The sequence below is a fragment of the Bradyrhizobium sp. UFLA01-814 genome (assembly GCF_046718885.1).
GTDB classification, from domain to species: Bacteria; Pseudomonadota; Alphaproteobacteria; order Rhizobiales; family Xanthobacteraceae; genus Bradyrhizobium; species Bradyrhizobium elkanii.
In genome coordinates, this window is record NZ_JAQOSR010000050.1 from 1 (window position 1) to 49494 (window position 49494).

The window sequence follows — 49494 nt, forward strand, 5'->3', positions numbered from 1 at the left end:
CCAGATATTCGAGCAGCTGGAATTCCTTCGGCAGCAGCGGAATCTTGCGACCGTGGCGGCTCGCCGTGCGCGAAATCAGATCGATCGCGAGATCGCCGACCCGCAGGATGGTCTCCTTGGCAACGGTCTCGCTGCGGCGGCCGAGCGCCTCCAGCCGCGCCAGCAGTTCGACAAAGGAGAACGGCTTGACCAGATAGTCGTCGCCGCCGGCGCGCAAGCCCCGCACCCGGTCGTCGATTTCGCCGAGCGCACTGATGATCAGGAACGGCACCGCAATGCCGCCGTCGCGCATCTGACGCATCACCGTGATGCCGTCGATGTCGGGCAGCATGCGATCGATGGTGATCACGGCATAGTCGCGCGCCGCACCCTGGCTCAGCGCCTCGCGGCCGTTCGCCGCCAGATCCACATCATAACCGCTGGTGGTGAGCTCCTCGACGAGCTGATCCGCGGTTTCGGGATCGTCCTCGACGACGAGAATGCGGCGGTGAGCACCGGTCATATTCCTGAACTCTCCGAGCTGTGTTGAACTCTCCGAGTTCGCAAACTCTCCGAGCGGCCGCCCCGCGACGATCGCCGCCAGACTATCCCATTCCGGGGCAGGATGGAACGTCTGGCGACGACCGCGACAACGGTGCGGTTGGTTGGGCGATCACCAATAGTCCCCGCACACATTGACCCATTGCAGACCGTAAGCCGTCCATACCCTGCGGTAGCAGCCGTAGTCATAGCCGGCATAGAGATAGGGCGCGCCGATGAACGCGAAGCGATGGAAGCGGTGGTGGCGGAAGAAGCCGCCATGATGGAAGAAGCGCGAACCGCGGAATCCGGCGCCGGCAAACCGCGGGCCGATTGCCGGTGCACCGACGAAGCGTGGACCACCAAAGCGCCCGCCAGCGAAATGGCCGCCGCCGCCCATGGCGGCGAACGCCGCGCCGCCACCACGCATCCCACCGCCGAAACCACCGCCATGCATGCCGCCGCCAAAGCCGCCACCATGCATGCCGCCACCCATGGCACCCATGGCACCACCGTGGCCGCCACCGAAGCCACCGCCGCCATGTCCGCCACCACCACCGCCGCCTCTGGCGAGGGCAGCGGGTGCAAGGGCAACGCTGACAGCGAGCGTCGCTGCCGTGAGACACGTGAGAAGCCTATTCTTCATGAAACCCTCCCTGATTGGGACCGCGGCGAACTCGTATCGCCGCACGCGAGCATGATCAGAAGACGCAAGCCGATGCCCGACTTCAACTGACAAATGCGCCAGATTCTGACACCGGATTTAGAATTCGCGTGCCGGCATGCCGAGCGGCAGTTGCCTGGACCGGCGGCCACGATTGCGTTGGCCGGGATCGACGGACATTTGGCTGGAATCGGCGGATAGCGCTCGTTGAATCGATCGGCCGCGGTTCTTAATCCTGCAGCTATCGGAGAACAACGACGGCGTCGAGGGATCGCAGACCCGCTTCACAATTTGTCGATCACCGGGCTCTCCCCTCCTCGCCGGCCGTCATCCAATCCGCGACGCAATCGCCTTTCACCTGGCCTCCCCCGCGGGCGTCGGGACGGCGAAGTGCCGACCTTCAGCAAGGAGCTTTCGATGAGCGACGAGACCAAAAGACCTTTTCTGACCCACGCCTCCGGCGCCCCCGTTGCCGACAATGTGAACATCCTGACGGCGGGGCCGCGCGGACCCGCGCTGCTGCAGGACGTCTGGCTGATCGAGAAGCTGGCGCATTTTCACCGCGAAGTGATCCCGGAGCGGCGGATGCACGCCAAGGGCGCCGGCGCGCACGGCACCTTCACCGTGACCCACGACATCACGCGCTACACCAAGGCCAGCATCTTCTCTGAGATCGGCAAGCAGACGCCGATGTTCGCGCGGTTCTCGACGGTCGCCGGCGAGCGCGGCGCGGCGGACGCCGAGCGCGACATCCGCGGCTTCGCGCTGAAATTCTATACCGATGGAGGCAATTGGGACGTGGTCGGCAACAACACCCCGGTGTTCTTCTTCCGCGACCCCTTGCGCTTCATCGACCTCAACCACGCCATCAAGCGGCATCCGCGCACGGGGGTGCGCGACCCCGACATGAACTGGGATTTCTGGACGCTGCTGCCGGAAGCGCTGCACCAGGTCACCATCGTCATGAGCGAGCGCGGCATCCCGAAAAGCTTCCGGCACCAGCACGGCTTCGGCAGCCACACCTACAGCATGATCAATGCCGACAATGAGCGCGTCTGGGTGAAATTCCATTTCCGCACCCGGCAGGGCGTCCAGAACCTGACCGATGCCGAGGCCGAGACGCTGGTCGGCAAGGACCGCGAGAGCCACCAGCGCGACCTGTTCCAGAGCATCGAGCGCGGCGACTTCCCGCGCTGGACGCTGTTCATCCAGGTGATGACAGATGCACAGGCCAAGGCATTCCCGTTCAATCCGTTCGATTTGACCAAGGTGTGGCCGAAGGCGGATTATCCGCTGATCGAGGTCGGGTATTTCGAGCTGAATCGCAATCCGGAGAACTTCTTCGCCGAGGTCGAGCAGGCGGCGTTCACGCCGGCGAATGTCGTGCCCGGCATCGGCTATTCGCCGGACAAGATGCTGCAAGCCCGCCTGTTCTCCTATGGCGACGCCCAGCGCTACCGGCTCGGCGTCAACCACCACCAGATTCCGGTCAACGCGCCGAAATGCCCGTTCCACAGCTATCATCGCGACGGCGCGATGCGTACCGACGGCAATCTGGGCGCCACGCTGACATACTGGCCGAACAGCCATGGCGAGTGGACCGACCAGCCGCAGCTGAACGAGCCGCCGCTCGAATTGTCAGGCGCGGCCGCGCATTGGGATCATCGCCTGGACGACGACCACTGGCAGCAGCCGGGCGACCTGTTCCGCAAGATGAATGCCACGCAAAGGCAGGCCCTGTTCGACAACACCGCCCGCCAGGTCGGCAATGCGTCGAAGCACATCCAGGAACGGCACGTCGCGAATTGCAGCAAGGCCGACCCGGCCTACGGCAAGGGCGTCGCGGATGCGCTGGCGAGGTTCGCCGCCGGAATGCTGTAGCCAGGACGGCTCCCTTCGGCCCCGTCATCCTGAGGTGCCCGCGGAGCGGGCCTCGAAGGATGAATCGGCCAGAGATGGGGCCGTGCATCCTTCGAGGCTCGCAAGAGCGCGCACCTCAGGATGACGGGGACAGCTTAGGCAACTCAGCCAGAAGCGTCAGGTGGCCGATTTCGAACAAGGCGGCGAACTCGGCTTGCCGTCCTCCTCCGCGGCTCAGGTCGGCTTGCCGCGTCCGCTCTTCTCGGCCGCGCGGCGCAGTGCGTCGGCGAGCGCGCTGCCGCCGGACTGCTCCTGCGGACGGCGCGGAGCCGACGAGGTCATCTTGCCGCGCGAGAAATCGCGCGACGGCGCCGCATTGTCCTTCTTCGGCCCGATCTCGTCGTCAAGCCGCAGCGTCAGCGCGATGCGCTTGCGCGCGACCTCGACGTCCAGCACCTTGACCTTGACGATATCGCCCGGCTTCACCACCTCGCGCGGGTCCTTGATGAAATTCCGCGACATTGCCGAGATGTGCACCAGCCCATCCTGATGCACGCCGATATCGACAAAGGCACCGAAGGCGGCGACGTTGGTCACGGTGCCCTCGAGGATCATGCCCTTCTTGAGGTCCTTGACCTCCTCGACGCCTTCCTTGAACACCGCCGCCTTGAACGCCGGACGCGGGTCGCGGCCGGGCTTTTCCAGCTCGCGTAGAATGTCGGTGACGGTCGGTAATCCGAACGTATCGTCGACGAAGGACTGCGGCTTGAGACCCCGCACCACGTCGGCATTGCCGATCAGCGCCTTGATGTCGCTCTTGGTCGCTTCGAGGATACGGCGTACCACCGGATAGGCTTCCGGATGCACGCCGGATGAATCGAGCGGGTCCTCGCCATTGCTGATGCGCAGGAAGCCGGCGCACTGCTCGAACGCCTTCGGCCCGAGCCGCGGCACCTCCTTCAGCGCCTTGCGCGACTTGAACGGGCCGTTGGCGTCGCGGTGCTGCACGATGCTCTGCGCCAGTCCCTGGCCGATGCCCGACACTCGCGCGAGCAGCGGCACCGAGGCGGTATTGGCATCGACGCCGACCGCGTTCACGCAGTCTTCCACCACGGCATCGAGCGAGCGGGCGAGCTTGGACTCGCCGAGATCGTGCTGGTACTGGCCGACGCCGATCGCCTTCGGATCGATCTTGACCAACTCAGCCAAGGGATCCTGCAGGCGCCGGGCGATCGAAACCGCGCCGCGAATGGTGACGTCGAGGTTGGGCAGTTCGTTCGAGGCGAAGGCCGAGGCCGAGTAGACCGATGCGCCGGCTTCGGAGACCACGATCTTGGTCATCTTGCGCTCGGGCAACCGCTTCACGAGCTCGGCGGCGAGCTTGTCGGTCTCGCGCGAGGCGGTGCCGTTGCCGATCGCGATCAGCTCGACGCCATGCTCGATCGCGAGCTTGCCGAGAATGGCGAGCGCCTCATCCCACCGCCGCTGCGGCTCGTGCGGGAAGATCGCCGTGTGCGCCACCACCTTGCCGGTCGCATCGATCACCGCGACCTTGACGCCGGTGCGATAGCCGGGATCGAGCCCCATGGTGGCGCGTGCGCCGGCCGGCGCCGCGAGCAAGAGGTCGCGCAAATTCGAGGCGAACACGCGCACCGCCTCGGTCTCCGCCGCGGTCCACAGCCGCAGTCGCAAATCGATATTGAGATGGATCTGGATCTTGGTGCGCCAGGCCCAGCGCACCGTCTCCGTCAGCCACTTGTCGCCCTTGCGGCCCTGGTTGGAGATCGCAAATCGGTTCATGATCTTGAGCTCGTAGAGGCCGGGCTGGCCTACGACCGGCTCCTGCGCCTCCGGCTTGATGGCGAGGTCGAGGATCTCTTCCTTCTCGCCGCGGAACAGCGCCAGGATGCGGTGCGACGGCAGCTTCGGCAGCGGCTCGGAGAAATCGAAATAGTCCTTGAACTTCTCGCCTTCGGTCTTCTTGCCGGTGCGGACGGTCGAGGCCATGATGCCGTTCGACCACATCTCCTCGCGCAGCGCGCCGATCAGGTCGGCATCCTCGGCGAAGCGCTCGACCAGGATCGCGCGCGCGCCGTCGAGCGCCGCGGCGACGTCGGCGACCTGCTTCTCGGCATTGACGAAGGGCGTCGCGGCCTCGTTCGGATCGCTCTCGGGCTGTGTGAGAAGCTGATCGGCGAGCGGCTCGAGGCCGGCTTCCTTGGCGATCTCGGCCTTGGTGCGACGCTTCGGCTTGTACGGCAGATAGATGTCCTCGAGCCGGCCCTTGCTGTCGGCGGCCATGATCTGGGCCTCGAGCGCGGCGTCGAGCTTGCCCTGCTCGCGGATCGAATTGAGCACCGCGATGCGGCGCTCCTCAAATTCACGCAAATACGTCAGCCGTTCTTCCAGCGTGCGCAGCTGGGCGTCATCAAGCGCGCCGGTGAGCTCCTTGCGGTATCGCGCGATGAACGGCACCGTGGCGCCGCCGTCGAGCAGCGTCACCGCCGCCTCGACCTGTTCGTCGCGAACCCCAAGCTCCTGCGCAATCTGATGATGAATCTTTGCCACGCTCATCTCTCTAAAAGTCCGTTGCGCCAGGGATCACCGACGGCGCGGACGCCGCTTATGGACCATCCCGGAATGATTCATCAAGGCGCGCTGTGGATCAAATTGGGCGCACGCCGCAATCTATTTCCGGGATGTTGACCGTCCGCGGCTTGACAAATAAGCCCGCGCCGCATTGCCGCCGAAAATCGCAGCTCTTGCTTCACTTGACAAATCAGCAAGCAGGCTCTCCGCGGCTGCCAACCAGTGCGCATAGCCGCCGGCGAGGTTGACGACGGGCCAGTCGCTGCCCCACAGCATCCGCTGCGGCCCGAAACATGCCAGTGCATGATCCACGGCCTCGCTGAGATCGGCAACCTGCCAGTTCGGCGCCGCCTCGGTCGCTAGGCCCGAGAGTTTGCAGACGACGTTGGATCGTGTGGCGAGGCTTGCGATGTCGTCCTTCCAGGCCGCGATGTCGCCGGTCGCAAGGTGCGGCTTGCCGAAATGGTCGAGCACGAATTGCAGGTCCGGATGGCGATCGACCACCTGGATGAGCCGCGGCAGATGGCGCGGCAGCACCAGCGCGTCGAAGACGAGGTCATGCCGCGCCATGGCCTCGAGCGGCGCTGCCAGTTCGGGGCGCAGCAGCCAGTCCTCATCGGCGATGTCCTGCACCATCGGCCGCAGGCCGACCAGGAGCTCGCGCCCGGCAATCGCATCGATCCGCGCTGCGGCGTCGGCGGCGTCGAAGTCGATCCAGCCGACCACGCCGCGCACCTGCTCGGCCCCTTTGGCGATATCGAGCAGGAATGCGGTCTCCGCTTCGGTCGGTGCGGCCTGCACCAGGATGGTGCCTCCGATCCCGGCCGCGGCGAGATGCGGCGCCAGATCGGCCAGGCTGAAGTCGCGGTAGATCGGCCCGCGTTCGGGCGTCAGCCAGCCGTAATCGGCGCGCGCCAGGGTCCAGACATGGTGATGGGCGTCGATCCGCATCATGCCGGCACCGGCGCATGCTGGTCGAGCAGCCCCTCATTCTTCAGGTCGCGCCACAGCGCGGCAGGCACGGGCGACGACAACGCGGCGACGTTGCGCTCGACCTCCTGCGGCGTCTGCGCGCCGAGCACGAGGCTTGCCACCGCCGGATGGCCGAGCGCGAAATGCAGCGCGGCGGTCGGCAGCGCCACATCGTGGGCGCGGCAGACGCGATCGATCGCCGCCACCTTCTGCATCACGTCCGGCGGCGCGTCCTTGTAATTGTACTTGGCGCCGGCAACCGCGCCGGTCGCCAGGATGCCGGAGTTGAAGACGCCACCAAGCATCATACCGATGCCCTGGGCTTGCGCCAGCGGCAGGAATTCAGCGAGCGCGGGTTGCTCGAGCAGCGAGTAGCGGCCGGCAAGCAGCATGGTGTCGAACGTTCCGGCCTTGGCGAAGCGCACGCACATCTCGGCCTCGTTGACGCCGATCCCGATACCCTTGACCACGCGTTCGGAACGCAACTTGTCGAGCGCAACATAGGCGCCCTCCATCGCCTCGCGAAACCGCGCCTCGATCGCGTCAGCTCCGTGGGTCCAGACGTCGACGTCGTGGATCAAAAGCAGGTCGATGCGATCGGTGCCGAGCCGCAGCAGCGACTGCTCCGCCGAGCGCATGGTGCCGTCATAGGAATAGTCGAACACCGCGCGATGCGGCGCGCCGCCGACGAAATTGGAGCCGTCGCCACGGCCGTGGAACGGGTCCATCCAGCGCCCGACCTTGGTACAGACGACGACGTCGTCGCGCGCCACGCGGCGCAGCGCGGTGCCGCTGCGGTGTTCGGCGAGGCCATGGCCGTAGAGCGGCGAGGAATCCAGCAGGTTGATGCCCAGCGCAAACGCCCGCTCCACTGCTGCGATCGCAGCAGTGTCGTCGAGCCGTGCGAACAGGTCGCCGAGCGGCGCCGTGCCGAAGCCGAGAATGGAGACATCGAGCCCGGTGCGGCCGAGCCTGCGGCGTGGCAGTGCCGGGGAGCCTGGATCGGAGGGTTGTTGTTGGGTCATTATCGCCTCCCGCCTGCGTTTCTTGTTAACCCCTCACCAGACTAGCGTCGTTGACCGGGATCGTGAAGAGACCTCAGCGATCGATGCCGCGGTGAGGCCTCTCATCGCGCACGCACCACATCGCTAAAATGCAATGCATAGCTTCACGTTGCCTGGCGGCGGGAAATAGGCTATGGGGGCGCTCCGTAATTTCAACGCAGGAGGCGACGATGTTCAGGTCTGTGCGCTTCCCGGGTTCGCCGCGCGATATTTGACGCGTGTCCCGGGATCGGATCCCGGGTGAAATCGCAACACCCACACGCAATCGAATCTGCTGCGGGGCCTTCGGCTCCGCGCTTGCGGAACTTTTGTCATGACCTCGACGCTTCTGGTGGCCTCCCGTCGGGAGGCCACACGCTCCGTGCTGCTCGAACGTCAGCTACGAAGGTATCATCCGCACGTTCAGGAAAAGGTCCGCGCGCTGGCCATGCGGCACACGCGTCTTGCGGACCTTGCCGCGAGCTTTCCTGCGCTGCTGTTCGCGCTGGCAGTCCCGCGAGCCGGGATCGCTTCGGCGCGCGCACGCGCATGCGTCATCGACGGCCGCTCGCTCGCGGACGCCGCCTCCGCGGCGGGCATTCCGCTGTGGCTGCGAAGATTGCCGCCGGAAGCATTCACCGCTCCGATCACGGGACTGCCCGATGACGAGATGTTTCGCCGGCAGATCGCGAACCACCTGCCGCCATCGCCGAAGCTCGCGCCGATCTGGTTGAAATCCGTCGCGGCGGTTGCCGAGCTCGCACATGGGCCGGCGGCGGTCTGGATCGCGCGCGAGCTTGTCCGGGCGCCGCCGCGCACCGATCCTGCGCGATTGCGGCTCGTCGGCCTGTGGGCGTGGTTCTCCACGCAGCCGGCGACGCTGGGACACACGCTGATCGACCGGAGGTGGACGCCGAGCATGCAGATCGGCTCGGCGCTCGCGGCCGCCGATGCGTGGAGCACGATGATCGCGCTGCATGTCAGCCTCGGCTCGGAGAAGATCGCAGATATGTGGCTGCAGCCGGGCCGCGTTGACGGTTACGACTTCATCCCGCTGAACTCGACCGCGGATATCTCGGAGGAGGCGGAAGCGATGCAGAATTGCCTGCGCACCTACGGTCCCAACCTCGCCCACAATCGCTCGCGGCTGTGGAGCGTCAGGCGGAGCGGGCAACGCGTCGCCACCCTGAGGGTTGCGGCGCGTTTTGAGGGCCCGTTGCCAGGCATCGCCGAGCTTACCGGTATCCGGAACGCCGGGATGCCGCGCGAGGTTTGGTGGGCAGCGCGCCAATGGCTGCATAGCCACGACCTGTTGCGGATGGAGATTGAGCAGCGCAGATGGGGCACCGCGCCTCTCGACCGCCCGACCTGGCGCGCGATCTGGCGTCCGTACTGGCTCGCCAGGCGGCAGATTCCGGAATGGCTACCGCTCGCTCCATCGCGCACGGCGCTCAATGCGCTGTGATGCGCATCGGCCACCGCTGCATCGTTGCTAATCGTCGGCGACAATCTGCTGGGCAAGGTTGTCGACCACCACAGGACTCTCGAAATAGGTCACGATCGGATCGGCGCCGTATTTCTCCCGGGCGCGGGCGCGCCACGCGTCGGTGTACAGCGCTTCCGCCTCCACCCTCGAGTTCCAGAAATAGATGCCGCCGGCCGTCAGCCCGTCCTCGGACAGCACATAGGTCTTTCGAAACAGCCCCTGAATGCCGCGATAGATCGGCGCGGTGCTCAGGAAGATGCTGCGGGCCTCCTCGCGGGTGATCGGCTTCGGCAGCTTGAACGTCGTGACGGCGGTAATCATCCGGATCTCCTCGGGTTCATTCTTGACATCATTGTCAATATTGACGATTGTGTCAAGAATGACCCGATGGAGTAGATCGAATGGTGGGCGTGCGTCAGTTCGACGAGGACGAGATGATCGCGACCGCGCTCGACGTGTTCTGGCGCAAGGGCCTGCACGATGCGACCATGCAGGACCTCGCGGCCGCGACCGGCGTCCAGCGCGGCAGCCTCTACAACGCCTATGGCGACAAGGAAGCGATCTTCCTGCGCGCCTTCGATCAGTATGCCGCGCAATTCCTGGACGGGGCCGGCAGCGCGCTGGCGCAGGGCGATACCTCAGCGAGGCTGAGGAGCTTCTTTGACATGATCATCGTCAACATGACGGACGGCACGCCGCAGCGGGGCTGCCTGACGACGCGCACCGCGCTCGACGCGTCCATTTCGAGCGCGGACGTGCGCCAGCGCGTGCTGGACGTGCTTACCCGGCTCGAGCAGCTGGTCGGCAAGGCCATCAGCGCGGCGCCGAACAGGCGCAGCCCGGCCGATGCGAACCGGCTGGCGCGCGTCATCGTGACGTTCACGCGCGGACTCGCCGTGATGGAGCGCGCCGGATACAGCCGCAAGCAGTTGAGGGAATCCGCCATCACATTCATCGATGCCGTGATTGGCGACGCCTGAGGCGGCGTCCTTGTCCGGCGACGGCGTCATCGTAAGGGAGAAACCAGCATGCAGGAACGGAACGGCGGCTGCCTGTGCGGCGCGGTGCGTTACACGCTCAAGAGCGAACCGCGGAGCATCGCGATATGTCATTGCACACATTGCCAGCGGCAAAGCGGCAGCCTGTTTTCGTTCAACCTCGTGATCCGCGAAGCCGACTACCAGCAGTCGGGCGAGACGGTGGTGTTCGTCGACAAGGGCGACAGCGGCCATCCGGTCGATCGTCATTTCTGCGGGCGCTGCGGGTCCCCTCTGCTTGCGAAGACCGCATTGATGCCCGGCAAGGTCGTGGTGAAAGCCGGCACGCTCGACAGCATGGAAGGATTGCAGCCGCAAGCCGAGATCTATACCGATCGCGCCGTCGAATGGCTCACGCCGATCCCCGGCGCTGCGCGCTTTGCCCGGAACGTGTGACCGGATGCGCCGGTCACGGGCGCAGCGGGAAACGATTCAGCCTGGCCAGGGTTGCGTCCGTTCCGATTGCATCGGAACGGAGGCTCTCGATTTCGCTTTGACGCGTTTTCTTCACGCGAACCGGTATCCGGTTCGCTCGAAAACGCTCGGGCGATCATTGACCGGCCGGCAGTTCGGCGTAGTTGCCGTCCTTGTCGCGGCGGTACACGACGTAGTCGATCAGGGTGATGTCACCCTTCGGCGTGTAGCTGATCTTGCCGAGCACAGTATCCCAGCTTCCGGCCTTGATGGCCGCCGCGACCTTCTTGGCGTCCGTGGTCTGGGCACGGGCTGCGGCCTGGCTCCAGATCTGGAACGCGGCGTAGCTGTAGAGCGTGTAGCCGTCGGGATCGATGCCCTTGTCCTTGAACTTCTTCAAGGTCGCGGCCGCGGTCGCCTTCTTGCGCGGGTCGGGCGAGAAGGTGAACAGCGAGCCTTCGGCGAGCGGACCTGCGATCGCGGCGAACTGCTTGTCGACCAGGGCGTCGCCGCCCATCAGCACCGCATTGACGCCCTGCTCGCGCATCTGGCGCAGGATCAACGCTGCCTCGGCATAATAGCCGCCGACATAGACGAAATCGATCGACTCCTTCTTGAAGCGGGATACCAGGGCAGCAAAATCCTTATCGCCCTTGGTATAGGCCTCATAGAGCTTTTCCTTCACGCCCGCGGCGTTGATGGCGTTCTTCGTTTCGTCGGCAAGGCCTTTGCCGTAGGTCGTCTTGTCGTGGATGATCGCGACGTTCTTGGTCTTGTAGTTCTTGATAATGTAGGCGGCCGCGACCGTGCCCTGCTGGTCATCCCGGCCGCAGACACGGAACGTGTTCCACAACCCGCGCTCGGTGAATTGCGGATTGGTCGAGCCCGGCGTGATCTGCAGCACATTGCCCTCGGCATAGGCGTCCGACGCAGGAATCGAGGTCGATGAGCAGAAATGCCCAACGACGAACGGAATCCTCGCGCCTGCCATCTTCTCGGCAACCGACACCGCCTGCTTCGGATCGCAGGCATCGTCGCCGACCTCCAGCTTCAGCTTCTTGCCAAGCACGCCACCCGCCGCATTGATGTCGGCGATCGCAAGATCAGCACCATTCTTGAACTGCTGGCCGAAGCTCGCCTCGGAGCCGGTCATCGGCCCGACCACGCCAACACTGATATCCTGTGCCATGGCGGCGCCGGACAAGGCCAGGCTCGCGCCGAGCGCAAGAAAATATCCTCGAAGTGCAAACTTCATCACATTCTCCTCGATGGTCTCAAGTCGCCTCAATGCATCGCAATCGACGAATCCGCCGATTGCAACGATCACCGGGAGGCTGCCTTTTAAGCGCGGGACGATTGGCAGGCTCGGACTGGGGCGACGGGGGATTGGACATATGCGACATCGGGCAACAATGTGAAACACGTTGTCGTGCATTGACGTCTGAAATCGCCCGCGGCGGACGATTGGCGGCGATCCTGTGTGCGCGACAGCACACAGAGCGCTGTCTGCAGCGCGCCGCCGACGGGTGATCGAACAGATCTGGCGCGCGCCGGGTTGCAGCGAACCGCAGGCAACGACCCGACGCCCTCTCAGGGAGATTGCGATATTCGGTCAGGAGCGCCGCGGCACGGCGCGGATATCCGACGGCGTCACGCCGTAATGCCGGCGGAAGGTGCGGTTGAAGTAGGACAGATCGCCGAACCCGACTTCGAATGCGATCGTACCGATGGTGCTGCCGCTGTGGCGCGGATCGGTCAGCAAATGATGCGCACGCGCCAGGCGCTGGCCGAGCACGAATTCCGAGAACGTCGAACCGACGCTTTCGAACAGCCGCTGGATATGGCGCGGCGTAAGCCTCAGCCGGGCGGCCACCGCAGGCAAGGTGAGATCGCCATAGCTGAGATTATCGTTGATGTCGGCCTTGACCGCGGCGAGCCGCGCGACCGCCAGCCAGCCCGCCGTCTTCCGCGGCAGCCGCCGCATCTCGGTTCGCGCCGATGATCAACGCCCCGAGATCGACCAGATGCCGGACGACGGCGCCGCACAGTTCGGGCGTCGCGAGCAGGTAGCTGTCGTCAAGCTCCCTGATGTAGAGCGCCAGCAGGCGCATCGCCTCGGTGTTCGCGGGCAACGGCCGGACCAGCATGTCCTCGGGATCGCGGACCAGCGCTGCCAGCGCCTTGCGCGGCAGCCTGAGACCGACGAAACGGCTCGGCGAGACCGGGACCGCCATGTTGCCGGCCTCCGCGCTCGACTGCAGCACGGCCTGCCCCGGGCCGAGCTCGATGTCGCGGTCGCGCTGCGATGCGCGGGTGTTGCCGCTCGTGATGATCGTCAGCACGAGGTCGTCATTGCCGTCGAGCAGCTCGCGCGGCCGTGCGATCTTGAGGTTGCTGCACGCCCACGATCCGATGCCGAGCCCAGGCAGCTCGCGCACATTGGCTTCGGCATGGAACGCGCCGGCGCTCAGCGGCTCCGGATCGAGCTTCACGATCATCCGCCCGATCTGCTCGCGAAAGATCGGCAAGCGGTCGCGCTCGCCGAAATCCGCGGTCGAGAACCGAAACCCGGTGATATCCGGCGACTGCATCGTCATCGGCTGATCCTTATGGCGGCGGGAGGTCGCCGCCGATATGCGGCCGATTTGTGGCAGCATGACACCGCTCGAGTGCACGGGACCGTGCTTACGTATCGGCACTTTTGCTGCAGACAGGCGATGCGCGCCGGATCATCCTGACGTTCTTGTCGGGTCTGAAATCGCAACCGAAATCGTGCTCGCTCGATGTTGCCCGACGTCGTCATCCATGCCGTTACGCGGATTATAATTGACTGACCGGACGGTCAATAGTAATCCAAGCCCACGTCACGCAACCTTTCGGCCGTCAGAAGCCGCAACGGGAGGTCATCATGGTCAGCGATTTGGTGTTGACCGATATCCGCGCCGGATATCGCGTCCTGACGCTCAACAGGCCCGATCGCCTGAATTCCTTCAGCGCCGATCTGCACGCCGCACTGATGGCCGCGCTGATCGCGGCGGAACAGGACAAGTCCTGCCGCGCGCTGATCCTGACCGGAGCCGGACGCGGATTCTGCGCCGGGCAGGATCTTTCCGATGGCGTGTTCACGCCCGGCGAAACGCCGGACCTCTCCGCACCGATCGAAAAATTCTACAATCCGCTGGTGCGCAAGCTGCGCGGCATTCCGATGCCGGTCGTGTGCGCCGTCAACGGGGTCGCCGCGGGCGCCGGCGCAAACCTGGCCCTTGCTTGCGACATCGTGATCGCCGCGCGGTCGGCCAAGTTCATCCAGGCCTTCGCCAAGCTTGGCCTCGTCCCTGACACCGGCGGCACCTGGTTGCTTCCGCGGCTCGTCGGCGGCGCGCGAGCGCGCGCACTGGCCATGTTCGCCGAGCCGATCTCCGCCGAGCGGGCGGAGACATGGGGCATGATCTGGAAGGTGGTCGAGGATTCCGACCTGATGGCCGAGGCCCACGCCCTCGCCGCCTCGCTCGCGACACAGCCGACCGATGGTCTTGCGCTGATCAAGCGGGCGCTCGATGCCTCCGAGACCAACACGCTCGATGCGCAGCTCGATCTCGAGCGCGAGCTGCAGGGCCGTGCCGGCCGGTCGGCGGACTATGCCGAAGGCGTCACCGCCTTTCTCGAAAAGCGCGCCCCGCGCTTTGTCGGACGAGCCAAGGATTGAAACGTTTCCGATTGAACATTCCGCCGCCAAGGCGAGACGCATCATTGATCACAAGTCAGAAGGTCCAATTGCGATGACACAGCCTCAATCCAGCGGTGCACGGACGGCGGACAACGTCATGAAGCTCGACAGTTTCGTGCGCGGAAAATGGTCCGGCCCGGGCGAACCGGCAGCCGAGGTTCACAGTGCCGTCACCGGCGATGTGGTGGCGGTCACGACCGGAAGCGATCTCGACATGCGCGAGATCCTCGCCTATGGCCGCGCGGTCGGCGGCAAGCATCTTGGAAAACTGACGTTCCACCAGCGCGCGGGCTTGCTGAAGGCGCTCGCCGACTATCTGACCCAGCACAAGGACCGGCTCTACAAGCTGTCGTTCCATGCGGGCGCAACCCGCACCGACGCTGTCATCGACGTCGACGGCGGCATCGGCACGTTGTTCGCCTATGCCGGCAAGGGACGCCGCGAGCTTCCGAACAGCAAATTCCTGCTCGACGGCAATATCGAAGAGCTCTCCAAGGGTGGCGCATTCGCCGGTCAGCATATCGTGACGCCGCTGCACGGCGTCGCCGTGCACATCAACGCGTTCAACTTCCCGTGCTGGGGCATGCTGGAGAAGCTGGCGCCCGCGCTGCTGGCCGGCGTGCCCGTCGTGACCAAGCCCGCGACGGTCACCTCCTATGTCGCTTACGAGCTGGTCCGGATCATCACCGAATCCGGCGTGCTGCCCGAAGGCGCTCTGCAATTCATCGTCGGATCGACCGGCGACCTGTTCGACCATCTGACCTGCCAGGACGTGGTGTCCTTCACAGGCTCGGCCGACACGTCGCAAAAACTACAGCGGCATCCGGTCATCGCGCGCGAGGCGGTCAGGTTCATCGCCGAACGGGATTCGCTGAACGCCGCAATCCTAGCTCCAGACGCCGTACCGGGCAGCCCGGAGTTCGACCTCTTCGTCAAGGAAGTGGCCAAGGAGATGACGGTCAAGGCGGGGCAGAAATGCACCGCGATCCGCCGCGCGCTGGTGCCGTCAGCGCAGCTCGACGCCGTGATCACGGCGCTGCGCGACCGTCTGGCCAAGGTCACGATCGGCAATCCCGAAAACGACAAGGTCAGGATGGGGCCGCTGGTCGGGCTCGGCCAGCGTAGCGATGTGTTTGCCCATGTCGCGAAGCTTCGCGCCGAAGCCGAACTGGTGGCCGGCGATCCCGGCAACTTCCCGCTGCTCGATGCCGACGCGAAGCGCGGCGCCTTCGTTCCGCCGCTGCTGCTGCATTGCGCGAAGCCGCTCGCCGCAACCGCAGTCCACGAGATCGAGGCGTTCGGACCTGTCAGCACCGTAATGGGATACGACGATCTGGATCAGGCCATCGCGCTGACCAATCGCGGCGGTGGTAGCCTCGTCGCATCCATCTACACGCACGACATCCCGGCTGCGACCGAGCTTGCCTTCGGCATCGGCAGTTTTCACGGCCGCGTCGCGATCATCGATCGCGACTGCGCGAGCGAGCACACCGGACACGGTTCGCCGATGCCGCAGATGGTTCACGGCGGCCCCGGCCGGGCCGGCGGCGGCGAGGAACTGGGCGGCGTCCGCAGCCTCCAGCACTACATGCAACGCACCGCGTTGCAGGGCTCGCCGGCGATGCTGAGCGGCGTCACCGGGCGCTGGTTCAAGGGCAGCCCGATGCTCGAAGGCGACCTTCACCCGTTCCGCTATCACTATGACGATCTCGAGATCGGCCGCACGCTGGTCTCGAAGTCGCGGCAGATCACGCTCGACGACATTGAGCACTTCGCGCATTTCACGGGCGACACCTTCTACGCCCATATGGACGAGGAAGCGACCAAAGGGCATCCGTTCTTCCCGGGCCGCGTCGCGCATGGCTACCTGCTGCTGTCGTTTGCCGCCGGCCTGTTCGTCGATCCCGACTACGGGCCGGTGCTAGCGAACTACGGCCTCGACTCGCTGCGCTTCGTCAAACCCGTCCAGCCCGGCGAACAGATCCAGGTGCGGCTGACCGCGAAGGAGAAGATGCCGCGCAACAAGCAATATGGCGAGGTACGCTGGGACGTCGAGATCACGACCGGCACCGGCGAAACCGCGGCGACCTACGAGCTTTTGACCATGAACGCGATGCGGGATTAAGAGGCACGTCAGAGCAACTCGGCCTGCCGGCTGCGGCCGGCCGATTTCGCCTTGCCGCGCGGCCGGGTGGCAGCGGCCGCGGCATCGTCGGCGCCGGCCAGCACGAGCTGCGCAACGAAACCGGCATATTCGGCGCGGGTCATCGGCCCGCCCTCGCGAAACCACATGTAATGCCAGTTCAGCATGCCGAAGACGCTCATCGTCAGCGGCTTGAGCAGGCGCTTCTGCTTCGCTGCCGGCACTGCGGCGGCGAGTGCATCCGACATGATCCCGACCAGGATCCGCTCGCTGGCGAGCAGCGGCTGCTGCTTTTCCTTCGGCAACAGCTTGAGGCTTGAGATCTGGACCTGATGCTCGGCGTCGGCATGCCGGTAGAGCTCGAGCAGGGTCGCAACGATCGTCCTGAAGCGTGCGACCGGATCGCCGGCCTGTGCGCTCGCCTTGCGGAGTGCCGCCACCAGCTTCGCGAGATGCGACGACAGGATATCGAACAGGATCGCTTCCTTGTCGGGATAATAGTGATAGAGCAGCGCCTTCGAGACACCGCAGGCGTCGGCGATGGTGTTCATCGACGTGCCGACATATCCCGATGCGGCAAACAGCTCGGCCGAGCGATGCAGCATCGAGAGGCGCTTGTCGTCATAGTCCTTGGCGCGCGATCGGGCCATGTCTTGTCCGTTCCACCAGGCGGCCGTTCGGCCATCGTCCAGGGATGTCAGCCAATAGTCGCAAGGTTCCGGGACCGCAGCCCCGCGTCCGAACCGCCATTTATTGACCATCCGGTCGGACAATTCCATAAGCCCGGCGATCGGGCAACATTGCCCGGAATGAATTTTCCTGGCGCCGCGTCGCGAGAGAATCTCTCTGCTGCAAAACGCCTCGCCATGCGCGTCTGATTGCAAACTTCGTGGCGCCACCCAGTTTCGCGCGCGCACCGGACAGGCGCGTGTTATCGTTCGTCGAACGGCTCGGAATGCGAAGGAGACTCTGGGTGCGGACATCTTCTTGGCTCCACGTCCTTCGTCGCGCAGCCCGCCGGCTGAAGAGATGGCAGCGGCGGTTGGCGCGCGCCGCCAATCCCGACGGCAAAGACATGCACGAACTCTTTCTGTTTGGTCCTCACGGCTGATTGCCGGTTCCCTCGACGCATGCCCAATCGAGACCGCGGCAGATGTGATCCATCGCCACGCTGACGTCAGTCTGCCCACGCCGCGCATGTCGTGCGGCCGGATCACGCACAGAGCGATAACATGACAGCTCCTCGAGCGCGTCACGTCATCATCGTCGGCGGGGGCGCGAGCGGCGTCCTGCTGGCGCACCAGCTACTGCGTCAACCGACGGACGATGTCCGCGTCAGCCTGATCGAGCAGCGTCCCGACATCGGGCGCGGCATCGCCTATCATACCGGCAATCCGGATCATCTGCTCAATGTACGGGTCGCGAATATGAGCGCGCTGCCCGACCAGCCGGATCATTTCTGGCACTGGCTGATCTCGCGCGGGGCGGACGCACCGCTCTGCCCTGATCCCTATTGCTTCGTGCCGCGGCGCATCTTTGGCGACTACATTGCCAGTCTGCTCGAGCAACAGGCGTCCGATCAGGCCGACATCCAACGCCTGTCGATCGTGCACGGCAGGTGCATCGCCATCCGCGAACGGCGAGGCGACGTCACCGCCAGCCTCGACGACGGCCGGCAGCTGATCGGCGACACCGTCGTTCTCGCAACCGGGCACGATCCACGCGCGAACAGTCCGGGTCATGCCGATCCCTGGGCAGCACCGTCTGCCGCTGCGATCGCCGACGACGCGACCGTCCTGATCCTCGGCACGGGCTTGACGATGGTCGATTACGTGCTGTCGTTGCTGCGCGACGGACATCGCGGGCCGATCGTTGCGATGTCGCGCCGGGGCCTTCTCGCCAAACCGCACCGCCGGGTCGACGCCATGCGCATCGAAGAGGCGGAGGTCCCCTTCGGCTCCGGAATCGGCAGCCTGCTTCGCTGGCTTCGCGGTCGCATCGACCGGCACACCGCAGCGGGCGGCGACTGGCGCAGCGTCATCGACGGGCTTCGTCCCCACACCCAGCGGCTGTGGCGTGAACTCCCGCTTTCGTCCAAGCGCCGGTTCCTCGAACACGCACGCGCCTGGTGGGACGTGCATCGGCATCGGATGCCGCCGGAAGTGGAGGTCCGGATCACCGAAGCGATCTATGGAGGCCGGCTCACCCCGATGGCCGCGAAGCTGATCTCGGCCGAGCCCGACCGGACAGGTGCGACCGTGAGTTACCGGCGACGCGGCGAGACCAGGCTCCATCGCATGCATGTCGGCGCCATCGTCGACTGCACCGGCATCGTCCAGGATCCGCGCGCAACCGCCAACCCCGCGGTGCGCAGTCTGCTCGAGCTTGGCCTGGCGCGCGTCGATCCGCTCCGCATCGGCATAGAAACCGATCGCAATTGCGCAATCATCGGTCACGACGGCGTCCCGTCACGCCGTCTGTATGCCGTCGGCCCGCTCACGCGCGCCGCGTTCTGGGAAATCAGCGCAATTCCCGACATCCGCAACCAATGCGCCGAGCTTGCCGCTCTGCTGGTTCGCGCCGACGAGGAGCGGCGACTCGCATCCCCCCGCGCACGTCTAGGCCTTCGGCTCTGATTGAATCAAAACCGAAACTCCAGCCTTTTGTTCTGACGCGCCTCTTCACGCGAACCGGTGTCCACTTCGCTCGACAACGCTCTAGCTGCCGAAGCCGGCCGGAATGAACGCCGGCAGCTTCTCCTCGATGAAGTGCTTGACCTCCGGCGAGTTGAAGACCTGGATGAAGGCCTTCAGGCGCGGATCGTCCTTCTTGTCCGGCCGCGCGGTAAAGCGCAGCACGAGACCATCATCGACCGTGCGGTCGATCACCAGCGCCGATTTCGGATCACCGCCGGCCGGTATCAGATAGGTGATATTGACGAGCGCAAGCGTGACGTCGTCGAGCGACCGGTAGGTCTGCGCCGGATCGAGCTCGACGATCTTCAGGTTCTTGGGATTTTCGATGATATCAAACCGGCTCACCGAAAAACCCTTGCCCGGCGCCAGCTTGATCAGTCCGGCGCGTTCGAGCAGGATCAAGCCACGCGCGCCGTTGAGCGGCTCGTTCGGGATCGCAACGCTGTCGCCGGACTTGATCTCGTCGAGCGACTTGATCTTCTTCGAGAACAGCCCGACGGGCGCGATCACGCCGACCTTGTCGACCTGGATCAGGTTGAAACCGCGCTGCTTGTTCTGGATCGCGAGATAGGTGGCGTGCTGGAACAGATTGGCGTCGACGTCGCCGCTGTTCACCACCTCGTTCAACGCGACCCAGTCCGACAGCTCGACGATCTTGACGTCCTGCCCCTTGTCCTTGGCGAGCTTGGCGGCAAAGGCAGCCAGCTGACCGACCGGGCCGGCGCTGGTCGCAATCTTGAGAGGTTCGTCCGCAACGGCGGCCGCAGTCATGGCAAGCAGCACGCCAGCTGCCTGCGCCAGGCGCAACAATGTCTTCATGGTCTCGGTTTCAACTCCGTCTTCAGGGATCGATCAGGCCGCCTTGCGGCCGCTGCTTCCCGCCTCGGCCTCGGCCAATGCCTGGGTGAGGTCGGCGAGGATATCGTCGGGATGCTCGATGCCGACCGAAAGCCTGATGTATCCGGGCGTCACGCCTGCCGCGAGCTGCTCCGCGGCGCTCAGCTGCTGATGGGTGGTCGACGCCGGGTGGATCGCCAGCGAGCGCGCATCGCCGATATTGGCCACGTGATAGAACAGTTTCAGCGCATCGATGAAACGACGGCCGGCCTCGACGCCCCCTTTCAGCTCGAAGCCGACCAGCCCGCCATAGCCGCCCTTCAGATAGAGATCGGCGCGGCGCCGGTCCTCGCCGCTCTGCAGTCCGGGAAAGATCACATGCGAAACGGCGGGATGCCGTGCCAGGAAGTTCGCGACCTTGATCGCGTTCTCGTTGTGCTGACGCAACCGCAGCGGCAAGGTCTCCAGTCCCTGGATGAACTGAAATGCGTTCTGGGGAGCGACCGCGGCGCCGAGATCGCGCAGCAGCTTCACGCGTGCGCGCAGGATGTAGGCGATCGGACCGAGCGGCTTGGCTGCCTCGGTCCAGATCGCGCCGTGATAGGCATCGTCCGGCTGCGTCAGCAGCGGGAACCGCTCGGCGTGCGCCGCCCAGTCGAAATTGCCGCCATCGATGATCGCTCCGCCAATCGACGTGCCGTGGCCGCCGATATACTTTGTCGCGGAATGGACGACAATCGCCGCGCCGTGCTCGAACGGGCGCGCAATGAGCGGGACGGCGGTGTTGTCGAGAATCAGCGGCACGCCGAGCGAACGGCCGATATCCGCGACTTCCCTGATCGGTAAGACGTTGAGCTTCGGGTTCGGTAGCGTCTCGGCGAAGTAGGCCCGGGTCTTCGCATCGGTCGCCCGACGGAAGTTTTCCGGATCGGCCGGATCGACGAAGCGAACTTCGATGCCGAACTGCTTCAGCGTCTGCGAAAGCAGCGTCCAGGTGCCGCCGTACAGATCGGTCGATGAGACGATATTGTCGCCGGCTTGCGCGATGTTGAAGATCGCGTAGGCTGTCGCGGACTGGCCCGACGCCACGGCCAGTGCGCCAACGCCGCCTTCCAGCGCGGCCAAGCGCTCCTCGAACGCGTCAGCCGTCGGGTTCTTGATCCTGGTGTAGATCTGTCCGATCGCCTCCAAGGCGAACAGCCGCGATGCGTGATCGGTATTCTCGAATTGAAAGGACGTCGTTTGGTAGATCGGAACGGCGACGGCGCCGGTCGCCGGGTCGGACCGGTACGATCCGCCATGCAAGGCGAGCGTCTCGACATTCTTGGTTTCGATCGGCATCTCGAAAATCTCCTGAAATCCGTGGACCCAGCGTCAAAAGGCAAAGAATGATGCGCAGCAGCGTCCGCGACTGTCGAGACATCGGAGAAAATAGCGATGAGCGTGCTGGCGGCGCGTCTGATGGCGTCGCTAATTTTTCAGCCGCCGCGCCCATCGCATAACATTTGTTTCACTGCGCCGCCGCGTTGAACGGATCAGCGGAGCTGATGAGCCATCTGCTGATCGCGCCTGAAAATCGGTACGCATGCCGCGCATACCGTGATTTCAAACAGCACGACGAAGTCGAACAAACAAATCTCTGCTGCGCCGGATCGGCGACGGAGCACGATTTTGATCCTGTCTCTCCGAATAGAAAATAAAGCCGCGCAGCTGACGTGATAAATCACCTCTCAGTCCTCAATTGGCGGAATCGCGCGATGACCAGACCAAAGGAACTTCGCTTCAACGCGTTCAACATGATGGCGCCGAGCCACAACTGGGCCGGCCTCTGGTCGCATCCGCGCGACACCTCACTCAACTACAACTCGCTCGACTATTGGGTGGATTACGCCAGAACGGCCGAACGCGGCCTTCTCGACGGCATCTTCCTGGCCGACGTCTTTGGCATCTATGACGTCTACAACGGCAGTCCTGAGACCGCGCTGCGTCACGCCGTTCAGTTGCCGAACGCCGAGCCGACCCTGCTCGTCTCCGCCATGGCTTACGCAACGAAGCATCTCGGCTTCGGCATCACGTCCAACCTCACCTACGAACATCCCTACCAGTTCGCCCGCCGCTTCTCGACGCTCGATCATCTCACTCGCGGACGGATTGGCTGGAACATCGTCACCGGCTATCTCGATAGCGGCGCCCGCGGAATGGGTCTTGAGGCCAACCGCGCGCATGATGAACGCTACGAGGCGGCCGAAGAATTCCTCACGGCGGCCTACAAGCTGTGGGAAGGCAGCTGGGAGGACGGCGCGGTCCGCCGTGACCGGACAGCGCGCGTGTTCACTGATCCGGCAAGGATCCACAATGTGCAGCACCAGGGACTTCATTACCGGGTCGACGGCATCCACCTCGCCGAACCCTCGCCACAGCGCACACCGTTGCTGTACCAGGCGGGAATCTCGAAGCGCGGCCGCGCCTTCGCGGCGAGGCACGCGGAAGCGATCTTCCTCAACGGCCAGACCAAGCCCATTCTGGCCCGCGCCGTACGCGAAATCAGGGAGGCGGCCAAGGCGTTCGGACGCGATCCCTATGATATCCGCCTGTTCGCCGGCGCAACCGTGATCGTTGCCCCGACGCGCGCGGAGGCCAACGATCTGCTCGAGGAGTACGCAGGGTATGTCGATCAAGCCGGCCAGCTGGCCCTGCTCTCGGGCTGGACCGGCATCGATTTCTCGAACTATCGTCCCGATCAAGCGGTAGAATATGTCGAGAGCAACGCGATCCAGTCGATGGTCGAGAATTTCACGTTGCGGAGCGACCGGCCGGTCAAGGTCGGTGATCTCGCGACGCTGAGCCGGGTCGGCGCACGCTCGCCATTCGTGGTCGGTTCACCCCAGGACGTGGCGGACGAGCTGATCGCCTGGGTCGACGAAACCGACGTCGACGGCTTCAACCTGTTCCGCCTCGTCGCGCCGGAATCGCTGACGTCATTCGTCGACCTCGTCGTGCCGGAATTGCAGTCACGCGGAGTCTACAAGACAGCCTATCGCGAAGGCACGCTCCGCGAGAAGCTGTTCTCCGGACGTGGTCCCTATCTTGACGCTACGCATCCCGGCGCCGGCTTCCGCCGCGCCTCGATGGCAGCGCGCACCGAGGCCGCTGAATAGATCAGCCTGGAAACCTCCTGGAGATGGGCGATCAACGCCCCTCACCAGGTTGCGATGTAGGTGCCCTTGAAGCGCTTCTCGAGGAATGCCTTGACCTCCTCGGAATGGTAGGCATCGATCAGCTGCTTGACCCAGGGCTTGTCCTTGTCCGCCTCGCGCACGGCAACGATGTTGACCCATGGGCCATCGGCCGCCTCGCGGGCAATTGCATCGGTGGCGGGATTGAGCCCGGCCTGAACCGCATAATTGTTGTTGATCGAGACCAGATCGACATCTTGCAGGGAACGCGGCAGCTGCGCGGCATCAAGCTCGACGAAGCGCAGATGCTTCGGATTGTCAGTGATGTCGGCAATGGTCGACGCGACGTTGTTGGGATCCTTGAGCTTGATCACGCCGTGCAGCGCGAGGATCATCAGGCCGCGCGCGCCGTTGGAAGGATCGTTAGCGATCGCCACCCGCCCGCCATCCGGAAGATCGGCCAGCTTCTTGTATTTCAACGAGTAGACACCTTGCGGCGACGCAATCGTGTTGGCGACCTTGACGATCTTCCAGCCGGTCTTCGATATCTGGTTCTTCAAATAAGGCTCGTGCTGGAACGAATTGGCCTCGAGATCCCCGAGCGCGAGCGCCTGGTTCGGGATCACGTAGTCGGTGAATTCGACCACCTTGATGTCGAACCCATGGCCCGCGGCCACCTTCTTGACGACTTCGAGAATCTCGGCATGTGGTCCGGCCGTGACGCCGACCCGGACCGTCTCGGCCCTCGCGGTGCCGACCAGGAGCGTTACCGCGGCAACCGCCGTCATCAGAATACGCATCATCATCCCTCAGCAATTGGAGCGGCAACTACCAGCCGGGCAGCACCGCGCCCTTGAACTTGGTCTGGACGAATTCCTTGATCTCCGGCGTGTGGTAGCTATCGACCAGGATCTTGACCCACGGCTTGTCCTTGTCGGCGGAGCGAACCGCGATCAGATTGACGTATGGCCCTTTCGGATCCTCGCGCAGGATCGGATCCTTGACCGGATCGAGACCGGCCTGCGTCGCATAGTTGGTGTTGATGACCGCCGCATCGACATCGTCGAGCGCCCGGGGCGCCTGGGCTGCGTCGACTTCGACGAATTTCAGCTTCCTGGGATTGTCGGTGATGTCGATAACAGTCGGCTTGAAGCCGACATCGCTCTTCAGCTTGATCGCGCCCTTGTCGCGTAGCAGGAGCAGCGCCCGGCCGCCATTGGTCGGATCATTGGGAATTGAGACCTTGGCTCCGTCAGGAACGTCGGCCCAGCTCTTGTGCTTGCGCGAATAGACACCGATCGGAAAATTGACCGTCAATCCCACCTGCTCGATCTTGTAGCCGCGATCGGCTTTCTGGTTGTCCAGGTAGGGCTGGTTCTGAAACGAGTTGGCCTGGATGTCGCCGGCATCGAGCGCGGCGTTCGGAACGACATAGTCGGAGAACTCGATGAGCTGAAGCTCGAGCCCGCTCTTCGCCGCGATCGGTTTCACGGCCTCGAGGATTTGTGCATGCGGACCGGGCGTCACGCCGATCTTGATCGTTTCTGCCGCGGCGGCGGTCCACCAGATCGCAACAACGCCTGCAAGTGCGAAAATGGATCGAAGCAACATCCTGGTCTCCTTGGAACTGAAATCGCTATCAAGCTCATCGCCCGCTCCGGGGACGAAATCAATGAAATGAGAATCCAAATTTTTCCGCGTGACGAGTCGCCGCTGCTGTGGCCGCGATGAAAAGAGAATGGAGCCGGCCGGGCATTTTGGCGCAGCGAGCGGCTTACCTGCCGATCCCGGCCGCAACGCGCGCGCCAAAAATACTTTTCTCGCTGACTTCGCTTGCATAGAAAATTGCACTCGTTCGGACGATTTCTCCGCGATTGCCTCCAGCGCTCCGATTGCACACAAATAACAACAGATCGAACCGGCTCAGGACGTCTCGCCATGCCCATCTTTGCCCGCCCCATCCCGCCAGCGCAGGCCGCATCATCTGCGGCTGCGATGTCGCGCCTTCTTGCTGTCGCCGCCATCGGGCTGCTCGCGATGACCTCGCTGGTTCGGCCTGCGGCCGCCGAGGAAATCCGGATCGGCTACCAGAAATCGTCGACGCTAACCGCGATCCTGAAGACCAACGGCGCGTTGGAGAAGGCGTTGGCGCCGCTCGGCATCACCGTGTCTTGGCACGAGTTCACCAGCGGCCTACCGCTGCTCGAAGCCATCAATGTCGGCAGCATCGATTTCGGAGCCGACGTCGCCGACACCGTGCCGATCTTCGCCCAGGCCGCCGGCGCCAAGCTCGCTTACGTCGCCGAGGAAGCCGCTTCTCCATCGGCGCAGGCGATCCTGGTGTCGAAGGAATCCGCGATCAAGTCGCCGGCCGATCTCAAGGGCAAGAAGGTCGCGGTCACCAAGGGCGCGGGCAGCCACTTCCTGCTGCTTGCGGTACTTGCCAAGGCCGGGCTGACCTTCAAGGACATCACGCCGGCCTATCTGACGCCGGCCGATGGCCGCGCGGCGTTCGTCAGCGGCAATGTCGATGCCTGGGTCGCCTGGGATCCGTTCCTCAGCAGCGCGCAACGCCAGTCCGGCGCGCGCATCCTGACCGACGGCAGCGGCGGGCTCGCAAGCTACAAGCGCTACTATCTCGCGTCGGCCGCGTTCGCCGAAAAGCGGGCCGATGCACTGAATGTCATCTTTGCCAGGCTGGTCGAAACCGGCACCTGGGTCAAAGCCAGTCCGAACGAGGCCGCGGCGCTGCTCGCCGGCCTGTGGGGCATCGACGCCGCCACGGTGGAGGAGGCCAACAGCCATCGCTCCTACAAGGTCGGCGTGGTCACCGCGGCCGGCCTTTCCGAGCAGCAGCGGATCGCCGATACCTTCACGGCCGAAGGTCTGCTGCCACGCAAGGTCGATACCGGCGACGTCAAGATCTGGGCGCCGAAGGGATCGTGACGCCGCCGCACCTTTAGCGGTGGCGCAGGCGGCGATTGACGCGGCGCGCCAGATAATCGCCGGCGGTCTGTACGGTCTGAACCAGTGCGATCAAAACGACGACGACCGCAAGCATCATTTCGGGCATGAAGCGCTGATAGCCGTAGCGAATGCCGAGGTCGCCGAGGCCGCCGCCGCCGACGGCCCCCACCATTGCGGAGTAGCCGAGCAGGCTGACCACCGCGAGCGTCAGGGCCAGCACCAGGCCCGGCAAGGCCTCCGGGATCAGGACCTTGAATACGATCTGCAACGGGCTTGCACCGAACGAGGACGCCGTCTCGATCAGACCGGCATCGACCTCGCGGATCGCCGCCTCGACCAGACGGGCGATGAACGGCGTTGCCGCGATGGTGAGCGGCACAATTGCCGCGCCCGATCCGATCGAGGTGCCGGCAATCAGCCGCGTGAAAGGAATGATCGCAACCACCAGGATGATGAACGGCGTCGAGCGGGCCGCATTGACGATGACGCCGAGCACGCCATTGGCTGACGGCGCGGCGAACAGCTCCCCTTTCCGGCTGGTCGCCAGGAAGACGCCAAGCGGAAGGCCCAGTGCGGTCGCAACCAGCGCGGCCACCGAGACCATGAAAAGGCTCTCGCCCGTGGCCTGAACGATCAGGTTGATGAGTTCACGCGACATAGCCGAGACGCTCCACCAGAATGTCATGCTGAGAAAGATAGGCCAGGGCCTGCCTGGCCGCGGCTTCACTGCCGGGAATGCCGAGGATCAGCGAACCCACGTGCTGGCCGCCGATCTCGTCGATGCGGGCCGATAGCAGCGCCACGTCATGGGACAGTTCGCGCGAAAGCCGCGCCACCACGGTGTCGCCGGCTTTGGTGCCGCGCACCTGCACGCGAAGGACCGCCTGCCCGCCTGCAACCGGTTGCGGCGAAAGGCGGCTCGCCAGCGAGACCGGAACACTGTCCCCGATCACCTCGGAAAGGAACGCCTGCGTGACCGGATGCCGGGGATGCGTGAAGATTTCCGCGACATGACCGCGCTCGACGACATGGCCGCCGTCGATCACCGCAACCTCCTTGGCGAGCTGGCGGACAACCGACATCTCGTGGGTGATCAGCACGATCGTGACCCCGAGCTCGCGATTGATGTTGGCCAGCAGGTCCAGAATCGCACGCGTGGTCTGCGGATCGAGCGCCGACGTTGCCTCGTCGGACAGCAGCACATTCGGCCGTGTCGCCAGCGCGCGGGCGATGCCGATGCGCTGCTTCTGGCCGCCGGACAATTCGGAGGGATAGCGATCGTACTTGTCGGCAATGCCGACGAGCTCGAGCAGCTCGGCCACACGGACGGCGATGTCAGCCCTAGACCAGCCGGCGATCTCGAGCGGCAAGGCAATGTTGTCGGCCGCCGTCCGCGACGACAACAGGTTGAAGTGCTGGAAGATCATGCCGATCGAGCGCTGCGCCAGGCGCAGTTCGCGGCCGGCAAGCGCCGAAATCTCGCTGTTATCGACGACGACGCGGCCGCTCGACGGCTTCTCAAGCCCGTTGATGAGGCGGACGAGGCTCGATTTGCCGGCGCCGGAGCGGCCGATCACGCCGGTGATCGAGCCGCGCGGAATCGCGAAGTCGATCGCCTGCAAGGCGTGCACGCTCGGCTTGTCGCGATAGGCCGGATAGACCTTCGAGACCGCTTCGAAGCGGATCATGGCTTCGCTCGCGTTCGGAGCGAGCGGAATGGGCGGCAGCGGCGCAACAGGCTGCGCCGTCGTCAGGGATTGATGTACATTCATTCGGTCGGTCCAATTGGGAAATGGCTTCGGTCGCCGGGCGCAGCCCGGCTCAATGACCAAAGAGCAGATAGCTGCGGTCGATGCCGCGGAGATCGCGCGTCTCGTCGGTCCAGCCGACCGCGCGGCGGTAACTGCCCAACGCAGCAGTCTGCCGCAGCGCGACCACGTCGGTTGGGCGAGGCTCCTCCGCATAAGGCGACACGTAAAGCGCGTCCTCGGGACAATACAGTTCGCAGAGGAAACACGTCTGGCAATCGCCCTGACGGGCGATCACCGGAATCCCCTCCGTCTTGTCGAAGACATTGGTGGGGCAGACATTCACGCAGATGTCGCAGGACGTGCAGCGCTCGGCGTCGATCACCTCGATCATTCCGCGGCCTCTGCATAGCTGGCCTCGGCATGCGGCCGCACCGTGGTCCAGACCTCGTCGAGGCCGCCGCTCGTCACGTAATGGCGTTGGCGGTCGTCCTGATCGGGATAGTCGTCGCGGCGATGCATGCCGCGGCTTTCGTGACGCGCCAGCGCGCTGCGGTACATCCAGCGCGACGTCGCCAGCATGGCCGTGCTCTCGCGGGCACGCAGCAGATCGTCCTTGCTCGCCGCATCGGCCGCCGAGGCGTCAGACCATTCCGCATCGAGCCGCGCCAGCGCGCCTTCGAGACGCGAGGCGTGCCGGAAATAGTTCAGCTCATACGGATAGACCTCGTCCTGGACCGCCTTTGCCAGCGCGGCCGGCTCAAACGCGCGACCCGCTCTGCTTCGAAACGCAACGGTTCCGGCGGACGCCAGCCGTCGCTGACGTGCCGGGCCCAGCTGCCTTGCATAGCCGGCAGCGCCCCATCCGGCCCAGGTCCCCGATGACATCGCCCAGGCGGCGTTGTGGCTGCCGCCGCCGGTGAAGCCGCCGCAGATCAACTCGCGCGTCGCTGCATCACCGGCCGCATAGAGTCCTGGCACGCTGGTGGCGCAGCTGTCGTCGACAATGCGAAGGCCGCCGGTGCCGCGCACGGTGCCTTCGAGCCGCAAAGTGACGGGGAAACGCTCCCTGAAGGGATCGATGCCGGTGCGATCGAACGGCAGGAAGAAATTCGGCTGCGACGCGCGCATGTGCCGCTGCACGTCGTCGTCGGCCTTGTCGAGGCGGGCATAGACCGGTCCCTGAAGCAGCGCGCGCGCAATCGCCGATCGCCCGCCCTTGGATGCCGCACCGGGAACGACGCTGCCGTCCTCATAGCTGAAGGTCGCCCAGCCGTAGAACAGCGTCTTGGTCACGGAGCCGAACGCCGGCGAGATCGCATAAGGGTTGGAGAATTCCATGCTGCTGAACTCGGCTCCGACCTCCGCGGCCATCAGATAACCGTCCCCGGTCAGCACATTCGATCCCAGCGTCTTGCTCAGGAACGCGCAGCCGCCGGTCGCCATGACGACAGCCTTGGCGCGCACGATCCAGCGATCGTGCTTCTGGCGGCGCACGCCGCTGGCTCCCGCAACCGAGCCGTCGTCATCCACCAGCAGCTCAAGCGCCGGGCTGTGATCGAGAATGGTGACACCGGCCTGCTTGGTGCGCTTGCGCATCAGGCGCATGTATTCCGGCCCTTGCAGCGAGTTGCGCTGTGACTTGCCACCGTCGTCGACCGGGTAAGGGTAACCCCAGGCAGCCAGACGATCGCTGTCCTCGTAGGTCTGGTCGAGCACGCGCGCCATCCAGCGGCGATCCTGCAAGTACCCGCCCATCTTTTCGCGATTGGCCATCGCGGCCTCACGCAGCGCCGGATTGGGATCGACATACCAGACGCCGGTGCCGGCAGCCGCGGTGGCACCCGACGTGCCGCAAAATCCCTTGTCGGCGAGCACGACGCGCGCGCCGCGCTCGGCTGCGCTCACCGCAGCCCACGTCCCCGCCGGCCCGCCGCCGATCACCAGCACGTCAGCGTCGAATTCGACCGAGCCGCCTGGCGCGGTTCGCTGTTCGGCACGTCGCTCGTGGATTGTCATCGTTCAATTCTCCGGCCGGCACCGATTGCTTGCAATACGCCGCAACAGCATCGTTACGCGCGGAGGCTGCTCTGGCAATTTCAGATATTTGCACAGACTTGGACGAAGCTTCCCCTGCCGCTGCGCGCCAAAGAATATTCATGCGGCGACGGGCGGGACGTTCCGTTCATCGCAGAAGATCGACACCGGATTTGTCCGCAGATCGCGCAGCGGGGACGGATATTTCTTTTTGCATGGACACGCCGGCCGTTCGTTTTCATGCGGCCAGACAGGCGATACTTCGTGAATCGTCTCACCCCATTGCGTGGCAGCCATGTCCGATCGTCAGCTTCACCTCAATGTCAACCTGCTGCACTCCGGCGTATACGCGTCGGCGTGGCGGATGCCCGAAAGCGATCCTCGCGCCTGCTTCGACGTCGGCCATTATGTGCGCGTGGCTGAGATCGCCGAGCGCGGCAAGCTCGATGCGATCTTCCTTGCCGACACGCCGGCCATCACCGACCGCATCGACTACCGCTCCTTCATGTCGATGGAACCGACGATCGTGCTGGCGTCGGTGGCCGCGGCGACCAGCCATATCGGGCTGATCGCGACCGCCTCGACCACCTACAACGAGCCCTACAACATCGCACGCCGCTTCGCGACCCTGGACCTGGCGAGCGGCGGCCGCGCCGGCTGGAATGCGGTAACCACGGCCGACGCGTCGGCCAGCCGAAATTTCGGCCTCAGCAACGTGCTGGAGCACAAGGCCCGCTACGAGCGCGCCAAGGAGTTCGCCGAGGTCGTCCATGCACTGTGGGACAGTTGGGAGGACGACGCCTTCGTCGGCGACAAGTCCTCGGCGCGATTTGTCGATACGTCGAAGGTTCATCCGATCGCGCATCGCGGCGCCCATTACTCCGTGGCCGGTCCGCTCAACGTGCCGCGTTCGCCGCAGGGCCGCCCGGTGACCGTGCAGGCCGGCGGCTCGAGCGACGGCCGTGATCTCGCTGCCGCGCAGGCCGAAGCCGTGTTCACGCTGGCCCAGACGATCGAGGAAGGCGTCGCCTATGCGCGCGACCTGCGCGCCCGCGCCGCGGCCTACGGTCGCGCCGGTGACTCCATCGTCATCCTGCCGGGCCTTGCCACCGTGATCGGCAGCACCGAGGCCGAGGCGAAACGGCGGCAGGATGAGCTGTGGGAGCTGGTTCCGATCGAGTACAGCCTCGCGCGTCTCGCCGGCACGTTGCAGGTCGATTCTGCGATCCTAGAGCTCGACAAGCCGCTACCCGATCCACTCCCACTGCCGGCCAACGCCAACCACACCATGTTCCAGGGCACGGTGAACCTTGCGCGCCGCGGCAACCTCACCGTCCGGCAATTGTTGCGGGCACTCGGCGGTGGGGTCGGACACCGGATCATCGTCGGCACGCCCGAGCAGATCGCCAACGACATCGAGGCCTGGTTCAGGGCTGGCGCGGCCGACGGATTCAATCTGATGCCCGACGTGTTGCCGACGGGGCTCGAAATCTTCGTCGACAGCGTGGTGCCGATCCTGCAGCGCCGCGGTCTGTTCCGAACCAATTACGCCGGCACCACCTTGCGTGAGCATTTTGGCTTGCCTCGGCCGATCAGCCGCTTTGCGCGTCAGACGGAAGCCGCCGCAACCGCGTGACGCAGCTACCGCGAACCCGCCAGCAGTGCTCGCGTATCATTTGCAACAGATGACGCTGCGCGGACGCGCGGGATGATCTCCTTCGCAAAGCGCTCCATCTCGGCCTCGAAAGGCTGGAACTGCAGCATGAACAACTCGATGCCCGCGGCATGGAACGCCCCGATCCGGGCGGCCACGTCATCATAGCTCCCAACCAGCCCGGCAGCGGTGCCGCCGTTGCTGCCGACCCGCTCCGACTTCTGCATGGTCTGCATCATCACGACCTTCGGATCGGTGTTCTGCCGCTGGATCGCCTTAATCGAGGCGTCCTGCCGCGACAGCTCCAGCAGCCGCTCATAGGCGGCCTGGGCCTCGGCCTGCGTCTGGCGCGCGATGACGAAGGCGGACAGCCCGAAGCGAAGCGGCGCCGAGGTCCGTGGCCGCGCCGCCACGTCGGCAATGAGGCCCGCGACATCCTCGAGCGGCTGACCGTTGATGAACCAGACGTCGCCGTGGTCGGCGACCAAAGCGCGCGCCGGCTCGGACTCGCCGCCGACATAGATCAATGGTCGCGGTCGGTAGAGGCTCGTCGGCCGCAACAGATAATCGCGGACGTCGAAATGTTCGCCCTTGTAGGTCAACCGCTCGCCCTGCATCAGGCGCGAGACGATCGTGACCCACTCGCGGCCATAGGCGTAACGGGCATCGTGCTCGGCAAAGCCGATGCCGGCCTTGTCGAGCTCGGGCCGGTTCCAGGCATTGACCAGGTTGATCGCGAAGCGTCCGCGGCTGATGTTCTCGATCCCGAGCGCAAGCTTGGCCAGAACCACCGGGTGGTAGAGATAGGGTTTGATGGCCGCGATGATCTCGATCCGGCTGGTCAATGCCGCAACGGCCGCCGCCGCGCTCCAGGCCTCGAGCTGATCGAAATCCTCCTGATGCGGATTGATGGTGTGCTGCGCGATCAGCGTGGAATCGTAGCCCAGCGCTTCGGCGGCAAGCACGAGGTCGCGATTGCGCTCCCACGATGCGTCATACGGCTCCTCCGGATCCTGATAGGCCGCGCGCGAACCATGGACCAGCGCCCAGATGCCAAAGCGAAGCGGTCGTGTCGACATTCCGTCTCTCCGATTTCCCTGACGTTGCGTCGGCGTGTTTTCAAAGAAGCACGGCGGCAGATCAAGCAGCGGCGCATCAAAAGATTATCCTTGCCGCGCGGCGCGCGCCGATGAACCAGAAAACTCCGGACGCAGCGACAATTGGAATACGGCTCTATTTCTGTTCGAGAAAATTCGTGGGACAGTTTGCGTCGCATGAGCCGCGCGCCCTTTCGAACGACGACGAACCGTCAATCGAGAGAACGGCAGACCATGCCGCGCGCGATCAATGACGTCCGCGCGCCGTGTTGGATGAGGACCGAACAGACTTGAGCAACCTCGAACAGGCTGCGCCATCAACCGCGTTTGATTCAACGCCGCGCAGCGATCAAACCGCATCGCCGTCCCGGAAGCCACGAGTAGAGATCGGCCGGCGCGGCATGCTGCTGCTGTCGTGGCTCGCCCCGGTCGTGCTTCTGATCGTCTGGGAATTGCTGGCGCAGGCCGGCTGGCTCTCGCCGCAGGTGCTGCCGGCACCGAGCAAGGTCGTCCGGACGGCATTCAAGCTGGCGACGTCCGGAAGCCTGCTGAACGATCTCGGCGTCAGCCTGCTGCGCGCAACGGCCGGTTTTGCGATCGGCGGCAGCGTCGGATTCGCGCTCGGCATCCTCGTGGGCTTCTCGCGGATCGCGGAGGCCGCGATCGACCGCAGCATCCAGATGATCCGCGCGATCCCGTTTCTCGCCGCGCTGCCGCTGGTGATCGTCTGGCTCGGCGTCGGCGAAGCCCAGAAGGTCTTCCTGGTCGCGCTCGGCGTCGCCTTCCCGATCTACATCAACACCACGCTGGGTATCCGGCAGGTCGACCCGAAGCTGCTCGAGCTCGGCCGCGTCCAGGGCCTCGGAACGCTCGAGCTGATCCGGCGCGTCATCCTGCCCGGCGCCCTGCCCTCGATCCTGACCGGTGTGCGCTATGCGCTGGCGACCGCGTGGCTGGCACTGGTGGTCGCAGAGACCATCGGCGCCCAGTCCGGCATCGGCTTTCTCGCCATGGATGCACGCGAGTTCCTGCGCACCGACGTGATCGTGCTGACGATCGTGATCTATGCGCTGATCGGTGTCGCCGCCGACGGCATCGCGCGCGCCCTGGAGCGACGGCTATTGGCCTGGCATCCGAACTATGGAGGCGCACGATGACGTTGCACGCCGTGCCCTCACCGGCCGCGATTGCGCCGGCCGTCGTGGTGACGGGACTGCATCGCGCCTATGGCAGCCGCGTGGTGATCGAGAACCTCAACCTGCGCATCGAGCGCGGCGAGTTCGTCGTCCTGCTCGGCGAAAGCGGGTGCGGCAAGACCACGCTGCTGCGGGCGCTGGCCGGCCTCGATGCGATCGACGGCGGGCGCATCATCGCACCACGGCGGCCGGCCGTCGTTTTCCAGGAGCATCGGCTGCTGCCGTGGGACAGTCTGTGGCGCAACGTCTCGCTCGGCCTCAATGCGAGCGACGCCCGTCAGCGCGCCGCCACCGCGCTCACCGAGGTCGGACTCGGCGGCCGTCTCGATGACTGGCCGCGCAACCTCTCGGGCGGACAGGCGCAGCGCGTGGCGCTGGCGCGCGCGCTGGTGCAGGAGCCCGAGCTGCTCTTGCTCGATGAGCCCTTTGCCGCGCTCGACGCGCTGACCCGCATTCGCATGCACGATCTGGTGCGCGAGCTGGTCGCCGTCCATCGGCCCGGCGTTCTCCTGGTCACCCACGACGTCGACGAGGCGATCGCGCTCGCCGACCGCATCCTGGTGATGCGCGAGGGCCGGATCGCGTTCGAGCATCGCATGAAACGTAACGGCGCAGCGCCGATCGCCCGCACCGACCTGCTGGCGGAGCTCGGCGTCGGCGCCTCTCACCCCATTCCTGCCTGAGGACCACTCGATGTCTATCCTACGGTTCACCAACCCCACCCGTCGCAGCTTCCTTGGCGGCGCCGCCTTCGGCATCGGCGCGCTTGCCGGTTTTGACCTGTCCGAGCCGGCGCATGCGGCGACCCGCCGCGTCACCGACACTGTACGTCTGACCTGGGGTTTGAGCGGCCTCAATCTGATCGCCAAGGAGCGCGGCGAGTTCGAGAAGCTGCTGGCCAGGGACGGCATCAAGGTCGAGTGGCTCGGGCCGTTCCCCAATCATGCACCGACGCTGCAGGCTGTGACCGGCGGCAGCGCCGATTTCAGCTTCGGCGGCAGCACGACGCCGGCACTCGCCGCGATCATCGCCGGCTCGCCGCTGGTGTTCACGCAATTCGTGGTCTACGAGCCGCGCACCACTGCGATCATCGCGCGGGATGACTCCGGCATAAACAAGGTCGAGGATCTCGTCGGCAAGTCGGTGGCGGTGAACCGTTCGGGTCTCGGCGAATTCCTGCTGGTTGCGGCGCTCGAGAAGCACAAGGTCGACCGCTCCAAGGTGACGTTCGTCTATCTCAACCCGCCGGACGCTGCGCCGGCGCTGGCCTCCGGGAAGGTCGACGCCTGGTCGATGTGGAGCCCGGGCGTCGACATCGCGCGGCTCGAATACAAGGCGCACGACATCTTCCTGGAAGGTCGCGATCTCGAGTTCCAGATCGACTACACGTCCTACCTGACCACCCGAAAATTCGCGACCGACAATCCTGCGCTGGTCCGGGCCGTCAACGATGCCTTCCGCGCCGAGGGCAAGTGGATCTCCGCGAACAGCAAGGATGCCGAATACATCGCGCAGAAGGCCGGCAAATACAGCGACCAGGTCCGCGACCAGTTCATCGCGTTGAACCGGCAGTATCGCTACTTCGCCGCCAACGACGAAAACTTCCTCGCCGAGCTGCAACGGGCCGCCGACTGGCTGGTCGCGCGCAAGGTGCTTCCGGAGCCGATCAAGGTCACCGACCATTTGGCCCAGGTCTGATCAACAACCGTCCGACTAACGCGCTTCGAGTGACACCAATGAACAAGCCTTTATCCGCTACCTCGCTGGAGCCTTCCGACCGCCTCCGCAGCCACGCGCCCGATATCGACGCGCTGCTTGGCCGCATCGCGGAAGGCGCCGCCGACCGCGAACGCGAGCGCGTCCTGCCATTCGCGCAAGTCGATCTCATTCGCAAGGCCCGCCTCGGCGCGTTGCGGCTTCCGACCGAATCCGGCGGCGCCGGTCTGTCGATTCGCGCATTGTTCGAGATCGTCATCGGTCTCGGCGAGGCCGACGCGAATGTCGCGCATATCCTGCGCAACCATTTCAGCGTCGTCGAACGCCTGGTGCGCCGGCCGAAGGACGATCAGCACAGGCAGTGGCAGAAGGCAGTCGCCGACGGCGCGATCATCGGGCTTGCGGCGACCGAGCTCGACACGCCGAAGGTCGGCAACATCACGCCGAACACGACACTCACTGCCGACGGCGACGACTATTTGCTCAACGGCACGAAGTACTACAGCACCGGCACGCTGTATTCGGACTACGTCCTCGTTCGCACCGCCGACGCATCCGCCACCAATGCCGCCGTGCTGATTCCGGTCATCCGCGACGGCATTGAGCTCATCGACGACTGGGACGGCCTCGGGCAGCGGCTGACGGCGACCGGCACCACTCACTTCCGCAACGTGCGCGTCAAACGCCAGGAGGTCGTGTTCGATGCACCGGACACCGGCTATGGCATTCCCTACTCCAACACATTTGCCCAGCTGTTCCTGACCGCGATCAATGCCGGCATCGCGCGCGCCGTGCTGCGCGACGCCAGCGCCCTGGTGCGGACCCGCAAGCGGACATTCTATTACGCGCCGAGCGAAGTTCCGGCGGATGACCCGCTGCTGCAACAGACCGTCGGCCAGATCGCCAGCGGCGCATTCGCCGCCGAGACCGTGGTGCTTGCCGCCGCGGAGGCGCTCGATGCCGCCACCGACGCTTTCGATGCAGGCGACGAAAACGCCGTCGATGCCGCGCACAAGGCCGCGCTGCTGTCGGCCAAGGCCAAGATCGTTGCGGACGAATTCGCGATCCGGAGCGGCAGCCTGCTGTTCGACGTCGGCGGCGCATCGGCCACCAAGAAGGCCGCCAATTTCGACCGCCACTGGCGCAACGCGCGCACGCTCGCGTCGCACAATCCAAACACCTTCAAGGCGCGCTCGATCGGACAATACGAGATCAGCGGCACGCCGCTACCCGCCAAAGGCTTCTTCTAGAGCCCCGTTTCCGATCGAAGCGGAACGGAGCTCTGGCTTGTTGTTTTGATGCGTTTTCTTCACGCGAACCGGTATCACTTCGCTCGAAAACGCTCTGGCGAGGTCCAATCCGGCGAGGCAATGCAAGGGAGAATCCCGATGAGCAGGCCGGATATTCATCTTGTCGACGCCGACCACGAGGTCGAGCGTCAATTTCGCCTTGTCAAGCGCCGCCTCCCGGGCGGCGTTTGCATCATCACCGCAGGACAGGGTGAGGACATCACCGGCATGACGGTGACCTCGCTGACGTCGCTCAGCGCCAGCCCACCCCGGTTGCTGGTCAGCATCAACCGGCAGGCATCGTCCTTCGTACCGATCGCCCACCATCGGCTGTTCGGTGTCAACATCCTCGGCTCCGACCAGCAGGCCCTGGCCGAGCGCTTCAGCAATGGCCGGCTGAAAGGCAGGGAACGCTTCGAGGGGACCGACTGGACCCATGGAGCCTCGGGCGTGCCGTTGCTGCAGCGGTCGCTTGCGATGATCGAATGCCAGGTCGAGGAGATCATCGAGCGGCATTCCCATGGCATCATCGTGGGCCGCCTCGCCAGCATGGAATTGTCGCATCGGCTGTCCGGCCTCACTTACTGGAATGGACAGTATGTCCAGATCGATCACGAAGCCGATCTCGACCTATTGGCCGAAGTCAGCATTCCTCTGGCGCATGTCCGTTAGAACAGAGAAAGGGTGCAGCATGAAACGCGAATTGCCGCCAGCATCGCCTCCGTCAACGGCCGGTGCGGTCAGCAGACCACCAGGCCGCTGGCAGCTCGACCGGATCGTCGCCGAGTTGCGCACGTCGCGGGAGGAGACCCACAGCATCCGACAAGACGGCGAGGCTCGCCGTGCCCCCTCGCGCGACGCGCTGGAGGCGATCCTGGATGGCCTCACCGAGGCGCTGTTTCCGCGCCACTACGGCCAATCGGACCTCGACGGCGAGAACATCGACTATTTCGTCGGCAATACGCTGAGCACAGCATTGGATTCGCTCGGCGCGCAGATCCATCGCGGCGCGCTGTTCGTTGGTGACGAGCTGGAGCCGGGCTTTGCGCACGAAGAGGCGATCGAGCTGACACGCGCATTCGCCACCCAACTGCCGTCGGTCTGCGGACTGCTGATCAACGATCTGCGCGCTGCATTCGTTGGAGACCCGGCGGCGCGGAATTTTCCCGAGATCCTGATCGGCTATCCCGGGATGACCGCGATCATCCACCATCGCCTTGCCCATCTGCTTTACCAGATCGGCGCGCGGCTGGTGGCGCGCCTGATGTCGGAGATCGCCCACACAAGGACCGGCATCGATATCCATCCCGGCGCCCGGATCGGCTCCGGATTCTTCATCGATCACGGAACCGGCGTCGTGATCGGCGAAACTGCCATCATCGGCAACAATGTCCGGGTCTATCAGGCCGTCACGCTCGGCGCGCGGCATTTCCCGACCGACGACGAGGGCCATGTGATCAAGGGCGACGCCCGCCATCCGATCGTCGAGGATGACGTCGTGATCTACGCCGGCGCAACCATACTCGGCCGGATCACGATCGGCCGCGGGTCGACCATCGGCGGCAACGTCTGGCTGACCAAGGACGTGCCGCCGAACAGCATTGTGACGCAGGCCACCGCACGAAACAGTTCGAGTGGCGCCTGAACCACGGCCTCACGCCGCGACCTGTGCCTTCCACCGCATCAAGCGCCGTTCCAACGCCTCCAGGACGGCATTGAATGCCAGCCCGATCACGGTGATCCCGATTATGCCGAAATACATCTGCGGGATCAGGAAGCTGTACTGGCTGTTGATGATGAGATAGCCGAGGCCGGCCTTGGCGCCGACCATCTCGGATGCGACCAGCACCAGCATGGCTGACGCACTGGCGAGGCGAATGCCGACAAAGATCGTCGGCAGCGCCGCCGGAAGGATCACCTTGCGGAACAGCTGCTGCGGGGTCGCGCCCATGGTCCGCGCCGACTTGATCAAGAGCGGATCGACCTGCTTCACCGCGGCAATGGTGTTGAGCAGGAGCGGCCAGGCACAGCTATAGACCACCATCGTGACTTTCGAGAGCTCGCCGATGCCGAGCAGCAGGATGAATACCGGCAACAGCGCGAGCGGCGCGGTATTGCGGCAAATCTCGATGAACTGGTTCAGGAGATCGCCGAGCCTTGTGTACCAGCCGACGGCCAGCCCGAGCGGGACGAACAGCACGACCGACACCAGAAACCCGCTCAGGGCGCGGAGCAGGCTCGCGGAGGCGTCGTCATAGAGCTCACCGGTTTGTGCGAGCTGCCAGCCTGCGGCGATGACATCAGAGAATGGCGGCAGGAACACCGCGTCGATCAAGCCGAGCCTGGGCGTGGCCTCCCAGATCGCCAGAAGGGCGATCAGCAGCAGGGAGCGGCGCCCGAAAGCTGCCAGACCGCGTGTCGCGGCGCGGACCGCGCTCACCAGCGGTGACCGCGCCGCCGGCGTGTGCTCGTCTCGCCGCCCATGCGCGAGCTCCAGCAATGTCAGCATCTCCAGGCTAGACATGAGCGACTTCCTTTACTTCATGCTCGACACGGCCTGCGCTGACCCTGCCCGCCGATTGCCCCTGCTGCGCCTTCTGCACTTCCTCGCGGAGCAGGCTCCAGATCTCATGGCGCACGCGACCGAATTCCGACAACGAGCGCACATCCTCGGCTTCGCTGCGCAAGGCCGCGGGGGTGTCGACAATCTGTTTGATCCGGCCCGGACGCGACGTCATGACCGCCACGCGCTGACCGAGCACAACGGCCTCGTCGATGCCATGAGTGATGAAGATGATGGTCTTGCCGGTGGCACGCCAGATCCGCAGCAGCTCGCCTTGCAGCGTTTCGCGCGTCTGGGCATCGAGCGCGGCGAACGGCTCGTCCATCAGCAGCACTTCCGGATCGTAGGCAAGGCTGCGCGCGATCGCGACGCGCTGCTTCATGCCGCCGGAGAGCTCGTGCGGGTAACGGTCGGCAAAACCGGACAGCCCGACCAAGTCGAGAAAGTGCCGCGCGATCTCACCGCGTTGTTTCGGCTTGAGGCCGGCGATATCGAGCCCGAACTCCACATTCTGCGCGGCAGTGCGCCATGGAAACAGCGCATACTGCTGGAAGACGACGCCGCGGTCGCGTCCAGGCCCGACGATCGGCCGACCATCGAGCAGGATGCGGCCGCTGGTCGGCGTTGCGAGCCCGCCGAGCAGATTGAGCAATGTCGACTTGCCGCAACCGCTTGGACCGACCAGGGCCAGGAATTCGCCGGTGCGGACGTCGAACGTGATGTCCTCGAGCGCGGTGAAATGGCCCGCCGGCCGGCTCCCCTCGCCTCGGGTGACGAACTCCTTGCGGACATTCTCAAAGCTGATCTTGACCGACGTCATCGCGCCTCCGCCGTCTTTCCGGGACGGAAATAGTTGAACTCGTTGGTGTAGGTGTCCGAGGCCTTGATCTGGCCCGGCTTGAGCAGGCCGTCCTTGACCAGCCAGTCAATCCAGACCTGCAGCTCGTCATCCGAGATCACGCCGCCCTTGGACGCGACGCCGGTGCTCTTCCAGTACTTGATCGACGAGGCATCCTCATTGCGCTTGCGCTCCGCGATGATCCGGTCGAAGCGTGCCCGCACCTCATCGGGCGGCGTCGTCTGCGCCCACTGGATCGCGCGTGAGATCCCCTCAACCAGCTTGCGGGCGGTGTTCGGATTGTCCTTGATGAACTTCTCCCGCAGCACATAGGCACCGCCGGTGAATCGTCCGAACAGATCGGTATCGTTGAAGAGCGAACGGATTCCGCCACGCTCCAGCGCCTTGTCGCGCAACACGCCGCTGAGCGCGCTCACCTCGACCTGCCCTTGCCGGAGCGCCTGCTCGCCGGTGACGGGTGGAACCGCCACCAATGTCACCTGCTTGGCCTCACCGGCACTAAGGCCGTTCCGCGCCAGATACTCACGCAGCACGAACTCCAGATGGGCGCCAAGCGTATTGACCGCGACCTTCTTGCCGATCAGGTCGCGGGCCGTCTTGATCGGACTGTCGTCTTTCACATAGTAGCCGTAATAGGTGTTCGCGTCGGAACCGTAGTAGCCGACCACCACCTTGATCGGCGCCTTGGCCGCGATCAGCTTGATAATCGCGCCATAGAAAGCGCCGCCGACGTCGATGTCGCCGGTGACGACGGTCTGGATGTCCTGCGGTCCGCTGATGGTGTTGCCGACCCACTTGAGCTTGAGGGGCGCGAGGTAGCCGAGGTCCTCGGCGAGCTCGGTGAACGTCACCTGCCCGGCCCAGCCCTGATAGCGGATCTCGGTCTTCTCGAGCGGTGGCTCGGCGAAGGCCGGAGCGATCAGGCCCGCCGCAAGGGCGCCGGCGAGCAGCAATCGCGCCGCCCGGCGCGCGGCGGCCCGCCGCGCGCGCAGAATTCGAATGATGGCATTCATCGTGTTGCTCCAATAGGCGACATGCTCAGGCTGCCTTCGCCGCCTGCGGCTTCGGCGATTTGATCCGCGTCACGCTGTGGCGGCCGTCGACGCTGACCGGAACCTCGCCATCGATGGTGGCGCGGCGCACCACGCGATGCTGCTCGCCGTAGTCATTGACTGCGTAATGCTGGGTCGCGCGATTGTCCCAGATCGCGACGTCTCCGGCCCGCCAGCTCCAGCGCACGGTGTTCTCGGGAGCCGTGATGTGAGACTGGAACAGATCGAACAGCTTCTGGCCGTCATATTTCGACAGGCCGACAAAGCGCTGGACGAAATTGCCGAGCACCAGCGTGTGCTCGCCCGTTTCGGGATGGACGCGCACGACCGGATGCTCGGTCTCATAGATCGTCCCGGTGAATACCTCGTCGAAATGCCTTCTGTCGGCGTCGGTGGCGCGAGACTTCACCGCGTAATCATAGGCATTGCTGTGAACCGCCCAGAGTTCGTCGGCGAGCTTGCGCAGTGGTGCCGGCAGATCGAGATAGGCCGCCGCCGTGTTCGACCAGACGGTGTCACCGCCATAGGGCGGGATTACCACGCCGCGCAGCACCGAGATCTTCGGATAGGCATCGACGAAGGTGACGTCGGTATGCCATTGGTCCGCGCGGCCGCCACCACGTCCCGAATCCAGTTCGAGGATCGACGACGTGCCCTTGCTCGGGCCGATGGTCGGATGCGGCACCAGCTTGCCGAGCCTGACCGCGAAGCGCTCCTGCTCGGCGTCGTCGAGATGCCCCTGGTCGCGAAAGAAGATCACCTTGTGCTCGAGCAGCACCTGGTTGATAGCACGGATGACCGCGTCGGGAAGGTCACCCGACAGCTTCACATTCTTGATCTCGGCACCAAGCCGGGCAGCACGCCTGACGATGTCGGCGCGCGGAATGACGTTGTCGATGCTGGTCGTGTTGCTCATGATGCTGGTCTCGTCGCCGCGATCCCCTGGACAAGGCTCCGCCATGCGCCGGTCGCGGAGACGACGGCGGAGATGAATGATGTGGCCGTGATCCTCGCTATTCCGCCGCGACGGGCTGCGGCGGCCGCCAGACAGCCGGCGCATAGAGCTCGGTGCTGAAATCCTCCGCGATCTCTCCGTTGATGCGCGCTTCGTGAGATGCGAGGTCGGCCAGGAACAGATCGCGGCTGATCCTGGCCGTGATCCCCGGAATGTCGCGCTTGAAGCTTGGAACGTCGCCGATCGGCAGGCCGAAGCTGACAAATGCCGCCGGGTTGAAGACGTGAATGTCCTTCAGATACGGCGCGCGGCCCGGAACTTTCTCCAGATACTCGTGCCCGGACCCGAGATAAGGATAGGCCGCCAAGCTATCGTCCTTTTCGCCGTCAGGCGGCACGAAGCGATCTCGCCACAGCAGGATTTCGTCGGCGAAATCGCCGAGCTCGGACTGCGCGCCAAGATCGACGGAATAGCCGGTCCCGGCAATCGCGAAATCGAACGCGAACTCGCCCTGCGGAGTGATGGCGACCGGCCGTACCCCCTTCAATTGCGCCGAGGTCCACGGCGCGCCCAGATGCAGATGAAAATTGGGAAAGGCGACCGCGCGCGAGATCGCATCCGGCGGCGGGGTCGACCCAGCCTGCCTGAACCGAATCGCCTGATGCCAGCGCACCGCATCAGGCAAGCTGCCATAATTGTCATAGGCTCCCGGGTAGCCGCGGATCCGAATGACCGGCAACGCGGCCAAGGTCTCCCGGCGCGCAAACAGATGAACGTCACGCGCTCCGGCCTCAAGGGCCGCGGCCGCCGCATCGAAGGCCGACGCAGCACTCCCGACCACCGCAACGGAGAGACCACGCAGCGGCCTGAAATCGATCTTCTCCGAAGTATGCGCGTGGAATCGCTTCGGTAGGGCCCGCAGCGCGTCAGGGACATAAGCGCCCCCGCTACCCGCAAAACCGGTTGCGAGCACCAGCTTGCGCGTGGTCTCGATGGACGTGACCCCGCTCCGCTCCAGATGTAACCGCAGATGATCGGCTGCGGGCTCGATGCGGAGCAGCCGCGTACCGTAACGAATGCCGGCGCCGGTCACGCGGCGATACCAGTCGAGATAGGCCGCCCAATCGAGCCGCGGAATCCGATCGAGCGCGTCGAAGGCCGCCGCGCCATGGCGTGCTTCATACCATGCCTGGAAACCAAGACCGGGCAGACCGAGCTCCGGACCTGGAAGCGTCTTCGGGGTACGGAGCTTGTGCATTCGCGCGCTCGTCAACCACACGCCGGCCTTGCTGGCGTCGGCGGCGGCATCGATCACCGAAACCCTGCCGATCCCGGCGCGCCGAAACGCAAACGCGAAGGCCGCACCGGACTGGCCACCGCCAACCACGACGACGTTGTGATCGATCCCGTCGCGATCAGGCACCCAGTTCTGCGGGTCGGCCCCGATCAGCCGGAGGGCCTCGCGGGCGACGCTGTCAGGATCGGATTGCGGCATGAATGACCACCTCGCTTTGACGTTGCAAATCGTAAAAGCGATCGACATTCAGTCAATGAAACGAAACCAGCTTTGTTTTCGATAGCAGGCAATGTTCGCGTCGTGGACAACGCGGGCATTGAAATATTTGCGACGATCGCCGCCTGACCGATCGTCTCATGTGCATTGCGACGTGCGGGATCGGCGCGATCGATCGGGAAAACCTCCCAAATCATGCACCGCCCGGATCGGCGCGATCGCACTCATCTCCGGTGAACGACGAACTCGTCACGTTCATGCTCGCTTGCCGCGCAACAATGCAAATTCATTTCATCACCGTCGACATAGAGTCTGCCGCAACGCACGCGCCTGACGTCGACGCGCGGCGAGCAACGATGGGTCTCGAAATGCCGCAAACTGTTGGCGACATCAGCCTTGAACACGATACTCCGGAGCTCGCCCGCGCCTATGATGAAGCGGGACTCGTTCAATTTCGCCACGGCAAGTTCCTGATCGGGCCGCTCGCCATCAAGTCCGGCGAGCACGTGCTCGACATCGGGACGGGAACCGGCCGGCTTGCAGAATTCGTGGCCGGACTGGTCGGCCCGGACGGCCACGTGATCGGTATCGACCCACTTGCCGGCCGCATCGAAATTGCGCGCCTTCGGCAGGGGGATAACCTCCAGTTCGCCACCGGGCGCGCCGAAGATCTGTCGGGCTTCGACGACGCGCAGTTCGACGCAGTCTATCTCAACAGCGTCTTCCATTGGATCTCCGACAAGGATCGCGCGCTGCGGGAGATCCGGCGCGTGCTCAAGCCCGGCGGCCGCCTCGGATTGAATGTGCAGGATCCGTCCAGGCCGCACCAGTCGCGCCTTCTGCTTCGTCGCGCCATCGTCGAGGCGGGTCTTGCCGGCGATCGCCAGGACTCCAACCCGGTGCTCGGATCGACCGACGAGGAGCTCAAATCGCTGTTCGCGGCACACGGCTTCGCCGGCTACCGTAGCGAATTGCGCGCGTTGATCGATATCCACGACGATGCCGCATCGCTGCTGCAGTGGTCGGAAGCGAGCGCATTCGGCAATTTCCTCGAAGCGTTCACCCCTCACGAGCGCGACCTGGTGCGACGCACCTTCGCGCGCCTTGTCGAAGAAAAACGCACGCCCGAAGGTTTGAAGCTGGAGCGCTACCTGCGCTTCGCGTTTGCGCACAAGGCGCCGTCCCACCAATAACGATCGGCAGAACTTACGAGATCCGAGATGAGCAAACGACAGCTTTCCCTCAACCTCTTTATCTATCCCGGCGGCCATCACGAGGCGGCATGGCGCTACAAGGGCTCTGCGGCGGATCGCATCCTTGACGTTACCTACTATCAGGAGCTGGCGCAGCGCGCCGAGGCCCAGAAATTCGACGCGATCTTCTTCGCCGACGGCCCCGCGCTGGCCGACAATGTTCGCTACGCACAACGATTCCGGTTCGAGCCGATCACCTGGCTGGCCGCAATCGCCGTCGCCACGAAACGGATCGGCCTGATCGCGACCGCGTCGACGACCTACACCGAGCCTTACAACCTGGCCCGCCTGTTCGCGTCGCTCGATCACCTCAGCGGCGGCCGGGCCGGTTGGAACATCGTCACGACCAGCACGGCGCAGGCGGCGCAGAACTTTGGCTTGCCCGAGCATCCGCCGCACCACGAACGCTACGAGCGGGCGCGGGAATATCTCGATGTCATCACGCGGCTGTGGGACAGCTGGGAAGACGACGCGGTGGTGAACGATCCCGCATCCGGCATTTTCGCCGATACGGGAAAGATCCATCCGGTCGATCACGTCGGAAAGCATTTCCGAGTGCGCGGTCCGCTCAACATCTCGCGGACGCCGCAGGGACGGCCGGTCTATGTCCAGGCGGGCTCGTCCGATGACGGACGCGCCTTTGCCGCGCGCTTTGCCGAAGCGATCTTCACCGCGCATCAGACGCTGGCGAGCGCCCAGGAGTTTTATGCGGGCATCAAGCGGCAGGCACGCGCCTTCGATCGCAGCCCCGATCAGGTCAAGATCCTGCCGGGCATCAGCCCGTTCATCGCCAGCACACAGGCCGAAGCCGACCGGTTGCAGGACGAGTTCAACGAGTTGATCCAGCCGGAATACTCCTTGACCCAGCTTCGCCAGATGATCGGGCTCGACCTCTCCGGCTTCGACCTCGACGGTCCCTTCCCGCGCCACCTGATCGACACCGGTAGCGCCCGCGGGGTCGCCAGCCGTTTCAAGCTCGTGGTCGACATCGTCGATCGCGAGCAGCCGACCATCCGCCAGCTCGTGCAGCGTCTCGCCGGGGCGCGCGGCCACTGGGTGATCGCGGGCCCGCCGGAAAAAATCGCCGACAGCATCCAGACCTGGTTCGAGAACGGCGCGGCCGACGGCTTCAACGTGATGCCGCCCTGGCTACCCGGCGGATTCGATATTTTCGCCGAGCAGGTCGTGCCGATCCTGCGCAAACGCGGCCTGTTCCGCGACGAGTACGGCGGCACGACGCTGCGCGACCATTACGGACTGAGCCGGCCGCAAAGCCTGTTTTCCGGATCGATCAAGGCGATCGCCTGATCGCCTGACGTGCTCGAAACTGCCGACCTCGCGTCGGCCAAATCGCTGTTTGCCCACTGCCCAAGGATTTGAGAACTCAATGACCACTGCGCGTGTCCTGTTGCTTTCGACCCTGCTCATTCTCGGTGTTCTTACCGGCGCCGCCCTGCACGCGGAGACATCCGCCAAATCCGATCTGAAAGTCGGCTTCGTACCGGGCCCCTATATCGACGAATTCAAGGTTGGCGTCGCGCCGGAGCTGGAGAAGAAAGGCTACCGTATCCGCTATGTCGAGTTCTCGACCGGGCTGGAAGCCAACAACGCGGTGTTCAAGGGCGAGATCGACGCCAACGTCATGCAGCACACGATCTTCCTGAACTCGTACAACGAGCGGCAGCAGACCGACCTCGTCGGCATCGTCCACGTCCCGACGCCCCCGATGGGGCTTTACTCGAAGAAGCACCCGGTCGGCTCCCCGATCAAGCCCGGCTCGACCGTGGCCGTGCCCAACGATCCCGTCAATCTGCAGCGCGCGCTCTGGATCTTGCGCGATCTCGGCCTCGTCGAGATTCGCGACTCCAAGCCGGTCGATGTCAGCGAACTCGACGTGATCAAGAACCCCGGCGGCATCAAGATCGTGCCGCTGGAAGCGGCACAGGCGCCGCGCGCGCTCGACGACGTTGATTTCGCCGCCATCCAGGGCAACTTCGCGATCTACAGCGGCCTGAAGCTGACCAACGCATTCGCCCTGGAGAGGATGACGACGCCCTATATCAATGTGGTCGCGGTGAAGCAGGCCAATGCGGGCTCACCGTGGGCGCAGGACATCGTCGCCGGCTACAAATCACAGACGTTCAAGACCGCGATCCTGTCCGACCGGTTCTATGACGGGTTTACCCTGCCGGATTACCTGAAGCGCTAGACCCAACCACCATCGACGATATGGCTCTGGTTGGTGCAGGCGCCGCTGTCATCGGCGGCGAAGAACAGCACGACGCGGGCGATGTCATCAGGCACGAGTTTGCGCTTGAGGCATTGGCGCTGCATCAACTCGGCGACGCCTTCAGGCGTCAACCACAGATCCTGCTGCCGCTGGGTCATGATCCATCCGGGCAGGATGGAATTGACCCGTATGTTGTGCGGCCCGAGATCGCGGGCCAGCGCCCGGGTGAGGCCCTGAACGGCTGATTTGGCCGTTGTGTAGCATGGCATGTTGCCCTGGCCGATCACCCAGCTCACCGAGCCGATGTTGACGATCGAACCGCCGCCTGCCTGCTTCATGTCCGGCGCGACCGCCTGGGCGCTGAAGAACTGGTGCTTCAGGTTCACGGCGATCCGCTCGTCCCAGAATTCCGGTGTGACGTCCTCGATCGCGTGACGGTCGTCGCGGGCCGCATTGTTGACCAGGATGGTGACCGGGCCGAGCGCCTCGCGGATGCCGGCGACTGCGCGCCGCAGCGCGCCGATGTCGCGCAGATCGGCATGTTCGAAGTGCACGCGGGCTTGCGCGCCGAGATCGGACAGCAGCTGCTCCGAGGCCGTCAGATTGATGTCGATGAAGCCGACCCGCGCGCCCTGGCCGATGAACTGGCGGACGATCGCCTCGCCAATGCCGGAACCGCCGCCGGTGACCAGCACGGTCCGGTCCTTGAGACTTGGATAGATGGCGCCCTGCATTGGCATCCTCTCGATTTTGGCGCCTGAAGGGCGTCGGTTGCGTTGCTGCGGCTCAAGCAAAAGGGCCACAAATCCCGAGGTTCACTCGGTCGTCTCCATGAGGCTGCGGTCGACGACCCGCAGCGTCCGCCGCACCATGCCGTCGACGATGGTCGCCGACTCGCTTGGACGCACATATATCGCCGTGGACTTGAGCAGCCACGGCAGCACCGCCTGGTCGAGCCGCTCTTCATAAGCACTGTGCATCATGTCGAATGCCTGCAGGCCGGGACCTGCGAGGATGACGTGATGCGGGCGCAGCACCGATATCGTCGTGGCGACCGCCTCGGCAAGCGCGTGGCCCGCCTGCTGGAACAAGTGCTCGAGGCGGGAATCGCCGCTCCGTGCCCGATCGTGCAGCAGAGCCATCTGCGCCTCGGACGGTTGCTGCGACGCCGCCGGCGGCAGGTCGAGAAAGGTGCGGGCATCGCGGTAGAGCGCGTAGTCGGCAAGATGGGCCTCGATGCAGCCGCGCTGACCGCAGCGGCATTGCGGGCCGTTCAGCGCCAACTTGACATGACCGATCTCACTGCCCGCGCCGGCACCCCAGCGCGCTTCACCGTCGACAATGATGCCCATGCCGACGCCGTGTCCCACCATGATCGTGGCCGTGAGGCCCTGCGCCAGTGCCGGTTCGGCGGCTGCGAGGGACAGCGCGACCGCGACCGCGTCGTTCGCCATCACGACCTCGACACCGAACGCCTGGCGAATCGGCTTGGCAAGATCGACATCGGTGATCGACAGCGCCGGGCTCCACAGATGCCGGCCGGTGTCGCCGTCGACGATGCCCTGCAGCGCTATCCCGATTCCGAGCAACCGACGTCGCGGCGTGGCGGTCGCCTCAAGCATGGCGTCGATCTGTGCGATCACGAGCTCGCATAATGCGCCTGCATCGAGCGCGCGCGTCGCGAGTTCAAGTCGCGATTGCGCCAGGGCGGAGCCGCTGAAATCGGCGATCAGTGTCTCGACCAGATTCATGCGCAGCGAGACGGCGATGATGCGGCCAAACTCGGGATTCAGGGTCAGCAGGACTGCCGGCCGGCCGCGGCGACGGCCGCCATCCGCATCCTCTTCGTCGGCATCGTCGGGCCACAGCGTCGCCGCATCCGTCTCGGCTTCGCACAGCAGGTCTTCCGCCATCAGCTTCGACGTGATGGCCGAAATGGCCGGGAAGCTCAGGCCCGTGCTGCGTGCGAGCTCGACCCGCGGCAACGGCCCCTGGCGTCGCAAGACCTCGACGAGACGGCCGGGGTTCGATCCGCGGGCCAGGCTCGAAGCACGTCTCAACGGCTCGGACTGCTCGTTCATATTGGCTTTTTTAATTCTCTTGATGAAATTATTCAACGCGGGCTACTCAGATATGGGCCGAAAAGCGCGGACAGAGGCTGAAATGCATCACCATCATACTATTAATGCTTGAAGATAATGC

Annotated in this window: 46 protein-coding genes; 20 read left to right on the forward strand and 26 right to left on the reverse strand. The window is 64.7% G+C overall.

Annotation, left to right across the window (positions count from 1 at the left end; genetic code table 11):
- Both PMN64_RS17255 and PMN64_RS17260 read right to left on the reverse strand, forming a co-directional pair.
- Positions 1–502: response regulator transcription factor (locus PMN64_RS17255; protein WP_411781468.1), on the reverse strand; the 502-nt coding region annotated here is incomplete at its 3' end.
- A 150-nt stretch (positions 503–652) separates the two neighbouring features.
- Positions 653–1165 (reverse strand): hypothetical protein, encoded by a 513-nt coding sequence (locus PMN64_RS17260; protein WP_196238113.1) that lies wholly within the window; start codon positions 1163–1165, stop codon positions 653–655.
- 435 nt (positions 1166–1600) lie between these two features.
- Between PMN64_RS17260 and PMN64_RS17265 the strand changes: the two genes are divergently transcribed.
- On the forward strand, positions 1601–3064 hold the full coding sequence (locus tag PMN64_RS17265; RefSeq protein ID WP_028338475.1) for a catalase: 1464 nt from the start codon (positions 1601–1603) through the stop codon (positions 3062–3064).
- Between the two features lie 213 nt (positions 3065–3277).
- Here PMN64_RS17265 and PMN64_RS17270 read toward each other — a convergent pair whose 3' ends face one another.
- The 3 genes from PMN64_RS17270 to PMN64_RS17280 all read right to left on the reverse strand — a co-directional run bounded on the left by PMN64_RS17270 (position 3278) and on the right by PMN64_RS17280 (position 7629).
- On the reverse strand, positions 3278–5617 hold the full coding sequence (locus tag PMN64_RS17270; protein WP_411781469.1) for a Tex family protein: 2340 nt from the start codon (positions 5615–5617) through the stop codon (positions 3278–3280).
- A 114-nt stretch (positions 5618–5731) separates the two neighbouring features.
- The gene (locus PMN64_RS17275) at positions 5732–6586 is read right to left on the reverse strand and encodes an amidohydrolase family protein (RefSeq protein WP_028338473.1); all 855 of its coding nucleotides are present in this window, start codon (positions 6584–6586) and stop codon (positions 5732–5734) included.
- A complete protein-coding gene (locus PMN64_RS17280; RefSeq protein ID WP_051447696.1) occupies positions 6583–7629 on the reverse strand; it encodes an aldo/keto reductase in 1047 nt (348 codons plus the stop codon). Before PMN64_RS17280 ends, PMN64_RS17275 begins: the two co-directional genes overlap by 4 nt.
- Positions 7630–7981: 352 nt before the next feature.
- Between PMN64_RS17280 and PMN64_RS17285 the strand changes: the two genes are divergently transcribed.
- Positions 7982–9112 (forward strand): hypothetical protein, encoded by a 1131-nt coding sequence (locus tag PMN64_RS17285; protein ID WP_411781470.1) that lies wholly within the window; start codon positions 7982–7984, stop codon positions 9110–9112.
- Positions 9113–9139: 27 nt separating this feature from the next.
- Here PMN64_RS17285 and PMN64_RS17290 read toward each other — a convergent pair whose 3' ends face one another.
- Complete coding sequence (locus PMN64_RS17290) at positions 9140–9454, reverse strand: hypothetical protein (protein ID WP_028338470.1); 315 nt, start codon at positions 9452–9454, stop codon at positions 9140–9142.
- A gap of 80 nt (positions 9455–9534) precedes the next feature.
- Here PMN64_RS17290 and PMN64_RS17295 point away from each other — a divergent pair, with 80 nt between their 5' ends.
- Positions 9535–10113 carry a TetR/AcrR family transcriptional regulator gene (locus tag PMN64_RS17295; RefSeq protein WP_411781471.1) on the forward strand — a complete coding sequence of 193 codons (579 nt, stop codon included), beginning with the start codon at positions 9535–9537 and terminating at the stop codon, positions 10111–10113.
- A 48-nt stretch (positions 10114–10161) separates the two neighbouring features.
- Positions 10162–10566 (forward strand): GFA family protein, encoded by a 405-nt coding sequence (locus PMN64_RS17300; RefSeq protein WP_411781472.1) that lies wholly within the window; start codon positions 10162–10164, stop codon positions 10564–10566.
- Positions 10567–10720: 154 nt separating this feature from the next.
- On the opposite strand, the gene PMN64_RS17305 is transcribed toward PMN64_RS17300, so the two are convergent.
- The 3 genes from PMN64_RS17305 to PMN64_RS17315 all read right to left on the reverse strand — a co-directional run bounded on the left by PMN64_RS17305 (position 10721) and on the right by PMN64_RS17315 (position 13241).
- Positions 10721–11839 (reverse strand): branched-chain amino acid ABC transporter substrate-binding protein, encoded by a 1119-nt coding sequence (locus tag PMN64_RS17305; protein ID WP_411781473.1) that lies wholly within the window; start codon positions 11837–11839, stop codon positions 10721–10723.
- A 357-nt stretch (positions 11840–12196) separates the two neighbouring features.
- The gene (locus tag PMN64_RS17310) at positions 12197–12568 is read right to left on the reverse strand and encodes a helix-turn-helix transcriptional regulator (RefSeq protein ID WP_411781474.1); all 372 of its coding nucleotides are present in this window, start codon (positions 12566–12568) and stop codon (positions 12197–12199) included.
- Entirely contained in the window at positions 12489–13241 is a 753-nt protein-coding gene (locus PMN64_RS17315) for a cupin domain-containing protein (RefSeq protein ID WP_411781475.1), read from the reverse strand. The genes PMN64_RS17310 and PMN64_RS17315 overlap by 80 nt, the downstream gene beginning before the upstream one ends.
- A 251-nt stretch (positions 13242–13492) precedes the next feature.
- Here PMN64_RS17315 and paaG point away from each other — a divergent pair, with 251 nt between their 5' ends.
- Both paaG and paaZ read left to right on the forward strand, forming a co-directional pair.
- Positions 13493–14290 carry a 2-(1,2-epoxy-1,2-dihydrophenyl)acetyl-CoA isomerase PaaG gene (gene paaG / locus PMN64_RS17320; RefSeq protein WP_411781476.1) on the forward strand — a complete coding sequence of 266 codons (798 nt, stop codon included), beginning with the start codon at positions 13493–13495 and terminating at the stop codon, positions 14288–14290.
- Between the two features lie 118 nt (positions 14291–14408).
- The gene (paaZ, locus tag PMN64_RS17325) at positions 14409–16436 is read left to right on the forward strand and encodes a phenylacetic acid degradation bifunctional protein PaaZ (RefSeq protein ID WP_411781477.1); all 2028 of its coding nucleotides are present in this window, start codon (positions 14409–14411) and stop codon (positions 16434–16436) included.
- Between the two features lie 8 nt (positions 16437–16444).
- On the opposite strand, the gene PMN64_RS17330 is transcribed toward paaZ, so the two are convergent.
- Complete coding sequence (locus PMN64_RS17330; RefSeq protein WP_411781478.1) at positions 16445–17104, reverse strand: TetR family transcriptional regulator; 660 nt, start codon at positions 17102–17104, stop codon at positions 16445–16447.
- Positions 17105–17686: 582 nt separating this feature from the next.
- On the opposite strand from PMN64_RS17330, the gene PMN64_RS17335 reads away from it, so the two are divergent.
- Entirely contained in the window at positions 17687–19090 is a 1404-nt protein-coding gene (locus PMN64_RS17335) for an FAD/NAD(P)-binding protein (RefSeq protein ID WP_411781479.1), read from the forward strand.
- An 81-nt stretch (positions 19091–19171) separates the two neighbouring features.
- Here the strand turns inward: PMN64_RS17335 and PMN64_RS17340 are convergent, their stop codons facing one another.
- Both PMN64_RS17340 and PMN64_RS17345 read right to left on the reverse strand, forming a co-directional pair.
- A complete protein-coding gene (locus tag PMN64_RS17340; protein ID WP_304497029.1) occupies positions 19172–19969 on the reverse strand; it encodes a MetQ/NlpA family ABC transporter substrate-binding protein in 798 nt (265 codons plus the stop codon).
- A 33-nt stretch (positions 19970–20002) separates the two neighbouring features.
- Positions 20003–21328, reverse strand: coding sequence for an O-acetylhomoserine aminocarboxypropyltransferase/cysteine synthase family protein (locus PMN64_RS17345; RefSeq protein WP_411781480.1), 1326 nt, complete (start codon positions 21326–21328; stop codon positions 20003–20005).
- A 416-nt stretch (positions 21329–21744) separates the two neighbouring features.
- Here PMN64_RS17345 and PMN64_RS17350 point away from each other — a divergent pair, with 416 nt between their 5' ends.
- Positions 21745–23145 carry an LLM class flavin-dependent oxidoreductase gene (locus tag PMN64_RS17350; protein ID WP_411781481.1) on the forward strand — a complete coding sequence of 467 codons (1401 nt, stop codon included), beginning with the start codon at positions 21745–21747 and terminating at the stop codon, positions 23143–23145.
- Positions 23146–23186: 41 nt separating this feature from the next.
- Here the strand turns inward: PMN64_RS17350 and PMN64_RS17355 are convergent, their stop codons facing one another.
- On the reverse strand, positions 23187–23963 hold the full coding sequence (locus PMN64_RS17355) for a MetQ/NlpA family ABC transporter substrate-binding protein (RefSeq protein ID WP_411781497.1): 777 nt from the start codon (positions 23961–23963) through the stop codon (positions 23187–23189).
- A gap of 28 nt (positions 23964–23991) precedes the next feature.
- The gene (locus PMN64_RS17360) at positions 23992–24774 is read right to left on the reverse strand and encodes a MetQ/NlpA family ABC transporter substrate-binding protein (RefSeq protein WP_411781482.1); all 783 of its coding nucleotides are present in this window, start codon (positions 24772–24774) and stop codon (positions 23992–23994) included.
- A gap of 384 nt (positions 24775–25158) precedes the next feature.
- Between PMN64_RS17360 and PMN64_RS17365 the strand changes: the two genes are divergently transcribed.
- Entirely contained in the window at positions 25159–26109 is a 951-nt protein-coding gene (locus PMN64_RS17365; RefSeq protein ID WP_411781498.1) for an aliphatic sulfonate ABC transporter substrate-binding protein, read from the forward strand.
- Between the two features lie 13 nt (positions 26110–26122).
- Here the strand turns inward: PMN64_RS17365 and PMN64_RS17370 are convergent, their stop codons facing one another.
- Genes PMN64_RS17370 through PMN64_RS17385 form a run of 4 tightly spaced genes read right to left on the reverse strand, consistent with a single transcriptional unit; the run spans position 26123 to position 29897 of the window.
- Positions 26123–26788 (reverse strand): methionine ABC transporter permease, encoded by a 666-nt coding sequence (locus tag PMN64_RS17370; RefSeq protein ID WP_038382360.1) that lies wholly within the window; start codon positions 26786–26788, stop codon positions 26123–26125.
- Entirely contained in the window at positions 26778–27902 is a 1125-nt protein-coding gene (locus PMN64_RS17375) for a methionine ABC transporter ATP-binding protein (protein ID WP_411781483.1), read from the reverse strand. The genes PMN64_RS17370 and PMN64_RS17375 overlap by 11 nt, the downstream gene beginning before the upstream one ends.
- Before the next feature lie 49 nt (positions 27903–27951).
- Positions 27952–28272 (reverse strand): ferredoxin family protein, encoded by a 321-nt coding sequence (locus tag PMN64_RS17380; RefSeq protein ID WP_016840109.1) that lies wholly within the window; start codon positions 28270–28272, stop codon positions 27952–27954.
- Positions 28269–29897, reverse strand: coding sequence for an FAD-dependent oxidoreductase (locus tag PMN64_RS17385; RefSeq protein ID WP_411781484.1), 1629 nt, complete (start codon positions 29895–29897; stop codon positions 28269–28271). Before PMN64_RS17385 ends, PMN64_RS17380 begins: the two co-directional genes overlap by 4 nt.
- A 313-nt stretch (positions 29898–30210) precedes the next feature.
- Here PMN64_RS17385 and PMN64_RS17390 point away from each other — a divergent pair, with 313 nt between their 5' ends.
- Complete coding sequence (locus PMN64_RS17390) at positions 30211–31551, forward strand: LLM class flavin-dependent oxidoreductase (RefSeq protein ID WP_411781485.1); 1341 nt, start codon at positions 30211–30213, stop codon at positions 31549–31551.
- A 5-nt stretch (positions 31552–31556) separates the two neighbouring features.
- On the opposite strand, the gene PMN64_RS17395 is transcribed toward PMN64_RS17390, so the two are convergent.
- Positions 31557–32648: an LLM class flavin-dependent oxidoreductase gene (locus PMN64_RS17395; RefSeq protein ID WP_411781486.1), complete on the reverse strand. Its 1092-nt coding sequence runs from the start codon at positions 32646–32648 to the stop codon at positions 31557–31559.
- Here PMN64_RS17395 and PMN64_RS17400 point away from each other — a divergent pair.
- From PMN64_RS17400 to epsC, 7 genes are all read left to right on the forward strand, one after another.
- The gene (locus PMN64_RS17400) at positions 32639–32920 is read left to right on the forward strand and encodes a hypothetical protein (protein WP_155258325.1); all 282 of its coding nucleotides are present in this window, start codon (positions 32639–32641) and stop codon (positions 32918–32920) included. The genes PMN64_RS17395 and PMN64_RS17400 overlap by 10 nt on opposite strands.
- Positions 32921–33067: 147 nt before the next feature.
- A complete protein-coding gene (locus tag PMN64_RS17405; RefSeq protein WP_085970476.1) occupies positions 33068–33823 on the forward strand; it encodes an ABC transporter permease subunit in 756 nt (251 codons plus the stop codon).
- Positions 33820–34545, forward strand: coding sequence for an ABC transporter ATP-binding protein (locus PMN64_RS17410; RefSeq protein ID WP_028338450.1), 726 nt, complete (start codon positions 33820–33822; stop codon positions 34543–34545). The genes PMN64_RS17405 and PMN64_RS17410 overlap by 4 nt, the downstream gene beginning before the upstream one ends.
- Before the next feature lie 10 nt (positions 34546–34555).
- On the forward strand, positions 34556–35560 hold the full coding sequence (locus PMN64_RS17415; protein ID WP_411781487.1) for an NrtA/SsuA/CpmA family ABC transporter substrate-binding protein: 1005 nt from the start codon (positions 34556–34558) through the stop codon (positions 35558–35560).
- Between the two features lie 38 nt (positions 35561–35598).
- The gene (locus tag PMN64_RS17420) at positions 35599–36828 is read left to right on the forward strand and encodes an acyl-CoA dehydrogenase family protein (protein ID WP_411781488.1); all 1230 of its coding nucleotides are present in this window, start codon (positions 35599–35601) and stop codon (positions 36826–36828) included.
- A gap of 138 nt (positions 36829–36966) precedes the next feature.
- A complete protein-coding gene (locus PMN64_RS17425; protein ID WP_411781489.1) occupies positions 36967–37539 on the forward strand; it encodes a flavin reductase family protein in 573 nt (190 codons plus the stop codon).
- Between the two features lie 19 nt (positions 37540–37558).
- Positions 37559–38512, forward strand: a complete 954-nt coding sequence (gene epsC / locus PMN64_RS17430; RefSeq protein WP_411781490.1) for a serine O-acetyltransferase EpsC — start codon at positions 37559–37561, stop codon at positions 38510–38512.
- Positions 38513–38521: 9 nt separating this feature from the next.
- Here the strand turns inward: epsC and PMN64_RS17435 are convergent, their stop codons facing one another.
- From PMN64_RS17435 to PMN64_RS17455, 5 genes are all read right to left on the reverse strand, one after another.
- Positions 38522–39391 (reverse strand): ABC transporter permease, encoded by an 870-nt coding sequence (locus tag PMN64_RS17435; RefSeq protein WP_411781491.1) that lies wholly within the window; start codon positions 39389–39391, stop codon positions 38522–38524.
- The gene (locus PMN64_RS17440; RefSeq protein WP_411781492.1) at positions 39384–40250 is read right to left on the reverse strand and encodes an ABC transporter ATP-binding protein; all 867 of its coding nucleotides are present in this window, start codon (positions 40248–40250) and stop codon (positions 39384–39386) included. Before PMN64_RS17440 ends, PMN64_RS17435 begins: the two co-directional genes overlap by 8 nt.
- Positions 40247–41302 carry an ABC transporter substrate-binding protein gene (locus PMN64_RS17445; RefSeq protein ID WP_411781493.1) on the reverse strand — a complete coding sequence of 352 codons (1056 nt, stop codon included), beginning with the start codon at positions 41300–41302 and terminating at the stop codon, positions 40247–40249. The genes PMN64_RS17440 and PMN64_RS17445 overlap by 4 nt, the downstream gene beginning before the upstream one ends.
- A gap of 25 nt (positions 41303–41327) precedes the next feature.
- Complete coding sequence (locus PMN64_RS17450; RefSeq protein WP_411781494.1) at positions 41328–42257, reverse strand: TauD/TfdA dioxygenase family protein; 930 nt, start codon at positions 42255–42257, stop codon at positions 41328–41330.
- A gap of 97 nt (positions 42258–42354) precedes the next feature.
- On the reverse strand, positions 42355–43791 hold the full coding sequence (locus PMN64_RS17455) for an FAD-dependent oxidoreductase (RefSeq protein ID WP_411781495.1): 1437 nt from the start codon (positions 43789–43791) through the stop codon (positions 42355–42357).
- A gap of 251 nt (positions 43792–44042) precedes the next feature.
- Here PMN64_RS17455 and PMN64_RS17460 point away from each other — a divergent pair, with 251 nt between their 5' ends.
- From PMN64_RS17460 to PMN64_RS17470, 3 genes are all read left to right on the forward strand, one after another.
- A complete protein-coding gene (locus PMN64_RS17460; protein WP_304497048.1) occupies positions 44043–45002 on the forward strand; it encodes a class I SAM-dependent methyltransferase in 960 nt (319 codons plus the stop codon).
- 27 nt (positions 45003–45029) lie between these two features.
- Entirely contained in the window at positions 45030–46370 is a 1341-nt protein-coding gene (locus tag PMN64_RS17465; protein ID WP_304497049.1) for an LLM class flavin-dependent oxidoreductase, read from the forward strand.
- Positions 46371–46449: 79 nt separating this feature from the next.
- Entirely contained in the window at positions 46450–47271 is an 822-nt protein-coding gene (locus PMN64_RS17470; protein WP_411781496.1) for a MetQ/NlpA family ABC transporter substrate-binding protein, read from the forward strand.
- On the opposite strand, the gene PMN64_RS17475 is transcribed toward PMN64_RS17470, so the two are convergent.
- On the reverse strand, positions 47268–48026 hold the full coding sequence (locus tag PMN64_RS17475) for an SDR family NAD(P)-dependent oxidoreductase (protein WP_304497050.1): 759 nt from the start codon (positions 48024–48026) through the stop codon (positions 47268–47270). The genes PMN64_RS17470 and PMN64_RS17475 overlap by 4 nt on opposite strands.
- A gap of 81 nt (positions 48027–48107) precedes the next feature.
- Complete coding sequence (locus PMN64_RS17480) at positions 48108–49373, reverse strand: ROK family protein (protein WP_411781499.1); 1266 nt, start codon at positions 49371–49373, stop codon at positions 48108–48110.
- Positions 49374–49494 lie beyond the last annotated feature (121 nt).

What these genes read in the sequence shown, in the direction of transcription:
- PMN64_RS17335 (WP_411781479.1), top strand. Translation starts at nt 17,687, where the DNA reads ATGACAGCTCCTCGAGCGCGTCACGTCATCATCGTCGGCGGGGGCGCG.
- PMN64_RS17365 (WP_411781498.1), top strand. Translation starts at nt 25,159, where the DNA reads ATGTCGCGCCTTCTTGCTGTCGCCGCCATCGGGCTGCTCGCGATGACC.
- PMN64_RS17270 (WP_411781469.1), bottom strand. Translation starts at nt 5,617, where the DNA reads ATGAGCGTGGCAAAGATTCATCATCAGATTGCGCAGGAGCTTGGGGTT.
- PMN64_RS17330 (WP_411781478.1), bottom strand. Translation starts at nt 17,104, where the DNA reads ATGGCCCGATCGCGCGCCAAGGACTATGACGACAAGCGCCTCTCGATG.
- PMN64_RS17340 (WP_304497029.1), bottom strand. Translation starts at nt 19,969, where the DNA reads ATGAAGACATTGTTGCGCCTGGCGCAGGCAGCTGGCGTGCTGCTTGCC.
- PMN64_RS17415 (WP_411781487.1), top strand. Translation starts at nt 34,556, where the DNA reads ATGTCTATCCTACGGTTCACCAACCCCACCCGTCGCAGCTTCCTTGGC.
- PMN64_RS17350 (WP_411781481.1), top strand. Translation starts at nt 21,745, where the DNA reads ATGACCAGACCAAAGGAACTTCGCTTCAACGCGTTCAACATGATGGCG.
- PMN64_RS17450 (WP_411781494.1), bottom strand. Translation starts at nt 42,257, where the DNA reads ATGAGCAACACGACCAGCATCGACAACGTCATTCCGCGCGCCGACATC.
- PMN64_RS17260 (WP_196238113.1), bottom strand. Translation starts at nt 1,165, where the DNA reads ATGAAGAATAGGCTTCTCACGTGTCTCACGGCAGCGACGCTCGCTGTC.
- PMN64_RS17480 (WP_411781499.1), bottom strand. Translation starts at nt 49,373, where the DNA reads ATGAACGAGCAGTCCGAGCCGTTGAGACGTGCTTCGAGCCTGGCCCGC.
- PMN64_RS17410 (WP_028338450.1), top strand. Translation starts at nt 33,820, where the DNA reads ATGACGTTGCACGCCGTGCCCTCACCGGCCGCGATTGCGCCGGCCGTC.
- PMN64_RS17465 (WP_304497049.1), top strand. Translation starts at nt 45,030, where the DNA reads ATGAGCAAACGACAGCTTTCCCTCAACCTCTTTATCTATCCCGGCGGC.
- PMN64_RS17310 (WP_411781474.1), bottom strand. Translation starts at nt 12,568, where the DNA reads ATGCGGCGGCTGCCGCGGAAGACGGCGGGCTGGCTGGCGGTCGCGCGG.
- PMN64_RS17420 (WP_411781488.1), top strand. Translation starts at nt 35,599, where the DNA reads ATGAACAAGCCTTTATCCGCTACCTCGCTGGAGCCTTCCGACCGCCTC.
- PMN64_RS17265 (WP_028338475.1), top strand. Translation starts at nt 1,601, where the DNA reads ATGAGCGACGAGACCAAAAGACCTTTTCTGACCCACGCCTCCGGCGCC.
- PMN64_RS17455 (WP_411781495.1), bottom strand. Translation starts at nt 43,791, where the DNA reads ATGCCGCAATCCGATCCTGACAGCGTCGCCCGCGAGGCCCTCCGGCTG.
- PMN64_RS17385 (WP_411781484.1), bottom strand. Translation starts at nt 29,897, where the DNA reads ATGACAATCCACGAGCGACGTGCCGAACAGCGAACCGCGCCAGGCGGC.
- PMN64_RS17440 (WP_411781492.1), bottom strand. Translation starts at nt 40,250, where the DNA reads ATGACGTCGGTCAAGATCAGCTTTGAGAATGTCCGCAAGGAGTTCGTC.
- PMN64_RS17370 (WP_038382360.1), bottom strand. Translation starts at nt 26,788, where the DNA reads ATGTCGCGTGAACTCATCAACCTGATCGTTCAGGCCACGGGCGAGAGC.
- PMN64_RS17425 (WP_411781489.1), top strand. Translation starts at nt 36,967, where the DNA reads ATGAGCAGGCCGGATATTCATCTTGTCGACGCCGACCACGAGGTCGAG.
- PMN64_RS17275 (WP_028338473.1), bottom strand. Translation starts at nt 6,586, where the DNA reads ATGATGCGGATCGACGCCCATCACCATGTCTGGACCCTGGCGCGCGCC.
- PMN64_RS17395 (WP_411781486.1), bottom strand. Translation starts at nt 32,648, where the DNA reads ATGTCGACACGACCGCTTCGCTTTGGCATCTGGGCGCTGGTCCATGGT.
- PMN64_RS17355 (WP_411781497.1), bottom strand. Translation starts at nt 23,963, where the DNA reads ATGCGTATTCTGATGACGGCGGTTGCCGCGGTAACGCTCCTGGTCGGC.
- epsC (WP_411781490.1), top strand. Translation starts at nt 37,559, where the DNA reads ATGAAACGCGAATTGCCGCCAGCATCGCCTCCGTCAACGGCCGGTGCG.
- PMN64_RS17375 (WP_411781483.1), bottom strand. Translation starts at nt 27,902, where the DNA reads ATGAATGTACATCAATCCCTGACGACGGCGCAGCCTGTTGCGCCGCTG.
- PMN64_RS17305 (WP_411781473.1), bottom strand. Translation starts at nt 11,839, where the DNA reads ATGAAGTTTGCACTTCGAGGATATTTTCTTGCGCTCGGCGCGAGCCTG.
- PMN64_RS17475 (WP_304497050.1), bottom strand. Translation starts at nt 48,026, where the DNA reads ATGCAGGGCGCCATCTATCCAAGTCTCAAGGACCGGACCGTGCTGGTC.
- PMN64_RS17435 (WP_411781491.1), bottom strand. Translation starts at nt 39,391, where the DNA reads ATGTCTAGCCTGGAGATGCTGACATTGCTGGAGCTCGCGCATGGGCGG.
- PMN64_RS17295 (WP_411781471.1), top strand. Translation starts at nt 9,535, where the DNA reads ATGGTGGGCGTGCGTCAGTTCGACGAGGACGAGATGATCGCGACCGCG.
- PMN64_RS17345 (WP_411781480.1), bottom strand. Translation starts at nt 21,328, where the DNA reads ATGCCGATCGAAACCAAGAATGTCGAGACGCTCGCCTTGCATGGCGGA.
- PMN64_RS17380 (WP_016840109.1), bottom strand. Translation starts at nt 28,272, where the DNA reads ATGATCGAGGTGATCGACGCCGAGCGCTGCACGTCCTGCGACATCTGC.
- paaG (WP_411781476.1), top strand. Translation starts at nt 13,493, where the DNA reads ATGGTCAGCGATTTGGTGTTGACCGATATCCGCGCCGGATATCGCGTC.
- PMN64_RS17445 (WP_411781493.1), bottom strand. Translation starts at nt 41,302, where the DNA reads ATGAATGCCATCATTCGAATTCTGCGCGCGCGGCGGGCCGCCGCGCGC.
- PMN64_RS17390 (WP_411781485.1), top strand. Translation starts at nt 30,211, where the DNA reads ATGTCCGATCGTCAGCTTCACCTCAATGTCAACCTGCTGCACTCCGGC.
- PMN64_RS17360 (WP_411781482.1), bottom strand. Translation starts at nt 24,774, where the DNA reads ATGTTGCTTCGATCCATTTTCGCACTTGCAGGCGTTGTTGCGATCTGG.
- PMN64_RS17285 (WP_411781470.1), top strand. Translation starts at nt 7,982, where the DNA reads ATGACCTCGACGCTTCTGGTGGCCTCCCGTCGGGAGGCCACACGCTCC.
- PMN64_RS17470 (WP_411781496.1), top strand. Translation starts at nt 46,450, where the DNA reads ATGACCACTGCGCGTGTCCTGTTGCTTTCGACCCTGCTCATTCTCGGT.
- paaZ (WP_411781477.1), top strand. Translation starts at nt 14,409, where the DNA reads ATGAAGCTCGACAGTTTCGTGCGCGGAAAATGGTCCGGCCCGGGCGAA.
- PMN64_RS17290 (WP_028338470.1), bottom strand. Translation starts at nt 9,454, where the DNA reads ATGATTACCGCCGTCACGACGTTCAAGCTGCCGAAGCCGATCACCCGC.
- PMN64_RS17315 (WP_411781475.1), bottom strand. Translation starts at nt 13,241, where the DNA reads ATGCTGCCACAAATCGGCCGCATATCGGCGGCGACCTCCCGCCGCCAT.
- PMN64_RS17405 (WP_085970476.1), top strand. Translation starts at nt 33,068, where the DNA reads ATGCTGCTGCTGTCGTGGCTCGCCCCGGTCGTGCTTCTGATCGTCTGG.
- PMN64_RS17300 (WP_411781472.1), top strand. Translation starts at nt 10,162, where the DNA reads ATGCAGGAACGGAACGGCGGCTGCCTGTGCGGCGCGGTGCGTTACACG.
- PMN64_RS17280 (WP_051447696.1), bottom strand. Translation starts at nt 7,629, where the DNA reads ATGACCCAACAACAACCCTCCGATCCAGGCTCCCCGGCACTGCCACGC.